We start from the raw sequence: 43130 nt of genomic DNA, 5'->3' as shown, positions 1-43130 counted from the left end.
GCCGCGGCACCCTGGACGAGGTCGCCATGGAGCGGCGCGCCAAGGAACTCCTGGACACCCTGTCGATCCGCATCCCGAGCGTGCGGATCCCGATCGCCGCCCTCTCCGGCGGCCAGCGCCAGGTGGTCGCCATCGCCCGCGCCCTGGTCGGCGACCCCCGGATCGTCATCCTCGACGAACCGACCGCCGCCCTCGGCGTCGAGCAGACCGCGCAGGTCCTGGACCTCGTCGAGCGGCTGCGCCAGCGCGGCCTCGGCGTCATCCTGATCAGCCACAACATGGCGGACGTCCGCGCGGTCGCCGACACCGTCGCCGTGCTGCGGCTCGGCCGCAACAACGGCGCCTTCCCGGTCGCCGGGACCACGTCCGAGGAGATCATCTCCGCCATCACCGGCGCCACCGACAATGCCGTCACCCGGCGCCAGGCACGCATCGCGGAGGAAGCGAAGTGAGCACCAGCCAGACCACCCCCGCCGCCGACACCCCGGCCCCGGCCGCCGACCCCCGGCTGCTGGTCCGCCAGGGCGGCGTCGCCGGCTACGCGGACGAGTTCCGCCGCAAGATCCGCAGCGGCGAACTCGGGGCGCTGCCCGTCGTCCTGGGCCTGATCCTGATCGCGATCATCTTCCAGAGCGTCACCGGCCACTTCCTCCAGGCCGACAACCTGACCAACATCACCAAGTGGATCGCCGGCTACGGCCTGATCTCGGTCGGTGTCGTCTTCGTCCTGCTGCTCGGCGAGATCGACCTCTCGCTCGGCTCGGTGGCCGGTGCCTGCGCCGCCGTCACCTCCGTGCTCGCGGTGCGCCAGGGCCTGAACGAATGGCTGGCGATCCTCCTCGCCCTGCTCACCGCCGGTGCGATGGGCGCCCTGCACGGCTTCTTCTTCGCCCGGATCGGCGTCCCCGCGTTCGTCGTCACCCTGGCCGGCATGCTCGCCTGGAGCGGCCTCCAGGACTACGTGCTCGGCAAGCTCGGCACCGTCAACAACATCAACGACGGCGTCGTCGCCCACTTGGACAACTACTTCCTCGGTGACGGCGACATCCTCTTCGCCTGGCTGCTCGCCGTCCTCGCCGTCGCCGGGTACGGCGCCGCCCAGGTGCTCACCGCCCGCCGCCGCACCGCCGCCGGCCTGCCGGCCAGGGCGGTCGGCGAGATCGCGCTGCGCACCGGCGCCCTGGCCGTGGTCGCCCTGGTCTCCGCCTGGACGCTCAACCAGGACAGCGGTCTGCCGCTGCCCCTGGTGGTGCTGGTCGGCGTGGTCGCGCTCACCGACTTCGTGCTCCGCCGCACCTCCTACGGCCGGCAGATCTTCGCGGTCGGCGGCGGCATCGAGGCGGCCCGCCGGGCCGGCATCAACGTGGCCCGGGTCCGGATCTCGGTCTTCATGATCTCCGCCATGCTGGCCGGCCTCGGCGGCCTGTTCATCGCCTCCCAGCAGGGTTCGGCGGACAAGCTGCTCGGCAGCGGCAACGTGCTGATGAGCGCGATCGCCGCCGCCGTCATCGGCGGGACCAGCCTCTTCGGCGGCCGGGGCAGCACGTGGTCGGCGCTGCTCGGCATGCTGGTGATCCAGTCGATCACCACCGGACTGGACATGGTGCACGCGGCCCAGGCCATCCAGTACATGATCACCGGCGCGGTGCTGCTGGGCGCGGTGGTGCTCGACTCGGTCTCCCGGCGCACCCAGAAGTCCGCCGGCCGGGGCTGAGCCCGGCCGCGCGCCCCGTACGGCCCGGTCCCCACCCCCACGGGGACCGGGCCTCCGGCGTGCCCGGGCCCGCCGCAGACCTACCGCTCGGGACGTTCGTCCCTGCCGCCCGGCCCGTCCCGACCCGCACCCTGGACTGCGGGCCCGCCGACCCGTGAACTCAGGCGGCCCCGACGAACCCGGGACCCCGTGAGTGAGGACGTACCGCCGCCCATGCCCGCCGAGACGATCGTGCACCGTCTGGTCGACGCCTTCTTCACCCACTGCCAGGAGTGCGGCGAACCCCGTGACAGCAACTGCCACCCCCGCGCCCACTGGCGCCTCTACCTCGACCTCGACGCGGAGACCCTGACCCGGATCCGCCACTGGGCGCTCGACCCGGACAGCCCCGTCGGCACCGAGACCGAGCGCACCGTGCTGCTGCACTGGCTGGACGCCCAGGGGGCCTGAACGGACCGGTTCGGGCCTCCCGGACGGGCGCGGCTCAGCGGCACCTCGATGACCGATCGAGGTGCCGATCGCCGTTCCCGGACCAAGGATTGCGAGGCTTCCACTCCGGGATCGCCCGCGAGAGCGGGACGGGGGCGGCGCCGGAGGCGCGGCCGGCCCGGTCAGTCGGTGGCTTCCCGTGCCAGCTCCAGCGCCTCGCGCAGGCGGCCGTCCGTCGCGGTGAGGAGGCGGGCGGCGGCCGGGGCGTCCACCCCGGCGAGGACGACCAGGACGGCGGCCTTCGCCTCGCCGCCGGTGGCCGTCAGCGCGCGGCTCGCCGTCTCCTCGTCGGCGCCGGTGATGTCGACCACGATCCGCCGTGCCCGCTCGCGGAGCTTGGCGTTGCCGGCCCGGACGTCGACCATCAGGTTCCCGTAGGTCCGGCCGAGGCGGACCATGACCGCCGTCGAGATCAGGTTCAGCACCAGTTTCTGCGCCGTGCCCGCCTTGAGCCGGGTCGACCCGGCCAGGACCTCGGGGCCGGTCTCCACCTCGATCGCCAGCTCGGCGGCCGCGGCCAGCGGTGACCCGGCCGCCCCCGCCAGCCCCACGCCCAGGGCCCCGGCCCGGCGCGCGTGGCGGACCGCCGCCACCGTGTACGGCGTGCGTCCGGAGGCGGAGACGCCGACCACCGTGTCCTCGGGCGTCAGCGCGAGCGCGGCCAGGTCGGCCGCCGCCAGCTCCGGGCGGTCCTCCGCCCCCTCCACCGCGCGCACCAGCGCCGCCGGTCCGCCCGCGATCAGCCCGACCACCTGCCCGGGGTCGGTGCCGAAGGTCGGCGGGCACTCGCTCGCGTCCAGCACTCCCAGCCGCCCGGCCGTCCCGGCGCCCGCGTAGACCAGCCGCCCGCCCCGCGCCATCCGCGCGGCGACGGCGTCCACCACGACGGCGATCCTCGGCAGCTCCCGGGCCACCGCGCCGGCCACCGTGCCGTCCTCGGCGTTCAGCAGCCGCAGCAGCTCGGCCGTGCCCAGCCGGTCGATCCCGGCCCACTCCGGTCGCGCCGTCTCGGTGGCCGGCCGGTCGGTGTTCTCCATACGCTGCCCCTCCCCGCGCGGACCCGCCGCCAACCGGAGCTGCCGCCGCCCGGGCGCGGGCGTCGCCGGTCGGGTGCCATGGGGAGGGCCGGATGGTTCACTGCTGGTCGGTGTTCGGGCGGTCCCGGTCGGCGGGGCGGTTGCCCCGGGACGGTGTCCCGGTCGGAGTGAGAGCACCGGTGACATCCGCGTCGCCCTGAGCGGCGACGGGGGATCCGCCGCCACCCAGTGCTCCAAGGCCGGGGAGCTCGCGACCGGGGCCGTGCCCGGGGTCGGGCTGTTCCTGAGCGCCCGGCGGGGTGGAGCGGACCGTCTGCACGGCGACCCTGCCGGACGAGCCGGCGGGCGACTACCGGGCCACCGTCCGCCGCGGTGACGGGCCGGCGGTGGCCACGGCGAAGATCGACCCGGGGGACCGCGGCGGCCCGTGCTGAGCGGTCCCCACGGATGCCCGTGGTGGTGCGGACGCCGCCCCTCGCTCCCCGAGGGGAGCGAGGGGCGGCGTTCCGCTGCCGGGGCGCGGGTGGGGCCGTCCTCCGACCGGGGTGTCAGGCCATCCAGAAGAAGACGGCGGTCATCCGCCGCTCCTCCAGGGTCAGGCCGTGGTAGGAGGTCGCGCTGTGGATCAGGTTGGCGTGGTAGACCAGCAGGCGGTTGTAGCGGTTGGGGACGCGGACGTCCTCGGTGAAGGCGTCGGCCGGGACGCGGCGGGTGCCGAGCGCCTCGACCAGGTTGTTGTGCGGGGCGGTGACCAGGTTGCCGCCGAGCCGGCCGCCGGGGAACTGCTGGCGGTAGAAGCCCGTGCCGGCGTCCTTCGGCGCGCCGGGGCTGAGGTAGAGGACGGCCGCGAAGCGGCACAGCGCCCGGGAGTCGGTGTGCGGACGCGACTCCGACTCGGCGGTGCCCACCAGTTGGATGCAGTTGTGGTTCAGGGTGCCGCCGCCCGGGGTGCTCTGCACCCAGAGCCGCGACGCCCCGGTGGCCTTGCGGACGAGCGCCTCCACCCGGGCCAGCTCGTCGGGTTCGAGGCCGGGCATGGTGCGCAGTCCGGGCCAGGATTCCGGTCGGTAGGGGTAGCCCTCGGTCCAGTCGTTGCGGTCGAGGCAGCGGCGGCGGACGGCGTCCGGGTCCGGCAGGACGTCGTCGAACACCCAGTAGTCGCGGCCGGGTGTCGGCTTGCGGTACGGCAGCACCGGCAGCGTGGCGGTCCGTCCGGGGCCGGGGGGCAGTGGAGGCATGGGCCGACCATAGGAGCGAGGTCCCCCAACTTTCTGCCGTGAGCAGGTCAACCTTTCGTCAAGGTGCTGGTCGGTGGTGGCAGGCGGAGGTGTCCCGCTCAGCAGGAGCCGTCGGCGAGCACGTAGTAGCCGGGGCCGGTCCGGCGCAGGGTGTGGACGGTGAAGGTGTTCCACAGCCCCATCGCCTGTCCGGAGCCGAGCGCGTACACCAGACCGCCGGTCAGTGTCGCGCGCCCGGCCGCCACCTGGTGGTAGTTGTCGGTGGTCCAGCACGCGGCCGGTCCGCCCGGTGTGGTGACGGTGACGGTGGTGGAGCGGGCGCCCGTGGTGCCGTCGGCGGCGACCGCGGCCACCGCGTAGGCGTAGGCCGTACCGGCGCTCAGACCGCCGTCGGTCCACGCGGTGCCGGTGGGGTCCGCGACCGGCGCGCCGTCCCGGAAGACCCGGTAGGAGACGGCCCCGGTGACGGGCTGCCAGCCGAGCGCGACGGTGTCGCCCCCGGTCGCGGTGGCGGTCAGACCGCTGGGCGCGGGCAGTCCGGGGACCGTCGGCCCGCCGCTGTCCAGGCCCCAGAAGAGCGCGGTGTGGTAGCCGGAGCAGATCGCGTCCAGGAAGTACGCGCCGGTGGACCCGCACCTGTCGGTTCCCGGGCCCGGGGCGACGGCCAGCCCGTGCCCCATGCCCGCGATCGAGTACAGCGCGACGGCGGGCCGCCCGCCCGCGTCGTCGTAGCGGGTCTCGGTGGTGCCGCCGGGCAGGCTCCGGGTGCCGGAGGGGGTCTGGCCGATCCCCCACACCTCCGTCCACTGGTCGCGCAGTTCGGTGGCGTTGACCGGTCGGACGGTGGTGTCCGTGGTGCCCTGCCAGATCGCCACCCGGGGCCACGGCCCGGGGTGGCCGGGGTCGGCGCGGCGGACCTTCTCCGCCCACTGGGCGGGGGTGAGCCGCTGGTCGTCGTTCTGGCAGGACGAGGCAGCGGACAGGGCGGCGGCGCAGTGCGCGGGCGGACCGGCGTCGACGGCCCCGCCGGCGAACACGTCCGGATAGTCGGCCAGCAGGTCGGCGGCCATCCCGCCCCCGGCGGACAGGCCGGTGACGAACACCCGGCCGCGGTCCGTGCCGAACAGCGCCCCGGCCCTGGTGACCATCTGGAGCACGGAGGCCGCCTCGCCGACGCCCCGGGAGTTCTGCGCGGCGTCGAACCAGCGGAAGCAGGAGAGCGGGTTGTTGGCGGCGCCGGTCTGCGGGAAGACCACGGCGAAGCCGTACCGGTCGGCCAGTTCGGGCCAGCCGGAGTGCCGGTAGTAGTCGTCGGCGGTCTGGGTGCAGCCGTGCAGGGCGACCACCAGAGGCGCGCCGCCGGGCAGCCCGGCCGGGGCGTAGGTGTACATCGCGAGGTTGCCGGGGTTGCTGCCGAACCCGGTGACCTGCTGGAAGGTGCCGGCCGCTGCGGTGGGTACGGGCGCGGGTCCGGCGCTCGCGGGCGTCGACGTGCCGGGGAGCAGCAGCGCCGCCGCGGTGAGCAGGGCGACGAGGGCGGCGCGGCCGGCGCGGCCCGCCCGGTGGATGCGGCGGTCGGTCGGTGGAGCGGCGGGTGGAGCGGTGGGTGCAGCGGTGGGGGACACGGCCATCGGGGACTCCGGGGTGGGGGAGGAGTACGGACCTTGCCGTGCAGGGTGCCGCGCCCGCCCCCGGGCCGCCATGTGGCGGGCGGCCGTCCTGCGAGGACCGGTCGTGGGTGGCGCCGCCATGGCGGCGCCACCCACGGACCGAGGTGCGGTCAGGCGCCGGGGCTCAGCGCCGCGGCGACGAGGCCGCACACGGCGACGAAGCCGCAGATCCCGAAGTTGACCAGCTTGTGGGACAGGAAGACGGCGGCGAACTCGCGGATCGTCGCGCTCGGCCAGTAGTACCGGGCGGTGGGGGAGCCGCAGACCTGACCGTTGACCCCGGTCGTGCGGGCGGTCAGCGCGGCCCGGAAGGCGTGGAAGTTGTTGGTGACGATCACACAGCGGTAGTCGGGCTTCGCCCCCTCCATGATCTCCTTGCTGAAGAGAAGGTTCTCCTCGGTGGTCCGGGAACGGTCCTCGCGCGTCAGGTGCTCGGCGGGGAAGCCGCGTTCGAGCAGGTAGTCCGCCATGGCGTGGGACTCCGGCAGCTTCTCGTCCGGTCCCTGGCCGCCCGAGGTGATCAGCACCGGCGGGTTGCCCCGCGCCGTCTGCGTCTCGTACAGCGCGCGGCCGCGGTGGAGCCGGCTGGCGAGCAGCGGCGGCACCCGGTCGCCGCCGACCAGCCCGGAGCCCAGGACCACCACGAAGTCCACGTCCCCGCGCGGCAGGTGGCGCTGGTAGAGGAAGGCGTAGCCGACGAAGCAGACGAAGAGGAAGGCCACGTAGCCGACCACCAGGAGCGCCGTGGCGGCGAGGACGGCGAGGCGCGGGGAGTCGGTGACGACGGCCGCTCCGAGCAGACCGATCAGCGCGAGGATGCCGAGGCCGGCGAGCAGCGAGAGCAGGTTCGCCGGCCGCCGGCCCTCCTTGCGGATCATCGTCACTCCGTTGGAGAGGAGGAACCAGACCAGGGCCACCGTGCCGACCGTCGGCAGCAGGGCGATGACGGCCACCGTCAGCTCGGCCACCAGGGTCGGCGCCCGGCGCACCTCCGCGATCAGCGCCAGGGCCAGCAGGGAGACCCCGATGCCGAGCAGTACGGCGTTGCTGAACTTGCGTCGGTCGCGCAGGACTCCGATTCCGCAGAGGAGGAAGAAGAAGGCCGCTGGGGCATAGGCGATCATCTCCGTATCGTAGGGTCCCGCCGAGCGGCCCCGACCGTGGCCTCCTGAGTCGCGGAGGACGCCCCGGTGACCTCGGGGCCGACCGCCCCCGGGCCCTTGTCCAAGGAGCGTCGGCCGTCCGTGAGGTCGCGGGTCGGACCGTTCGTCAGGCCGCTCGCCGGACCCTCCGTCAGGTCGTGTGCGTCCGTGGTGCGCCCGACCCGGCGGACGCCCGGGACGAGGGCCGCCCCGCCGCAGGCCAGCGTGACCAGGGCGGCCGTGACCAGCAGCGGCCCGGTGCTCCCCCAGGCGTCGGCGGCCAGCGGTGCGAGCGTGTACCCCAGCGGGGCGGCGGCGAGCGACAGCAGCCAGTCGTAGGAGGTGACCCGGGCCAGCACCTGCGGCGGGAACTCCTGCTGCACCACGGTCTGCCACACCGGGTTGAGGAAGCCCAGCCCGGTCATCGCCAGGGCGTACGAGGCGACGGTGACCGGTGCGGGCGCCGTCACCGCCAGGGCGACCAGCGGCAGGGCGTACAGGGCGAGGCCGAGGGAGGCGACCAGCAGCGGACGCCTTGGCCGGTACCGGCCGGCGAGCAGCGAACCGGCCAGCACACCGAAGGCGGCGGCCTGGGTCATCGCGATCCACACGCCCTCCCCGCCCATCCGCCGGGAGGCGATCAGCGGCCCGAGGGTGAGCAGGACGGCGGCGGCGCCGTTCCACACGGCATGGCCGATCAGGCTGGTCCAGTACCAGTCGCGCGAGCGCACCTCGCTCCAGCCCCGGAGCAGGTCGGCGCGCAGCGACCTGCGCTCGGCAGGGGTGTGCTGCACCTTCAGCCGCGTCAGCAGCGCCGCGCTGACCAGGAAGGAGGCGCCGTCCAGCAGGAACGCCCAGCCGGGGCCCGCGGTCAGGACGAGGAGGCCGGCCAGGGCCGGGCCGCCGAGCCGGGCTCCGTTCACGGCCGAGGCCAGCAGGGCGTTGGCGCGCATCCGCTGCGGGCCGTCCACGGCGGCCGCGACCAGTGGACTGGCGGTCGGCATGGCGAACGCCGAGGCGATCCCGCCGACCGCCTCGGCGGCCGCTACGGCGGCCAGGCTGGGCCGGCCGCCGAGAAGTTCGATGCCGACGGCGATCTGGGCGGCGGCCCGGACCAGGTCGGTGACGAGCGCGACCAGCCTGGGGTCGACGCGGTCCCCGACGACGCCGCCCAGCGGGAGCAGCAGCAGGCGCGGGACCATCGCACAGCCCAGGACCAGGGCCAGCGCGGAGGAGGAGCCGGTCGCCCGGGTGACGGCGATGGCGAGCGCGGCGGGGACGACGGCGTCCCCGAGGGTGGAGATCGTCCGGCCGAGGAAGAGCAGCCGGAAGGCGGGCAGGCGCAGCGGGTGCGGGTGGTGGGTCGAAGTCACGGGAGCACTGTATTTCGGTGCCGAAATTTCGTCAACGAAATATTGGGAGCCGAAAAACCCCTGGTCCGGGGCCGCCTAGACTCGGGGGCATGACACCCGCGACGCACCGGACGGCGGCCGACCGCCCCCGTGACTGGACCGACGGCCACGTCGAACGCTGGCGGCCGGTGCTGCCGCACCTGGACCCGGACGTCGAGGGCGCCGTCACCCGGATGAGCAAGCTCACCCGGCACCTCGGCCGGGTCCGCGAGCAGGGTGTGGCCGACTTCGGACTGCAGAAGCACGAGTTCGACACCCTGCACGGGCTGGCCGGCCGCGGCGGCCGGGCCACCCCGTCCGAGCTGCGCGGTGACCTCGGCCTGGCGCCCGCCTCGGTGACCGGGCGTCTGGAAGCACTGGAACGGCGCGGGTTCATCGTCCGCACGCCCTCCAGCGACGACCGCCGCCGGGTGGACGTCGAACTGACCGAGCAGGGCCGACTGGCCTGGGCGCGGGCGCTGGACGTGGTCGGCCGGGAGGAGCACCGGCTGCTCGGTGTGCTCTCCCCGGCCGAGCGCCGCCAGCTCGCCGATCTGCTGCGCCGGGTGCTGCTGGTCGCCGAGGGGCCGCCGCCGGAGCCCGGATCGCTCGCCGGACCGCAGCCCGGTGCCGACCCCCGGCTCGGCCCGGCGGCCGCGGCCTGGACCGACGGCGGTGCCGAGCCGAGGACCGACCCCCCGACGGCCGACTGGCACGGCTAGGGTCAGGGCCAAGGGTCAGGCCCAAGGCCAAGGCCCAAGGCCGACGCCGGGGTCAGCTCCAGGGGCCGACCGTGAGCCGGATCCGGGCGTCGGGGCCGAGGATCGGGCCGGTGGTGGCCGGCAGGGGGATGTTGGCGAGCCAGGCATCGGCCCGCGGGTCCTCGTCGGGCAGTGGCGGGCCGGTCGGGTGGAGGTCCCGGATCGCGCCGACCACCTCGGAGTTCCAGTGCGCCCAGGCCGCCGGACGCGGGGAGTCGGTGTCCACGTCGACGATCAGGGTGTCCGCGAAGTCGGCAGTCTGCTCCAGATGGTCGCCGAAGCCGAAGAACCCGTTGTGCTCCTTGAGTCCGAGCACCCGCAGGTCGAGGGCGAACCGCACCGGTTCGCTCGCGCCCGGCCGTTCGGGGTCCGCGGCCGCGTCCACCGCCGCGCGCTCCGCGTCCTCGCGGGGCGGGAGCAGCTTGCTGGAGAGGAAAGTGGTCGCCAGCTGGACGGCGCCGTCCCTGGTGGCCCGGGCCTGACGGGTGGCCGAGGTGGGGTCGGAGAGCTGGATCGGGCACCAGTGCGGGGCGGCGCGTTCGTGCAGCAGTACCGGCAGTCCGCGGACCTGGAGCCGTACCTCGGCCTGCCAGGTGACGTCCGGGTCGCGGTCGGGGAGTTGCACGTCGACCAGGTCGACCCGGGCCCGGAGGTCGCCGAACAGGAAGCGGCGCAGGTTCTGGTACCCCTCCTCGGAGTTGACCAGTCCGTACCGGCCGCTGTGGCTGCGGTGCGTGAACGCCCGGTTGGCGCCGGTGACCTGGGCGTTCTCGATCTGCACCAGGCCGTCGCTGCGCGGGCCGACGGCCGAGGCCGAGACGCCGTGGGCGACGTCGTAGTCGTCGGAGTCGGTGCCGATCATGCAGAAGATCCGGTCGAGCGGGAACCCGCCCGCGGCCTCCTGGGGTGTCCCGCTGCCGTCGTCGTCCGGCATGTCGACGGCCCGCCAGCCCTCCGGCGGCCCGTCCGGATCGGGGTCCGGCGTCAGGTACTGGTACATCCGGTCGGGTCCGAAGATGTCGGAGCCGTTGAAGTCGAAGGTGTCGCGCAGGGCTTCGGGGATGCCGAAGCCGACGGCGAAGGTGATGCCGCCGTGCGGCGTGCCGTAGGTGAACAGTTTCGACACGTAGTCGGTGGCGCGCTTCCCCTTGCGCTGCTCGGGGATGACCTTCTGGAGCAGGCAGCGGCAGATCAGTCCGCCCATCGAGTGGGCGACCAGGTGGACCTGCGGTGCGCCGGTGCGCTCCTGGAGGTCCTCGATCAGGCGGAGGAGGTCCTCGGCGGCGTGCTCCAGGCTGAATGCCTCGGGTTCGGCGCCCCAGGTGCCGGAGCAGCGGTCGTAGAAGCGGTGGATCCAGATGCTGTCGGGGCGGATGTCCTTGGGGTGGTTCGCCAGATAGGCCTCCTGGCCGCCCTCGACGAAGACGCGGTAGCCCTCGTCGGTGAGCAGGCGTACTAACGGGCTTTCGAACTGGTAGAAGACGGGGGAGTCCTGGCGCCCGACGCGGATGTGCGTCGAGCCTTCGTTGAATCCGTAGAACGGATCCGTCACGGCCTTCTCGATCCCGGGGGTGCCACCGGCGTATCCCCGGACATAGACGATCGGGAGTCTGGAGGACGGCGTACTCATGGCCGGCCTGCCCTCTCGGCGGCCGGTACCGGCCGGCACCGGCCGACCCATTGACGTGGGAGCTTCTTCCTCCCAGTGTCGGCCCGCCGGGCGGCCCTGTCACCCCCCGTGTGCGGAACGTTGATGGGTCGTCACTGCCCGTTCCGGTCGGCCGGTCGCGCGGACGGTCGCGCGGACGGTCGCGCGCACGGCTCAGCGGCGGTCCGGCGGCAGCAGCGCGGCGAGTCCGTCGAGGATGCGCTCGAGGCCGAAGCCGAACCGGGCGTCCAGGTCGGGGCCGGTGAGGTCGTCGGCCATCGCGACGAGGTTGGGGAACTCCGCGACGGGCAGCGCGCGGAAGCGTTCGGCGGCGGCGTCGGCCACCTCGCGCCGACCGGCGCCCGCGGTCTCGGCGGCTGCCATCGGGGACTGCTCCTGGAGGACGAAGCCCTGGACGTACGCGCCGAGCAGGTAGGAGATCATCGCGCTGTCGGCGGGGGAGAAGCCCGCCTCCCGCAGCCGGTCGAGCTGGTCCTCCATCAGCCGCAGCAGGTGCGGACCCGGGGCGAGCCGGCCCGCGACCACCTTGGCCGCGTCCCGCCGGCCCAGCAGATGGGCGCGGTAGCGCCGGCAGTAGCCGCGCAGCTGGGTGCGCCAGTCGCCGGAACGCGGCGGGGCCTCGGCGTCGGCCATCAGCGCGTCGTTCAGGAGGTCGAGCAGTTCCTCCTTGTTGCGGACGTGCCAGTACAGCGAGGCGGCCTTGACCCCGACCTCGGCGGCGACCTTGCGCATCGACAGGCCGGCCAGGCCCTCGCGCTCAAGTACCCGCAGGGCTGCTTGGGCGAGGGCGTCGCGGGTGAGTCCGGGCTGGGTGGCGTCGTCCTCGTCGGCCGGCATGAGGTCCTCGCTGTTCGTCGGGCGGGTCGGGCGGGTCGGGCCGCGGGCCCCGGGCCCCGGGCCGGGACGGGCCGGTATTCCACTTGCAATCTAACACCGTTAGGTGCACGCTGTCCCCCGTCGAACTGCCCCTAACGCCGTTAGGGGCCCTGGAGGCAATCGAGAGGAACGCCCGATGGGGGAGAGCGGGGCGCCGGACGTCCGGCGCCGCCAGCGGCTCGCGCTGGCGACGCTGTGCACCACCATGTTCATGTCCATGCTGGACAACGTCATCGTCAACAACGCCCTGCCGCGCATCGGCCAGGACCTCGACGCGGGCATCACCGGCCTCCAGTGGGTCGCCGAGGGCTACAGCCTGGTCTTCGCCGCCCTGCTGCTCACCGGCGGCGCGCTCGGCGACCGGTACGGCCGCACCGTCGTGTTCCGGCTCGGCCTGGCGCTGTTCACGCTGGGATCGGCCGCCGGGGCCCTGGCCGGAACGGTCGGGACCCTGGTCGCCGCCCGGATGCTCCAGGGCGTCGGCGCCGCGCTGCTCACCCCCGGCAGCCTCGCCATCCTGAGGCACGTGTTCACCGACGAACGGGAACGCACCCGCGCCATCGGCCGCTGGTCCGGCGTCTCCGCGCTCGGCCTCTCGGTCGGCCCGGTGGTCGGCGGCCCGATGGTTGAGGCCTTCGGCTGGGCGAGCGTCTTCTGGATCAACGTCCCGATCGGCGTCGCCGCACTCGTCCTGTCGGCCCGGGTCCTGCCGGTCGTCCCGGGCCGGGCCCGGCGGATCGACCTCGGCGGCCTGGTGCTCTCGGCGCTCGGCCTCGGCGCGGCCGTCCACACCCTGGTCGAGGGCCCGGACCGCGGCTGGACCGACGGCCGGGTGCTCACCACGGCGGCGCTCGCGGTGCTGCTGCTGACGGCGTTCCTGCTGCTGGAACTGCGGATCGCCGAGCCGATGCTCGACCTCCGGCTGTTCCGCGACGGCGTGCTCGGCGGCGCGCTGCTGGGCGGATTCGCGGTGAGCTTCGGAATGTTCGGCGCGCTGTTCTTCCTGCCGCTGCTGATGCAGGGCGTCCTGGACTGGTCCCCGACCGCCGCCGGCCTCGCCGGGCTGCCGATGACGGCCATGATCGTCGTCGCGGGTCCGGTCTCGGCGCGGCTGACCGGCCGGTACGGGCCCCGGATCCCGCTGGTCCTCGGCATCGCCCTGTGCGCGTTCGGCCTCGCCGGCCTGTCCCGGTACGGCGAGAACGCCCACTACGCCGAGTACCTGTGGACGCTCTTCGTGCTCGGCCTGGGGATGGGGATGACCTTCACCCCGGTCTCGATCGCCGTCCTCCAGCGGGTCGCCCCGGAGCGGATCGGCACCGCCTCGGCGACCGTCAACACCCTGCGCGAGCTCGGCGGCGTGCTCGGCATCGCCGTCCTCGGCGCCGTCCTGACCCACCGCCTGGCCGACTCCCTGTCCGGCCTCGGCCTACCGCCCGAGACCCTGACCGCCGCCACCGCGCCGGGCGCGGGCACCGCCGCGCTGCCCGGACCGGTCCGGTCGGCCGTCGAGGCCGCCTTCACCGACGGCATCCAGCTCGCCCTGCGCTGCGGCTCCGCCGCCCTGGCCCTGGCCGCCGTCCTGGTCGCCCTGCTGCTGCGCCGTGCCGCGACCCGACCGGAGGGGCCGCAGGGCCCGGCCGTCGCAGCCCGACCCCGCCCGGAGGTCCCGGCCGGCGCCCGCCCGGAGTGAGCGGCGCCCGCCCGGGACGAGCGGCGCGCCGCCGACGGCGCATCGCCACCCCGGGCGGTCAGCGGAAGACCGCGATCGCGTGGACCTCCAGTACCGCCTCGGCGGCGTCCCAGCCGTGGACCGTGCCGAGGCAGTACCCCGCGCGGGTCTGGGCGCCGGCCTCGGAGTCGCTCAGCCCCGGCCGGGTGCAGGTCACCCGCACCCGCCCCGTCCGGGAGAGGTCGCCGGGCGGGGCGTACCGGGCCATGAAGACCAGGTCGCCCTCGGTGGCGCCGGGCGCGGCCTCGACGGCCTGGAACTTCCCCCGGAGCAGCACATAGGCCTCCGCCTGGGAGAGCCGGACGCCCGGCGGTCGCGGCCCGGACTCCTCGACCGCGTCGAGGGACCGCGCCAGCGCGCGGTTCTTCCGGACGGTACCGGTCAGCAGATTGGCGTGGATGATGCCGTCCCGGTCGTCGAGCGCCTTGATGATGACGCCGATCACGTCGATCGGGGCATCGCTCCGCACGTACCTGCTGATCCGCTCCTCCGCGGCCTCCGTGCCGATGCCGACCGTCGTGCCGGGCAGCTCGCCGCCGAAGTGCAGGTTGCGGGTGATCCGTTGTTCGACCTCCTGGGTCAGGGCCGCGGTGTAGCGGCCCATCCGGTAGATGTCCATGACGGCCTTGTCGTCCAGGTGGACGCACGCCTTGGTGGTGACGTCCACACCGGCGGGCGGCCGGTTGCGGCGCAGCTCCCGCCCGGCGATGGCGAGGAGCGCGACCAGGCACCCGAACGCCACCAGCCAGGCGGTGAGTTCGAGCCGGTGGACGCCCCAGGAGTGCTCGTCGAGGATGGTCACTGGTCCCCTTTCACGAGGTCCGGGAGGGTGCCGGGGATCGGGACGGCCCGGTGGCGGTCGCCGGGATGTCGGCCTCGTACTGGGCGAGGAGCCGCTGGACGACCTCGGGCCGGTCGGGGAAGTAGAGGGCGTTGCCGATCGGCCGCTCCAGCCGCGGGTCCCGGGCGACGGTCGGGTCGACCGGGCGGCGCAGCGTGAGCTGCATGATCTTCTTCTGTGCGGCGGGTGCGAGCAGCCAGGCGAGCACCCGGTCGTAGGCGGCGCGCTTCGCCGGGTCGAGCAGCAGCAGCGGGTAGTCGGACAGCACGATGCCGTCCTGCGGGTAGACGAGGTCCAGCGGTTCGCGCAGCCGCCCGTCCCCGCCGAGGGCGAGCAGGTCCGACTCGTAGGCGATCACCGCGTCGGTGTCGTCCTGGTGGGCGAGGTAGCTGTCGACCAGGACGTGGCTGGACGGCGCGGAGAGGGTCCGGCCGGCCAGGAAGCCGCGGACCCGGTCCTGGGCGACGTCCTCGGGGCGCAGCGCCTCACCGGTTCCGGCACCGGCGGTCGCCACGGCGACCAGGGCGGCGAGGCCGCTGTGGGCGACGGTCGGGTCGGTCATGGCGTAGCGCAGCTGCCCGCGCTCGGCCGCGCCGGCGATGTCGGCCCAGGACGGCGGCCGTTCGCCGCGGCCGTGCCACAGGCGCTCCGCGGTGCTCCGCTTCACCCCGAGGACCAGGGGCGACATCATGGTGCGGGTCGAGGGCGGGGCGCCGGTCCCGCCGGCCGCCTTGAGGTTGAGCCGCAGCCAGCGGTCGGAGGAGAGCCAGGCGAGGTCGTGCCGGTCGGTCCGGCCGGAGCCGAGGAGGTTGCTCGCGCTCACGGTGCCGCCGTAATCCATCCGCAGGGTGATCCCGGTGGCGCGGCGCAGTTCGTCCAGGACCGGCCGCAGGTCGGTCAGTTCGGCGCTGGCCAGCACGGTCAGGGTGGTGCGGGCGGGTGCGTCCGAACCGCAGGCGGCCAGCGGTCCCGCGGAGCAGAGGAGCAGGAGCAGGGCCAGCAGTGCCCGGGCGTGCAGCCGGGCGTGCGGCCGGGCGTGCGGCCGGTCGCGACCGGCGCGCTCCCGGCGGCGGTGGCGCCACCGGGCGGGCCGGTTCACGGTGTCGCTCCCGGGGCGGGAGTTTCGGGGCCGGTCGGGCAGTCGCCGACCTCGCGCACCATCCGGTTCAGGACCTCCTGGCTCGGCATGACGGTCCTGGTGTCGTCGGTCCGGGTGTCCGGTACCGGGATGCCGCGGTCGCCCAGGTACTTCTTGAACTCGCCGGAGTCCGTGTCGTCGCCGATGGTGCGGAAGCCGAGCGCCACGGCGCGCTCCCGCAGGCGCCGGTCGCGGATGAGCAGGTCACCGAGCCGGTCCGCCTCGGGGCGGAGCGAGACGAACTGCGGCTGGGTGATGAACTGGAAGGTCGGGTAGAGCAGGACGCGCGAGGTGTCGAGTTCCTTCCTGGTGTCGTGGAAGTGGGCCTGGTAGGCGAGGTACTGGTGCTCGTAGACGACCACCACGGGGGCGATGCCGCGTCCCTCGGGGCTGGAGTACGGGCCGAACACGTCCACGCCGGGCATGCCCTGCGCCGAGAGCAGGGGCTTGATCCGGGCGGCGAGTTCGTCGGCGCCCGCGTCCTCGGGGACCTGGCCCCCGTTCCTGGTGAAGGCGACCTGGGCCAGGAAGGTCTCGGCCGAGTTCGACTGGCAGATGTGGGAGGTCTGGGCGACCACCACGTTCCCGTTGGTGGTGCCGTGGCGCTGGATGTCGAGATCGTTCCACGTCCGGTGCTCCTCCCCCTTGGTCAGGAAGGCGGCGAGGTCGAGGCTGTAGTACAGCGGTTCGTCGCCGCGGTCGGGGCGGTACTGCGGGGTGGCGATCCCCTTGTTCTCCAGCGTCCGGGCGTAGTCCCGGTAGGTCGCGAGCACGAGCGGACTGACGAACGGGTTGTAGGTCTTGGAGTAGCCGTTGTCCCGTTTCAGGCGGGCGATGATGTCGTTGGCGGCCGGCCGGCCGGAGGGGAAGAGGAAGGAGAGCCGGGAGTAGTCGCCGTGGACCAGCTCCTGCGATCCGGCAACGGTGACGTGGACCCGGATGCGGTGGCGCAGCAGCAGCCGCTGGACCTCCGGGTCGTCGAAGAAGTCCCCCTTGGAGCCCGTGCGGCCCTCCAGGACGAGGATCCGGTCGAAGGGCAGCAGCAGGTTTCCGGACAGCGCCAGGGAGGTGGTGCAGCCGAGGAGGAGCGCCAGCAGCGTGGCGACGGTAGCGACGAACCGCGGGCGCCTGCGCACGATCGAGCGCTGCCGTCTGATCGCCAGTCTCGGTTCTTCAACTGTCATTCCCTCATGCATGACTGACACTGTGTCAGGGGCTGCGCCGGGCGGGCGGCCGAAGACCGGAGTTCACCGGATGGTTGCCCCGCGGTTCTGTCGGCCGCCGGCGCCGGGGCTCAGCCGATCCCCTCCACCGAGCTCTGGGCGGCGTGGGCGAGTTCCTTCCGCGCCGCCCAGCGGCGGGCCGGGTCGGCCGCCGGAGCCGGGACGGGCGGGCGGAAGCTCAGTTCGGCCACCAGGCCGCGCACGGCGACCACCCGGGCCAGCGAGGTGACCAGGTCGTCCTCGCCGACGAAGGCGGGGGCGCTGGTGGCGTGCCCGTCGGCCAGCCGGTAGCGGATCGAGACGGGCTGGACGGCGGCGCCGGAGCGGACGGCGGCCTCGAAGAAGGCCGGGCGGAACCGCCCGCTCTCCCGGCCGCACCAGGTGGACCCCTCCGGGAACACGATCACCGGGTGGCCGGCCCGCAGCCGGTCGGCCACCTCACCGACGGCCGCCGGCAGGGCCCGCAGCCGGTCGCGGTCCAGGAACACGGCCCCGCCCCAGGCGACCAGTCGCCCCAGCACCGGCCAGTCCCGGATCTCGGTCTTGGCGACCGAACGGCCGGGCCGGACGGCGGCGATCAGCGGGATGTCCAGCCAGGAGACGTGGTTGGCCACCAGCAGCACCCCGCCCCGGGCGGCCGGGGCCGGACCGGGCACGATCCGCACCGCGACGCCCAGCGCGCCGAGCAGCCCGCGCGCCCAGAACCGGGTCAGCGCGCCGCGCGGGCCGTGCGGCAGCAGCCGCACCGGCGGGATCAGCGCCAGCCCCGCCACGAGCAGCACCAGGAAGCCCGCCAGCCGCAGCACTCGGCGGGGGAGGGCGACGGTCGGCGCCGGGTCGGTCAGACAGGCCTCCGGGGTGCAGGAGGCCGTCGGCAGCCAGACGCTCATGAGGCCGGCCCCTCGTCCACCGGTCCCGCCTCCGCCGCGCCCGCCGCCTCGGGGGCCGTGCCCGCGCCCGGGGCCGCCGCCGCGCCCACGCCGCCGACGCCGGACAGGAAGTGCCGCAGGTAGCGCGGGTCGGTGCGCTCCAGCGACAGCAGGACGTACAGGTCGGCGCAGTCGAAGTCCGGGTCGTGCGCCGGCGCGCCGCAGACCCAGGCGCCCAACCGGAGGTAGCCGCGGAGCAGGGCCGGCAGCGGTGCCCGGTCGGCCCGGGTCACGCCGGTGGCGTCCCAGGGGCGGTGCGGGGCGACCCGGTACTGCTCGGGGGCGAGGTGCTTGGCGGCGACGGTGTCCCAGACCCGGGCGGCGGTGGCGCCGCCGTCCTCCAGGGAGATCGAGCAGCAGCCGCCCACCCAGGTGTTGCCGGTGTCGGCGAGGTAGCGGGCGATGCCGCCCCACATGAGGTTGATGACGGCGCCGTTGCCCCGGTGCTCGGCGGCGATGCAGGAGCGGCCGAGCTCGACCAGCCCGGGCCGCAGCGGCGCGAGGTTGCCGAGGTCGAACTCGCCGTCCGAGTAGAGCCGGCCGGCCCGGCGGGCGGCCTCGGGGCGCAGCAGCCGGTAGGTGCCGACGACGGCGCCGTCCTCGCCCTCGCGGACGAGCAGGTGGTCGCAGAAGTCGTCGAACGGGTCGACGTCCAGCCCCGGGACGGTGCTCCGCAGGGTGGCGCCGAGCTCGTCGGCGAAGACCTGGTGGCGCAGCCGCTGGGCGGCGCGGACGTCGGCCTCGTCGCGGGCCAGCGAGACGGTGTAGACGGCGGAGGCGGAGCCGGACGCGGCGGCCGGGCGCGCGGCGGGCACCGGGGTGGCCCGGGTGGGGGTGACTGCGGTCGGAGTGTACGTGGGGACGGTGGTCATGGCAGACCCTCCAGGGCAGCACGGACGACGGCGGCCACGGCGTTCCGTGGCAGCGGCCCGGGTCGGACCCGTACAGTCGGATCCGCGAACCGGCACCCGTATGTCTCTCCAAGTCCGCTGGCATCCACGTTGCCGTTCGGCGGAGCGCAGATGTGCACCTGCTGAATGCGACCACCCGACGTGTGCGGGACACCTGTTGGGCACCGCGGCGCCGCCCTATCCTCCGCTGCATGGGGTGGAATCCGGGGGCGGGACTCTGGCGGACCTTTGCCAGCGACATGACAGACGTATTGGTGTGCCAGGCGGCGGCGACGGGCGGACTCACCGTCGTGTACGTACTGGCGCGGGCGGTGGGGCTGGCGCCCTCGCCGTGGTGGTGCCTGGTGGTGGCGATGGCCGTCGCCCTGCACCTGGTCGGCGAGCGCTGCTGGGAGGACGACCGGCGGCCGAGGGCGGCGCTGGTGGCGCTGGCCGTGGCACTGGCGGTCGCGATGGCGCCGTACCTGGTGCTGGGCGCGACCCTGGGGTGGGCCGAGGCGCAGGCGGCGGACACCTACGCCTCGGGCGCGATGGCGGGCGGGCTGCTGCTCGCCGGGTACGTGGCGCGCGCCGTGCACGCGCTGCGCAGCGGCGGGTACCCGCCGCGCCCCGCCGTCGTCCCCACCCCGGCGCCGGGCGCGGGCGGGGGCGGTTAGGAGGGCGGAGACTGTCCGGCGGGCGCGGCGGGCGCAGCGGAGCTCGAACGGTGGGGAGGGCGGGGCTCAGTACACCCGCCACCCCTGCGGGTCGACGCCGCCCGGGACGGCCCCGGCGGGCCCGTACGGCTCGCGGGTGAACACGAAGGAGCCGATGTCCAGATGGCTCACCGAGCCGTCGTCGGCCCGCACCACCCGCAGCGTCTCGCCCGCGTAGTAGTCGTCCAGGCCGGTCCAGGTGCCGTCCGCCTCGGCCCGGAAGCGCCCGGCCCGGCCGGCCCGGCCGAGCACCGACAGCTCCAGCCCCCGGTCCGCCGTGAGTCGCAGGCTGTGCGGCGCGGCGCCCCAGTACCAGGGGCCGGTCAGGGCCAGCAGCTGCTCGTCGAACTCGGCCAGCGGGCGCCAGGGCTCGGGGATCCGCGGCTCGTGCTGCGCGGTGAGCGCCAGCAGCTCGGCGGCGACGTGCGCGGTGCGCGGGCCGCTGGTGGAGTTGGCGAAGACGATCGCGGCCAGGCCGTCCGTCTCGCTCACCCACAGCCCGGCGGTGAAGCCCGGCATCGAGCCGGAGTGCCCGTGCAGGATCCGGCCGTCGTGCTGGACCAGCTGGAGGCCGAGGCTGTACGTCTCGCTCCAGTCGCCGGGCTCGGGGGCGACGGCGGGGCGGCGCATCTCGGCCACGGTGTCGGCGGACAGCACCTGCTCGTGGCCGGAGGCCAGGAAGGCGGCCCACTTGGCGAGGTCGGCGACGGTGGACCAGAGCTGGCCCGCCGGGGCCATCAGGCCGGTGTCGGTGAGCGGCTCGGGCAGCAGCACATCGGCCCACGGGTGGACGGCGAAGCCGCCCGCGTGCGGGTGCTCGGGCAGCAGCCCGGTGCGGTCCATGCCGAGCGGCGCCAGGACCTCGCGGCGCAGCACCTCGCCCCAGGGCTCGCCGCGCAGGCGCTCGACCAGTGCGCCGAGCAGCGCGTAGGTGGGGTTGGAGTAGTGGTGGACCCGCCCGGCCGGGTGCCGCAGCGGCCGCTCAGCCTCCAGGATGTCGGCGAGGTCGGGGCGCAGCGCGCCGTCGGTCCGCTCCCACCAGGGGCCCGGGGTCTCGGAGGCGAGGCCGGCCGAGTGCGAGAGCAGCTGGGCGACGGTGGCGCCGTCGGCGGGCGTGCCCGGCAGGTGGCGCCCCAGCGGGTCGGCGAGGTCGAGCAGGCCCTCGTCCCGCAGTCGCAGCACGAGCACGGCGACGAAGGTCTTGGTGATCGAGCCGATCCGGTACTGGACGTCGGTGGTCGGCGCGTGGCCGTCGACCATGCTGCGGGCGCCGCTCCAGACCAGCCGCCCGTCCCGGAGCACACCGGCGACCATCGAGGGGGTGCGGCCCTCGGACTGGGCGACGGCCAGGCGGTGCAGCAGCGCGCGGCGGGTGGTGGGGAGCAGTTCGTCGGACAGGTCGGTCATCTGGTCCTCTGCGACGGTTTCGGGGGATTCAGGGGATTCGGCCCGCGGTGCCATGGCGCCGCCGCCTCAACCTAGTTCGATCACGTTCGGTCCTCCACCCATTTTCGCGCGGACCGTACGGGCGCCCGGGTGACCCGGCGGCGTGGCACCACGACCCGTCCGGGCCCGGCTCCTAGGGTCCGTCTGACCGCCGACCACCTTACGGAGCGTCATGCCCTCCCAGCCCGAGCCGACCCTGCCCGAGCCGCGCCGGCCCGAACCGCCCGCCGGCGTCAAGGCGCGCCGGGTGCTCCGCAACCCCCGGATCTGGGTGGTCCCCGGCGTCCTGGTCGGCCTGCTCAGCCTGCTGATGTCGCTGCTCTACCTCGGCGGCATCCTCGACCCCCGCGGCGACCTGCACGATCTGCCGATCGCGCTGGTGAACACCGACCGCGGTGCCACCGTCGCCGGACAGCAGCAGAACCTCGGCGAACAGGTCCTCACCGGGATCGCCACCGCCCCCGGCCAGGGCGACGCGGTGGCCTGGCGGCAGCTCGACGAGGCGACGGCGAAGGAGCAGCTGGCCTCCGGCAAGATCTACGGGGCGCTCCAGGTGCCGCCCGAGTTCACCGCCACCGTCGCCGCCCTCGGGGGCGCCAGCGAGCGGCCCGCGCGCCCCACCGTGCTCCAGTACACCAACCCGGGCGTCGGCAGTCTGGGCTCCTCGCTGGCCGCCCAGATCGGCCAGCAGGCCGTCCACCAGGCCTCGCTGGCCCTCGGCGCGAAACTCGCCGCGCTGCCGCAGGCCCGGGGCGCGGGCGACGCGGCCCGGCTGCTGATCGCCGATCCGATCGCCCTCAGCACCACCGTCGGCCACCCGATCGGCAACCGCAGCGGACTCGGGCTGTCCGCGTTCTACTACACCCTGCTGCTCGTGCTGGCGGGCTTCTTCGGCGCCAACATCATCGGCAACGGCGTCGACGTCGCGCTCGGCTACGCGGACAACGAGGTCGGCCCCTGGCGCGCCCGCCACCCGGTGGTGCCGATCAGCCGCACCAGTACCCTCGCCGTCAAGTGCGCGATGTCGGTGGGCCTGTCGCTGCTGACCTCCTCGCTGATCATGCTGGCGGCGGCGGTGATCCTCGACATGGACGCCGACCACCTGCCGCTGCTGTGGATCTTCTCGGTCTGCGCCAGCAGCGCGGTCGGCCTCGGCGTCCAGGCGATCAACGCGGCCTTCGGCGGCCTCGGCCTGCTGATCAGCATGTTCGTCTTCATCGTGCTGGGCCTGCCGTCCTCCGGCGCGACGATCCCGCTGGACGCCCTGCCGTCGTTCTACCGGTTCCTCTCGCTCTTCGAACCGATGCGCCAGCTCACCGACGGCGTGCGGGCGATCCTGTTCTTCGACGCGCAGGCGGACGCCGGCCTCACCCGGGCCTGGGTCTGGATCGCCATCGGCACCGTCGCGGCGCTGCTCTTCGGCTTCGCGATGACCCGCTACTACGACCGCAAGGGCCTGCACCGCACCGTCCCCGAGCTGGCCTGAGCCCGGGGACGGTCGGCGCGGTCACCGTGACGGCGAGGGACCGCGTCGGCCTCAGCCGGCCGGCAGCGGCGGCAGCTCGGGCCGCCACAGCCAGGCGTCGAACAGGCCCTCCAGCGGCGTCCGCGCGTACCGGGCGGCGTGCGCGGTGAAGTCCGCCGTGGTGACCACCCCGTGGCGGTGGAACGCCGCCCAGTCCTTCAGCATCCGGAAGAACGCGGTGTCCCCGAGCGTCAGCCGCAGCGCGTGCACCACCAGACCGCCGCGCTGGTACAGCCGGTCGTCGAACATCAGCTTGCGGCCCGGGTCGGCCAGCCGGAGGTCCTGCGGCAGCCCGGCCAGCAGCCGGTGCGCGTACAGGGCCCGCGCGGCCGCCGTCGGCCCGCCCGAACGCTCCGACCAGAGCCACTCGGCGTACTTGGCCAGCCCCTCGTTCAGCCAGATGTGGCTCCAGTCCCCGATCGAGACGCTGTTGCCGAACCACTGGTGCGCCAGCTCGTGGGCGATCAGCCGCTCCCGGTCCCAGCCGCCGCCCAGGTGGTTGGTGCCGAAGGTCGCCACCCCCTGCGCCTCCACCGGCACGTCCAGCTCCTCGTCGGCGACCACCACCGTGTACTCGCCGAACGGGTACGGGCCGAACACCTCGCCGAAGTAGGCCATCATCCTGGGCTGCCGCCCGAAGTCCGCCGCGAACGCCCCGGCCAGCCGCTCCGGCACGTAACCGGTCTGCGGCACCTCCGGGTGCTCGGCCAGCGGCACCGGCCGGTACGGGCCGATCGAGACCGTCACCAGGTACGTCGAGGTCGGCGCGGACTGCTCGTACACCCAGGTGGTGCTGGACGAGCGGGTGGTGCGGGTCAGCAGCCGGCCGCCCACCACCACGGTGTACGGGGACGGCGTGGTGACCGCTATCTGGTACGTGGCCTTGTCCGCCGGCCGGTCGTTGCACGGGAACCAGGACGGCGCCCCGACCGGCTGGCTCGCCACCAGCGCGCCGTCGGTCAGCTCCTCCCAGCCCAGGCCGCCCCAGGGGCTGCGGACCGGCCGGGGGTTGCCGGTGTAGTGCACCTCCACGGTGAAGGCCGCGCCCGCCGACAGGGCCTTCGCCGGGCGCACCCGCAGCTTGCCCGCCCGGTGCGTGTACCGGGCCGGCTTCCCGTCCACCAGCACCCGGCCGATCCGGAAGTCCGCCAGGTCCAGCGCGAACTCGCTCAGCGCGGTGGAAGCGACGGCGCTCAGCCGGGCCGTACCGCCCAGCCGGTTGGGGCCGGGCCGGTAGTCCAGCGCCAGCTCGTACCGGTGGACCCGGTAGCGGGGATCGCCGCTGCCCGGGAAGTACGGGTCCGGCAGGGCGACGGGCTGCGGGGGCTGCGAGGGCTGCGGGGACTGCGCCGGGCGGTGGTTCACCGGGTCGTACGCTCCTGGAACACGGGGTGGACGGAACAGGGGGTGGACGGGGACGGGGGACGGACAGGGACGGGGACTGCGGCGGGCGCCGACCGGACGCCCGAGGGGCCGGACGGGGCGAACCCCGGCCGGCCCCCCGGGACGGCGGTCAGGACGTGGCCTGCCACACCTCGATCGGGTTGCCGAGCCACCTGGAGTCGGCGGGCACCGACTCGGCACGCATCACCAGCGAGGCCGGACCCAGCGTGCTGCGCGCGCCCACCGTACTGCCGGGCAGCACGATGCCGCCGGGCCCCAGGGTGGCGCCCTCGCGCAGGACGACAGTATCCATCCGCATGATCCGGTCGTGGAAGAGGTGGGTCTGCACCACGCAGCCCCGGTTGATCGACACCCCGTCGCCGAGGGTGACCAGGTCCGCCTCCGGCAGCCAGTAGCTCTCGCACCACACGCCGCGCCCGACCTTCGCGCCGAGCGCCCGCAGCCACAGGTTCAGCACCGGGGTGCCCGGCACCGCGCCCACCAGCCACGGCACCGCCAGCACCTCGACGAAGGTGTCCGCCAGCTCGTTGCGCCACACGAAACCGCTCCACAGCGGGTGCTCCACCGCCCGGAACCGGCCGACCAGCAGCCACTTCGCCGCCACCGCGACCGCGCACGCCACCGTGCCCGAGGCCAGCAGTACCGGACCGGACAGCAGCGCCGCCGCCAGCGGCGACCACGCCACGGACAGCCAGGACAGGGCTGCCAGCGTCAGCAGGCCCAGCGCGCCCGAGGCCAGCACCGGCACCAGCCGGCACACCTCGACCAGCCCGCGCGCCCACAGCAGCCGCACCGGCGGCTCGTAGGTCAGGCTCTGGTCCGCCCGGTCGGCCGAGCGGGGCAGCCGCACCGGCGGCATACCCAGGTACGAGCCGCCCTTCTTCGCCTTCGCCGGCGTCGCCGACAGCACGCCGACCAGACCGCGCTTGGGCACCGAGCGGCCCGGCGCGGTCATCCCCGAGTTGCCGAGGAACGCCCGCTCGCCGACCTTCGCCTCACCGAGCCGCACCCAGCCGCCGCCCAGCTCGTACGGCGCCATCAGGGTGTCGTCGGCCAGGAACGCCCCGTCGCCGACCGTGGTCAGGCTCGGCAGCGCCAGCACCGTCGACACCTCCGCGTGCCGCCCGACCCGCATGCCCAGCGCCCGCAGCCACAGCGGCGTGACCAGACCCGCGTAGAGCGGGAACAGCACCTCCCGGGCCTGGTCCATCAGCTGGGTGACCGTCCAGGCCTGCCAGCCGACCCGGCCGTACAGCGGATGCACACCGGGCTCCAGGCCGATCGACAGCAGCCGCACCGCCGCGACCAGCTGCGCCGCGTACACCACGCCGAACGCCAGCACGGCCGGCAGCAGGCCCAGCAGGGCGCCGCCGAGCGCGCCGCCCAGACCGTCCGCCGGGTCGACGAACGGGACCAGCACCGCCAGGCCGGCCAGCGCCGGGAGCAGCGGCAGCAGGCTCAGCGCGGTACCGCTCAGACCGAACAGCGCCGACCAGCGGGCCCGGCGCACCGGGCGCTCCTTCGGCCAGGTCCGCTCGGCCCGGCCCAGCTTGACGGCGGGCGCGCCGCCCCAGCGCTGGCCGGTCGGGACATGACCGGTGACGCTGGAGCCGGCCACGACCTGCGACCGCTTGCCGATCCGGGCGCCCGGCAGCAGGGTCGAACGGGTGCCGACCACGGCCCCCGAACCCACCTTGAGCGGGCCGACCACCAGCCGGTCGCCGTCCACCCAGTAGCCGTTGAGGTCCACCTCGGCCTCCACCGCGCAGCCCCGGCCCAGCTTGAGCATGCCGGTGACCGGCGGCAGCGCGTGCAGGTCGACCTCCTCGCCGACCTTGGCACCGAGCGCCCGCGCGTAGCGGACCAGCCAGGCACCGGACAGCGAGGTCGCGCCGCTCACCTCGGCCAGCCGCTCGGCGGCCCACAGCCGCAGGTGGACGCCGCCGCCGCGGGGGTAGGTGCCGGGCCGCAGACCGCGCAGCAGCAGCCGCGCGCCGCCGGCCCCGATCGCCAGCCGGCCCGCCGGGGTGAAGAGCACCGCCGCGAGCGGCGCGACCGCCCACCACGAGGCGGTCGGCGCCCAGCCGAAGCCGTCCAGGTGCGAGAGCAGATTGCCGAGCGCCAGCAGCGCCGCCGTCCAGCGCAGGCCGACCACGGTGAACAGCGGGAGCAGCAGGAGCACCTGGAGCAGCTTGGCGCGGGTCGGCACCGGGTCGACGGTCCGGGCTTCGCCGGTGCCGACCGAGCTGCGCTCCAGGTGCCGGGCGAGCTTGCGCAGCGTCGGGTTCTGGTAGATGTCCAGGACCGCCGCGTTCGGGTAGCGGACGCGCAGCAGGGTGGTCAGCCGGGCGGCCGCCAGGCTGCCGCCGCCGATCGCGAAGAAGTCCTCCCGGGAGCCGCTCACCGGCACCCCGAGGATCTCCGTCCACTGCTCGGCCAGCCAGGCCTCGGTGCCGTACAGCTGCTCGGTCGGCCCGGTGGACTCCAGGTCGGGCAGCGGCCAGGGCAGCGCGTTGCGGTCCACCTTGCCGGAGGTGCGGGTCGGCAGGGTGTCGACCGGGGCCAGCAGCGGGACGAGCGCGGCCGGCAGCTCGGCGCGCAGCCGCTGCACCGCCTGCTCCCGGTCCCAGCCCTCGCCGGTCACCAGGTAGCCGACCAGCAGCTGGTTGCCGCCGCGCGCGGTGCGCACGGCCGCGGCCGCGCCGGCCACGCCGGGCAGCGCCTGGAGCGCCGCGTCCACCTCGCCGAGCTCGATCCGGCGGCCGCCGAGCTTGATCTGCTCGTCGGCGCGGCCCAGGAACAGCAGGCCCTCCGGGTCGGCCTGGACCAGGTCGCCGCTGCGGTAGGCGCGCTCCCAGCCCATCGAGGGCAGCGGCGCGTACTTCTCGGCGTCCTTCTCCGGGTCCAGGTAGCGGGCCAGGCCGACGCCGCCGATCACCAGCTGGCCGGTCCCGCCGGGCGCGACCGGCTCGCCGGCCTCGTCGACCACGACGAGGTCCCAGCCGTCCAGCGGCAGGCCGATCCGCACCGGGCCCTCGCCCGTCAGCAGCGCCCCGCAGGCGACCACGGTGGCCTCGGTGGGGCCGTAGGTGTTCCACACCTCGCGGCCCTCGGTGACCACGCGCTGCACCAGCTCGGGCGGGCAGGCCTCGCCGCCGAAGATCAGCAGCCGGACCTCGTTCAGCGCCTCGGCCGGCCAGAGCGCGGCCAGCGTCGGCACGGTGGAGACCACGGTGATCTCCTGCTCGGCCAGCCAGGGGCCGAGGTCGGCGCCGCTGCGCACCTGGGAGCGGGGGACGGGCACCAGGCAGGCGCCGTGCCGCCAGGCCAGCCACATCTCCTCGCAGGAGGCGTCGAAGGCGACCGACAGTCCGGCCATCACCCGGTCGCCGGGGCCGATCGGCTCGTCCTGGAGGAAGAGCGCGGCCTCGGCGTCGACGAAGGCGGCGGCGTTGCGGTGGGTGACGGCGACGCCCTTGGGGCGGCCGGTCGAGCCCGAGGTGAAGATGATCCAGGCATCGTCGGCGGGGGTGGGGCGGTGCCCGTCGGGCGTCCGGTCGGCGAGCGGCTCGCGGGCCCCGAGCGGCTCGCCGGCCCCGCCGGTGAGGGTGAGCGCGCGCTCGGCGCCGAGCACGGCCGCGACGGCGGCCTCCTCGAAGACCAGCTGGGCGCGCTCGTCCGGGTCCTCGAAGTCCACCGGGACGTAGGCGGCGCCGGCGGCGAGCACAGCGAGCACGGAGACGTAGAGGTCGTTGGTGCCGGAGGGGACCCGGACGCCGACCCGGTCGCCGCGGCCGATGCCGGCGGCGGCGAGGCGGCGGCGGAGCTGCTCGACCTCGGCGGCCAGGGCCCGGTAGCCGAGCACGGTGCGGCCGTCGTCGAGGGCGGGCTCGGCGGGGTACTGCCGGGCGGTCGCGTCGAGGATGTCGATCAGGGTGCGCGGGGCGGGGGCCGGCCGGCCGGGGTAGTGGGCCTGCTTCTCGGCGGCGGTGTCCCGGTCGGTGGTACCGCCGTCGGCGGGCGCCTCGGCGCCCGGGTCCCGGCTGGGTTCGGCTGTCATCAGTGGCGTGTGCTCCTAGGTCTCGCCCCGTCCCGATGGATCTTCCGGCCCTTGGGGGCGGTGGGAGCACTCGCCTGATCCGGGTGATCCCACTCCGGGGCCGGAGCGGACAACCCAACCGATGGTAGCCCGGTCCGGTGAACCGCACACCGGCCGACACTCCGCCCAACTGGCCCTTGAGTGGCCGAATCTGACGGCGCGTCAGGTCACAACTGAGGCTCCTTCGATCGGATGTGACGGTGCGTCAGTCGTTTTGACGGTCCGTCAGGTCGAATTTCCGACCGTGACCCATGCCACATCCGGGGCCGCTCCTCGGGGGTGCGGAGCCGCTCCGCAGGGGTGGCGGGGCCGCTCCCGGCGGGTGACGGGGGCGTTCCCCGAGGGGTGACGGGCCCGCCGCCGGGGGTGGCGGCGGGCCCGTCGGAGCCGGGTCCGGGAGGTGGCGGACCCGTGCGGACGGGTCAGCTGAACCGGTCGAGGTGCTCCCCGAGGAATGCTTCCAGGGTACGGGGGGCGCGTCCGATCAGCCGGGTGGCGGCATCGTCGGGGCTCTCCGGACGCAGCACGGCGAGCCGCTGGATCTCGACCACGTGGGCGGCCAGCCAGTCCGGCATCCCGGCCCGGGCGACCAGGTGGGCGTGCAGTTCGGCGGGCGACAGGTTCACGGAGCGCACCGGCCGGCCACGCAGCGTGCCCAGTAGCTCGGCGAGCTCCGGGTGGCTGTACGCCCGGCCGCCGGTCAGCGGGATGTCGCCGCCGGCCGTGCCGGGACGGGTGAGCACCGCGGCGGCGACGTCGCCGATGTCCCGGCAGTCGATGTAGTTGCAGCGGGCGCCGTCCAGCGCGCCGAATATCATCCCGGCGGCGGAGACCCCGGGCGCGATCAGCAGCAGCTTCTGCATGAACGCGTACGGGCGGAGCACGGTGGTGGTGATGTCGTGGGCCCGCAGCCGCTGCTCGATCAGGTGGTGGCCGCGGGACACGGCGACCGGGGAGTCGGGCTCGGCGGCCGGCGCGGAGACCTTGACGACGTGCTCCACGCCCGAGGACACGGCCAGGTCGACGGTGCGCAGCTCGTGCTCGACCTGCTGCGGACTGTTCTCCATGGTCAGGAAGAGCTGCGTCGTCCCCTTGAGGGCGGCGCGCATCGAGGCGGGGTCGCCGGCGTCGGCGGCCGTCACCTCGACCAGGCCGCGGGTGTGCGGGTCGAGTCCGGCCAGCAGTCGGTCGGGGTTCCGGCTCAGGGCGCGGACCGGGACGTCCAGGGCGGCGAGGCTGCGCAGGGTGGCGCCGCCGGTGGCGCCGGACGCGCCCATGATGGTGATCATGCGGGTGTTGCTCCTTCGGTGTGCGGTGTGCGGTGGTCGGTGGTCGGTAGGGGTGCTGGTGCTGGGTGCGGGTCAGCGGGCGCGGCGGCGCCGGGGGAGGGAGGCCCGCCAGCGCCAGGTGGTCATGGTCGCCGCGATCGCGGCCGACAGCGGGAGGTCGATCCGCAGCCGGTCCGGCCACGGGCTGTCGGCCAGCGCCGGTATCCGGGGCAGCAGCTCGGCGGCCGCCAGGCCGACGCCGAGGGCGAGCGCGGCGCAGCCGAGGCCGAAGGCGAGGGCGAGCGCGGCGCAGCCGAGGCCGAAGGCGAGGGCGAGCAGCGGGACCGGCCCGCGGGTGGCCCAGGAGTCGGCGGACCGGCGCCGGTGCCGGAGGCCGACCAGGGTGGCGACCAGGGCCGAGGTGCCGGCGATGCTGGTGAGGGCCGCGATCCTGAGCTCCGACTGGCCGGTGGCGATGCCGCCGGCGGAAGCCATGACGGCGGGCGCGGCGTAGGCGATCAGGACCTCGCGCCAGAGCACGAAGCGGGGCGGGGCGGCGGTGGTGGCGGGAGCGGTGTCGGGAGTGGTCTCGGGGGTGATGTCGGGGCGCTGCTGGGTTCTGCCGGGCATGGGGTCGTCCAAGTGATTAGGAGGCTAATTATAGGTGTTCGGTGGGCCAACAATGAGGTGGTGGAAGGGCTCGTGGTGGGCCCGCCGCTCCTCTGCCGGTCGTCCGTCAGTCGTCAGTCGTCGGTCAGTCGTCGGTCAGGGCGGACATGCCCGCGACCAGCCTGCCCAGCAGGTCGAGGAAGACCGTCCGCTCCTCGACGGACAGGCCGGCCACCATCGCCTGCATCCGGTCGAAGTGCTCGGGTGCCATGTCGCGCAGCCGTTGGGCACCCCGCGCGGTCAGTATCACCACATTGCCCCGCCCGTCCTCGGCGGACGGGCGCCGTGTGACCAGGCCGTCCCGCTCCAGCCCGTCGACCAGGCCGGTCACGGTCGCGCGGGAGACCCCGAGCGCCGCCGCCAGCTGCGACGGCGATTTCTCGCCGCCGTGGTCCTCCAGCTCGGCCAGCAGCCGGTAGCGCCCGGTGGACAGGCCGAAGCGGGCGAAGTGGGCCTCGCCCGCCTGGCCGAGCCGGGCGCCGGCGGCCATCAGTCGCGCCGCGACCAGGACCGCCTGCGGATCGGCGCTCAGGCCGTACCGGGAGAGCTGTCGGCGGGCCTGGTCGAGCGAGGGTGCGCCGTTGCCGGCCGGGTGCTGCTGAGCCATGAAAGTAATATGGCGCCTAACCTGATCTCCCGTCAAGCGCCTCTTCGGGTGACAGGAAACCCGCGTCCCGCCCCAGGTGGCCGGGGGAGCCGGGTGCCGCCCCGGGGGTGGGAGGGGCAGGTGTCGCTGGGCAATTGCCCGCCCGTGGCTAGAATTCGTCTACATACGGTCACATTTATTTGTGAACAATGGATTCCATCTTCATTCCTTGCTAGCGTTCGCCCGCCCACCTGTCGGAGTCGGGAAAGACGGTCCTCAGGAATGCGAAACGAATTCTCCCGCCGCGGCTTCCTCGGCAGCACCGGAATGGTCGCCGCCGGAGCCTCCGCCGCCTCGCTCGGCCTGGCCGTCGGCGCCGCCGGCCAGGCCTCGGCCCAACCCGTCGAGCAGCCCGAGGGCTGGACGGTCTTCCCCCCGGACTCCCGCTACGAGACGCTCAGCCAGGGCTTCAACCAGCGCTGGCGCAGCCGCCCGGCGTACATCCGGCTGGTCGGCAACGAGGCCGACGCGGTGGCGGAGCTGCGCTCGGCGCTCGACCGCGGACTGCGGCCGACGGTGCGCGGGGGCGGCCACTGCTACGAGGGCTTCGTCGACAACGACAAGGGCGTCATCCTCGATCTCAGCACCCTGCGCGGGGTCGGGGCGGGTACCGACAAGTACGGTGGCGCCACCTACTCCGTCGAGGGCGGCGCCACCAACTGGGACGTGTACACCACCCTCTTCCGCGAGTACGGGGTGACCATTCCGGCCGGGTCCTGCTATTCGGTCGGTGCCGGCGGCCACATCTGCGGCGGCGGGTACGGGCTGCTCTCCCGCCGGCACGGGCTGACCGTCGACCACTTGGTCCAGGTCGACGTGGCGACGGTCCGGGGCGGCGTGGTCGAGGTGACCCGGGCGCACCGCGGCGATCCCCCCGGCTCGCCCGAGCACGAGCTGTTCTGGGCCCACACCGGGGGCGGCGGCGGGAACTTCGGCGTGGTGCTGCGCTACCACTTCGCCCACGCGCTGCCGGCGCCGCCGCCCCGGGTCTGGCTCAGCAGCGTCGCCTGGAAATGGGCGGACCTGCTCAAGCACCCGGAGGACTTCCGCACCCTGCTGGACAACTTCGGCGCGTTCTTCGCCGAGCACAGCGGCCCCGCGGAGAAGGTGTACCGCGGACTGTTCTCCATCCTCCACCTCACCCACCACTCGAACGGGAACGTCGTCCTGTTCAGCCAGTGGGACGAGGAGGACCCGGCACCGCTGGACGCCTTCCTCGCCCGGGTGGAGCGCGGGATGCGCGCCAAGTCGACGGCGCAGACCAACGGCGTCGGCGGACTCTACCTGCCCTACCCGGACAAGCGCCGCCAACTGCCGTGGTTCCAGGCGACCATGACGCTCAACGGATCCGGCCCCAACCAGCGCGGCAAGTACAAGTCGGCCTACCACCGCAGGGCGTTCACCCCCACCCAGATCGACGCCTGGTGGACCTGGCTCACCAAGGACGTCGACGGCCTCGACCTGACCCAGACGCTGGTCCAGATCGACTCCTACGGCTGCCAGGTGAACACCCGGGGCGCCGCCGAGACCGCCGTCCCGCAGCGGGACTCGATCATGAAGCTCCAGTACCAGACCTACTGGACCGACCGGGCCGACGACGCCGCCCACCTGGCCTACCTGAGCGGCCTCTACCGGGACACCTACCGAGCGACCGGCGGCATCCCGGAGATCGACACCGACACCGACGGCGCCTACGTCAACTACCCGGACGTCGATCTGGGCACCACCGCCGACAAGCAGCCGCCCTACCAGCGCCTCTACTACAAGGCCAACTACCGCCGCCTGCAGAAGGCCAAGGACACCTGGGACCACAAGAACGTCTTCCACCACGCCCAGTCGGTGACCCTGCCGTCCTGACGGCACGCGCGGAGCGGCAGGGCCTCGACGGCGGCGGGGGCCAGGGCCCGGGTGCGGGCCCCGGCGGTGCCGGCGGCACGGGAACGTCCCCGCCGGGGCCCGTGCGTACGGCGCCTGCGGGGACTCAGCTCCGTTGGAAGAACTCCAGCTCGGCCAGGGCGAGATGGCGGTCGCCGTCCAGGCCCGCGGGGGCTTCGAGGGTCAGGCGGATGCTGGTGACGTCGCTGATGCCGGTGGGGAAGGTCTGCGGGCCGGGCTTGTCGATCAGGACCAGCTGCTTGACCGACTTCCGGCCGTCCGAAGCCGTCACCTCCAGGTCGATCCGCAGTGCCCGGCCCTCGCGGGCGTAGTCCTCGGGTGAGGTCGAGGCGCCGTTGGTGACGATCACGGCCACCAGGCGGAAGGGTTTGGCGAAGGTGTAGGTGATCGAGGCGCCGGGGCCCGGTGCGCCCCAGTAGCGGTTGCTGAGCCCGTCCGTGGCGTTGCCGGCCGGTTGGCCGGGGACCTCGGCGCTCGCCTCCACGCGGACCGGGGTCACCTGCTTGCTCTTGCCCAGCTTGTCCCGGGTGTCCTCGATCAGGTTCCGGCCGGCCGGCAGCAGCAGGAGGCCGCCCGCGCACAGGGCCAGCACCACGGCCAGGACCACCAGGAAGCGCGTTGTCCGGCCGGAGCCGGCCCGGGTGCGGCGGCGCAGCGGCCAGATCGTCCGCCACCAGGGGAGCGGCGGGGGGGCCGTAGTGGGCGTGAGCGGGGTCGCGCAGCGGCGGCAGAAGCGGCGGTCGGGCGGGTTGGGTGTGCCGCAGGAGGGGCAGGGCGTTCCGGCGGCGTCGTCGTCCACCGGGACCGGCCGGACGACGGGACGTGGTGCGACGGCCTTCGCCGGCCGCACCGGCTGCGGTGAGTCGGGTGGAGGAAGGGACGGGAGAGGAGGGGACGGGAGAGGAGGGGAGGGGAGAGGAAGTGCGGAGGCGCGCGGGGGCTCGGTGGGTGGGGGTTCGGTGGGAGGTGAGGGGTCGGCGGGCCGGGGTGCGGCGGCTTCGGCCGGCGGGTCGGCGGCCGGGGCAGCCGGGGCAGCCGGGGTGCCCGACCAGCCCAGGTAGGAGCCGCAGTTGCCGCAGAAGTCGTCCGTCGGGCCGTTGGACGCCCCGCACGCGGGACACTCGCGCATCACTGTCGCCCCTCCTCGCTCGTGGGCGGTCCCGTCAGGACCTCCACCCGGCAGTTCGTGTGGACCGGGCACAGGCTCCGGACCAGCGCCAAGACCCGGTCCGCGTCCACGGCTCCGCCGTGCCGCGGCCACACCCGGACGAGCACCTCGTCGGCCGGGGCGGGCGGCAGCGCGCCACCGGCCGTGTTCGACCAGGCGGCCCCGCCGTCCCCGGTGATCTCGGCGGACACCCCCAGCGCCAGGCGCAGGGCCTCGACCAGGCCGCGCCGGGTGCCGCTCCAGCGGTGCAGTTCCACCGCGCCGGCCACCGCCTCGCGGCGCAGCGCCAGCGGCCAGTGCGGGTCGTCGGCGCCGCCCACCCAGGTGGCCAGCCAGGCCAGGAAGTCGGCCGGGGCCAGTCGCGGATCGAAGTACGAGGGCAGGTTGTCGAGGGTGGTGAACACCGGGGCCAGGACCGTGTCCAGCCCCGCCGTGAACCGTTGCGCGAAGTCGTCGTCGGCGTACAGCGCGGGCAGCTGCTCGCCGATCGGGTGCCGGCTGGGCAGGCCCGGGACGGCGGCCCGGCTCATCCGCGCACCTCCGGCTCCCGCGCGGTCACGACCACCTGATGCTGGTAGGAGAAGCCCAGCGCGCCCGCGCCGACGTCGATCCGGTCGACCGGGGCGCCGCGCCGGCCCGTGACCGGATCGGCGGCGAACAGCCGGATCTCCTCCACCACCACGTCCCCGACGGCGCGTTGCAGCACCCCGAACACCTCCCCGTACTGCACGGGCCGCCCGAACGGCCGGCCCGTTCCGTCGGGTCCGCCGCGCAGGGGGTCGAGGTGCCGGTAGAGCGCGTCGAGCGCCGCGTCGCGCACCCGGTCGGCGTCCGCGGCCGGTGCCGAGAGCCGGGCGACGACGGTGACGCCCTGGTAGAACGGCGGCTCGACGAGGAGCCGGGTGCCGATCAGGCGCCGCTCGTCGAGGGCCGCGGTGATCCTGGCGAGGACCTGGTCGGACGGGATCAGCTGCTCGAAGCGCAGCCGGCCGCCCTCGTCGGCCACCGCGTCCGGTACCACCAGGACCCGTACCGCGCCCGCGCCCGCGTCCCGGTCGGGCAGGCAGCGGACCCGGCGCACGGAGGGTGCCGCCTGCCGGGCGATGATCTCGTAGTCCTCGGCGGTCACCGCGCGCTCCTGCATGCGGAGCGTCTCCGGTGCCCGCAGCTTGGCGTTGTCGATGGTCTCCCCGGCGACACCGCCGCGCGCCGCCTCCCGGTTGACGACCCGGGCGACGTACGGGACGGAGCTGCGCAGGACGGACACGGCGCCCCGGGAGACGTTGCCCGCCGGGCCGCCGCCGGTGCGGTAGCGGGCCACCCGGATCCGGGCGCCCTTGGCCGGTACGGCCCCGCACGGACGCAGGGTGCCGTCGGCCTCGCGCAGCACCGGCGGGAACGTGAACTCGCCGGTGGTGGCGTCCACCCGGACGTGCCGGTCGGCCGGTCCCGAGCGCCCGAAGTGCTCCACCACCTCCCAGCGCTGCCACCCGTCCGGCGAGGACACCTCCACCACCGGGGGTTCCCCGTCGAGCAGTACGGGCGGGCGGCCGAGCCGGAAGGACTGCCCCGCCACCCCCTCCGACACGCCGAGCGGTACGTCGCTCACCCGCTCGGCGTGCTCCACGGCCGTCGTGCCGCCGACGGTGAAGACGGCGGCCTCGCGCACCGTCGGCGACTCCGAGTAGAACGGCTGCCCCGGCTCCGCCTCGGTGACCCGGCAGCGCAGCCAGCCCGCCCTGGTGCCGCTGACCAGCGACTCGGTGTGTCCGGCCGGAACGTACACGATGACCTCGCCGGGCCGGTTCAGCCCGCCGGTGCTGTCGGAACCGGTCTCGCAGCGCTGCCACCGGCCGCCGTCCCACGCCTCCCACACCAGCGGGGGCTGGCGCGGGTCGACGCCGACGCCCTCGACGCGGCTGTCCAGGCGGACCGCGACCACGCAGCGCGGCACCGCCGTCGGCAGGCCGAACAGCAGCGCGTCGCCGGGCTCGGGCGCGGCCTGGAAGCACGGGATGTCCCGGCCCTCGGCCAGCGCACCCGTCCGGTCGGCCTGGTCACCGGTGCGGGGCGCGGTGACCAGCCGGGTCAGCTCGCTCGGCACGATGCGCAGGTCGTCGGTGGTGGCGAAGACCACGGCCGCCTCGGTCTCGCCGGCCGCGGTCGTCACCTCGGTGCCGGCGGGCAGCGTCACCGTGTCCGGCTGGGGCGCCGACAGCCAGAAGTCGACCTCGGCGACGGCCGCCGACGGCGGGTACAGCCGGATGCCCAACAGGTCCAGGAAGGCCAGGTAGTTCTTGTCCGGGACCCGGTTCAGCCGGTACAGCAGCTGGTCCACGAGGTAGGCGAACGTCTCGATCAGGGTGACGCCCGGGTCGGAGACGTTGTGGTCGGTCCACTCCGGGGCGCGCTGCTGCACGTACCGCTTCGCCTCGTCGACGAGCTGCTGGAACCGTCGGTCGTCCAGGTTGGGGGAGGGCAGGGCCATCAGTCCGCGACCGTTTCCTCGATCCCCTCCTCGGAGGGGATCGTGTAGAAGGGGAAGACCAGGTTGCGCCGGTCGTTGGTGGTGCGCACCGTGTAGCGCACGTCGATGTAGAGGGTGGCCGTCTCCACGGCGTCGAAGGCCACGACGACCTCGTCCACTGCGATCCGCGGCTCCCAGCGCTCCAGCGCCTCGCGCACCTGCTGGGCGATCCGCCCGGCGGTGACGCCGTCGCCGGGGGCGAAGACGTACTCGTGGATGCCGCAGCCGAAGTCGGGCCGCATCGGTCGCTCGCCGGGCGCGGTGCCCAGCACGAGGCGGATGGCCTCCTCCAGTTCCCGCTCCCGCTCGACCATGGCGATCCCGCCGGTCGGCCCGACCCGCAGCGGGAACGCCCAGCCGCGGCCGATGAACCGATCACTCATCACAGTCCTCCGATCAGCACGTCGGGCGCACCGGTCAGGACCGTCGCGCCGCATGCCGCCCGGTCGCGGGCCCGCGCGGCGGGCAGTCCGCCGATCAGCACCACGCCCCCGGTGACCGCGGCCGGGTTGGGCAGCAGCACGTTCCCCGGACCCAGGGCCGCGTGCGGCGGTACCGGGCAGACGTGCAGGCTGCCCACCACGGCGGCGGGCCGCCCGCCGATCAGCACCGTCGCGACCTGCGCGGCGGTGCCGGGCGGCGGGGTCGCGATCCGGCCACCGTGGTCGGTGGGGTCACCGGTACGGGCTGCGGCTGACATCGGGGGCTCCTCGGGAGAAGGGGAGAGGGGAGGACGGTCGGGGGCGAGAGGTGGCTGACGTAGAGTCAGTTGATTCGGACCAGACGGCCCTTGAGTACGGCGAGCAGGCCGCCGTCGACGGAGACGTCCGCCGTCCCGGACACCCGGACCGACCGGCCGCCGATGCTGACCCCGGCCGTGCCGTCGATGTCCACCTGCCGGCCGGTCACCTTCACGGTGCCCCGCCGGGCGTCGAGCGTGATGCCGTCCCGGTCCAGCAGGACGGAGGTCAGCGGACGGTTCCGTCCTGCGTACACGGTGAGCTCGATCCGGTCCCGGCGGTCGTCCAGGCGGACCTCCAGCCGCCCGTCCCCGGTCACCAGCCGCAGCCCGGAGGGGCCCGGCGCCGGCGCGTCCAGCAGCTCCACGCGGTGACCCGAACGCGAGGCCACCGAACGGCGGTTGACCTTGCCGCTGGTCGCGTCGACCAGCGGCACCTCGTGCGGCGAGGGCTGGTCCACCCCGTTGTAGAGCCCGCCGATCACGTACGGGCGGTCCAGCAGGCCCTGCTCGAACCCGACCAGCACCTCGTCGTTGACCTCGGGACTCACCACCCCGCCACCGCCTTTGCCGCCCCACTGGACGGTGCGCACCCAGTCGGTGACGTACGTGTCGTCCAGCCAGGGGAAGGTCAGTCGCACCGCGCCGCGTTCGGAGCCGTTCGGCTCGCGCACGTCCGTCACCACGCCGATCGCCAGACCGGGGATGCGCGGGCCGCGCCCCGGCGCGTCGGCGCCCGTCATCAGGCCGGGCAGGGAGCGGTCCTGGCCGGCGTCGACCCACACGGTGGTGCGGTAGCCGCCGTGCGGCTCCAGCACGTGCTGCACGGCCGTCGCCGTGTAGCGGCCGGAGAACGCCGGTCCCACGTTGCCCAGCGCCACCGGTTTGCCCGCCCGCAGCAGCGGATTGCCCTCGGCCACCGCCTCCAGGTCGCCGAAGCCGGCGCTCACCCGGGCGGCCGCCGCGCGGGCGACCGCCGCCGTCTCCGCCTGCGTCCGGTAGGGGGTGTCGGTGACGGCCACGACCGACCTCCCGAACCGGGCGGCCGTCCCGGGAGCGAGCCCCGGCACCACGGTGTCGCTGACCACGGACGGCTGCTCGGCGACCAACGGCCGCTTCGTGGCGACGTCCCAGCCGCGCACCTGCACCTTCGAGGCGCCGTCGGCGGCCGACAGCGCGGCCCGCAGCGCCAGCAGGTTGCGTCCGTACTCCAGGACCATCGGGTCGAGCACGGCCGAGGTGGAGGGCGAGGGCGCCCCGGACGCCTTCGCGGGCCTGGTGAACTGGAGCACCCCCTTGTCGTCGACGCGCACCCGCGCACCGCTCTCGCCCGCGAGGAACTGCAGGAAGTCCCAGTCGGAGACGTTCGCCTGGGACAGCTGCCGGTACGTCACCGGCGCGGCCTCCACCCTCCCGACGGCCAGGCCGGCGCCCGCGGCCACCTTGCGGACGATGTCCGCGGCCGTCATGTTCCGGTACGCGACGACCTTGCGGCCGCGCTGGAGCCGGTGGGCCTTGGAGTAGGCGCGGACGACGGTGAACGACCCGGTGCTGTCCCGGTCGATCTCCAGGGCCGTGACCTCCCCGTCGAACAGCCGCTCCCGCGCCTGTCCCTTCGCCGTCGTCACCGACACGCGCAGCGGCGAGCCGATGGTGATGCCGGTGGCGCGCAGGAACTCGTGGTCGGGGTCGCGGTAGGTGAGCACGGCGGCGTCCGGCAGGCTCACGTTCTCGTCGACCACGCAGCTGACCAGCTGCGCCGCCCAGATCTGCGGCAGCTCGCCGGGTGCCTCCACGATCGGGTCGGCCGCGAAGGACCTGCCCCCGGAATCGAACCCGCTCACCGTTCCCCCTCGCCGCTGCCGTTGCCGAACCCGTTGCCGCTGCTTCGTCCGCTGCTTCGTCCGTTGTCGAGACCGCTGTCGAGACCGTTGTCGGGTCCGTTGTCGAAGGCGTGCCCGTCGGCGGTCGTTCGGGCGTGGTCGTCGTCCCGCAGGGCCGGCACGACCAACTCGGTGCCCGGCGCGAGCGCCATCGGGTCGTCGATCCCGTTGGCCTCCGCGATGACCCGCCAGGCCGTCGCGTCGCCGTACTCGCGCCAGGCCAGCATCGCCAGGCTGTCGCCCGCCACCAGGGTGTGCGTGCTGCGCGCGGTGCGCGCGCCCGACGTCGGGTTCTGGCCGGGCGGTTCGACACTCGCCTCCTCGATGGACAGCGAGCAGGTCGCCCGCAACGGTGTGCCGTCCACGTCGAAGAGGGTGTACGAGACCGACAGGTTCGACAGCACCCCGTCGAAGGAGGTGGTCCGCGCGCTGCCCCACTCGAAGCGCACCCAGGGGCTCGCCGGCTTCTTGCGGCCGAGACTGGCCGGGGTCGGCACGCACGCCTTCATCAGCTTCTCGACCGCCCGCTCCACCGAGTCGTCATGGGTCGCGGTGGCGTCCAGGAAGACCTCCAGGCTCAGGGTGCGCGGGCCGCTGCCCACGAACTCGGGCAGCGCCGACTGCCCCGCCATCCGGGACGGGGAGCGTCGCCACTCGGTGGTCTTGCCCAACTGCAGGGTCGAGGGGTTGAACTGGAGGTCGAGCCGGGCGATCGTCCCGCCGGGCTTGGCCCCGACCGAGGCCGGGGGCTCTTTCAGGGTGAGCTGGGCCCTGGCGCGGCTGGCGCGTGCCGAGAAGGCCATGGCGTGGCTTCCTTCCGGAGCGGGAGTGCGGCGGTCGTCGGACGGGTCGGTGGTGGGGCGGGTCGGTGGTGGGGCGGTGGTGGCACGGTCAGGCGGGGAGCAGCCCCGCGTGGGCGATCTCCAGGGTCTCCACCGCGGCCGCCGAGTTGGCGGGGTCGAAGGACGGACCCTGCCAGCGGACCGGGACGATCCCGAAGACCTGCCAGCTGATGATCCGGCTCAGATCGGGCCGCAGGGCCACGATCTCGCCGTCCTTCGGTTCGACCCGCCGCAGCGTCTCGTCCAGCCAGCGGCCGATCTTCGCCGTGTCGGCGGTGACCGGCCGGGTGAGGGTGATGTTCGACCAGGTCACGCGACCCGGGAGCTGCCAGGTGAAGCCGTTGTTGCCGCCCTCGGCGTAGCTCTCCATCTCGACCTCGGCGCCCATGCCGGAGCAGGTGTGGAAGGCGCCCAGGTCGTTGCCGCCGATCGCCAGCCGGAAGAACACGCTGGTCGCGAAGATGTTGTCCGTCATCGGTCCGTCGTCCGTTTCTCGTTCGTGCGGGTGCTCAGCGGCGGCCGTCGAAGGTCCTGCCCGCGCGGTCCCGGCCGCGTCGCAGCTCGGCGCGCAGCAGGCGGGCGACCGGGTCGAGCAGGCGGCGTGCCAGGTCCTCCAGGTCGAGGTCGCCGCCCTGCGCTCCGGCGTCACGCGGACTTCCGCCGGTCCGGTCGGCGGTGGTGACCCGCTGGTCCGCCGCGGTGCTGCGCGGGGTGGTGGCGGTGCTGGTGTCGGGGGCGGTGCTGCGCGGGGCGGGGGCCGGGGCGGTGGTGGCCGGTGCGGTGCCCCGGACGCTGCCGGTGTCGCGTTGTACGGGGAGCGGGGACGGGGTCGGGGGCGATGCCTGGGGGACTCCCGGCGTGCTGCCGGGGGCCGGTGTCCTGGACCGCACCAGCGGCACCACGGGTACGGGTCGAGCCGAGGACGTGGCCAGGGAAGGCCGGACCACCAGTGGAGGCGCGTGCGGGGCGGTCACGGGCAGCGGGCCTGACGGGCGCCCGGGACCGTCGGTATAGCGGGCTTCGGGTCCACGAAGGGGTTCGGACGGGCGAAGGGGGCCGGACGCGGACGCCGGGTGCGGGCCGGGGGTGCCGGGCGCTCGCTGGACGTGCTGCGCCACGGCGGTGGAGGGCGGGGAGGCCCAGCGTGCCGCTACCACGGGGCGGCTCACCGCGCGGGCGGAAGGAACGGGGGCCGTCGCGCTGCCCATGTCCCGGCCGCTGCCGAGGGCCAGGGGCCGCGCCGAGAGCAGTTGGACGCTGCGGCGCGGAGCGGCCGGTGCCGGTGCCGGTGCCGGGGCCCCGGACCGGCCGGCGAGGACGAGCGGGACGGGTCCGCTCGTCCGGGCCCCTGCGGGCGGCGCGGGAACTCCGGCGCGACCGCCGTGCCGGGACGCGGTGGTCGGGGACGCGGGGTGCTGTCCCGCTCCCGGCAGGGGCACGGGCACGGGCACGGGCATGCGCTGGACGGTGAACGGGGCCGCGGGACGGCTGACAGTCGGCGGCATCGCGGGCAGTGGGGCTCCCAACCCGGCACGAGGACGGCGCGCCGTCCGCCCAGGGCCGCCCTCGGCGGCCGGAGCCTCCGACTGCCGCTGCACGACCGGCAGGGTCGGCGCCGGGGGCGCAGCTGCGGAAGGGGAACCGCCGCCCCGCGCCCGGACGGTCGCGCCGGTACCCAAGGGTGCTGCGGTGGCGGGGAGTTCGGCCAGCGGCGGACCGAGGGTCGGCCGGCCGGCCGCGTGTTGCACGGGCGTGTCGGTTGTGGTCTCCGTCGCGCGCTGGACGATCGGCATGGGTGGTGCGGGGGTGGTGGGATCCGGTCCCAGGGGTGCTGCGGTGGTGGGGAGTTCGGTTGAGGGTGCGCCCAGGGTGGGGTGATCGGCCGCGCGCTGCGCGGGCGCGTCGGTCGCGGCCTCCGTCGTCCGCTGGACGATCGGCATGCCCGGCCTGGAAGGGGTGGGATCTACGCCCAAGGGTGCTGCGGTGGAAGTGAGTTCGGTCGCTGGTGCGCCGAGAGTGGGGTGGTCGGCCGGGCGCTGGACGATCGGCATGGGCGGTGCGGGAGTGGTGGGATCTGCGCCCAGGGGTGCTGCCGTGGTGGGGAGTTCGAATGAGGGTGTGCCGAGAGTGGGGTGGTCGGCCGCGCGTTGCACAGGTGCGTCGGCCATGGTCGCCGCCCGGTGCCGGAGCGTGGGCGCGGTTGACGCGGGGGCGGTCGCCCCCGACGCCAAGGGGCCACTGGAGGGCGGGAGTTCGGACGCCGGAGCGCCCGGGGCAGGACGGTCGGCCGCACGCTGCACGGGAGCCGCGTCCGCGCCCCGCACCGGAGTGCCGGGCCGGTCGAGGACGGTCTCCGCCTGCCGCTGGACGACAGGCATGGCCGGTGCCGGTGCCGATGCCGATGCCGGAGCGTGGTCGGGGCTGGCCACGTCCGAGGACGTGGCGGGCGCCGGGACTTCGGTCGGCGGGGTGCCGAGAGGAGGCGCGTGGTCGGCCGCCCGCTGTACGGGTGCGTCGGGGGAAGATCCGCCGATCTGTGCCGGGGGGACGGCGGGGCGCACGGCGGGCACCCTGCGCCTGGGTGCGGCGGGTACCCGGGCGACGGTCAGTGACCGGCCGACAGGGCGCGTCCGCACCACGGCGGGTGTCGCTTCGGCGCGGTCCGCCGACGCCCCTTCGCCGGAGTGGCCGGGACGGGGGCCGGTGGCGGCGGATGCCTCCCGGTCCGATCGGCGGCCGGTGGAGGCGGGAAGGGACCCGGCTCCGGTGGCGGTCCGCTGCACGGGCCGGCCTGCGGGGGCTGCCCCTTGAGCGCCCTCGCCGGAGGCGCCGGGGACCACCGCGATGCGGCGGACCAGCGGGAGTCGTGCCGACGCCGACGTACGGCCGGTCCGGGTCCCGGTCCCGGCCGGGGCTGTGGTCGGGGTGGCGGCGGTCGCTTCGGCTCGCTGGAGGACGGGAGCGCCATCCGCGCCGAGTACCGCCGCGGACTGCGCGGGCGGGCGACCAGGGGTGCCGGGTGCACCGGCCGTCGCCCCGGCCCTTGAGGGGGCCTCCGGCCGGCCGCCGGACCGACCCGGCCGCTCGCCGGCCTCGTCGACCCGCGAGCGGTCGGTGCCAGCGCTGACCGCAGGCGCAGCCTGTGCGGACAGCGGAGCGCCCTTCGTCGAAGCACGTGCAGCCGACACACGCGGACCCGAAGCGCGCGGACCCGACACGCGCGCACCCGACCCACTGGGCTGCGCCCGCCCGGTGGCCGGCGAACCCGGTGCAGGAGGCGCCTCCGGCTGCGGTGCACCCGCACCCGCCCCCGCCCGCAGCGCGGCGTCCGGCGCGGCGTCCGCGTCGGACGGGCGCAGCGCCCGGAGCAGCAGCGGGCCGCCACTGCTGTGGGTGGGCTGCGCGACGGCGGGGCGGGCGATGCCGCGGACGAGGCCGGTCGGGGCGGTCGGCAGCAGGGCATGGGCGAGGCCGGTGTCGAAGGACGGATCGCGCCAGGCGGACAGCCCGTCCCGGAAGGCGAGTCCGTCGCTGACGCTCATCGGCGCCCGGGACACGGGCA

At 74.8% G+C, this 43130-nt stretch carries 33 protein-coding genes and 2 pseudogenes; 8 read left to right on the top strand and 27 right to left on the bottom strand.

Translation table 11 applies throughout. From position 1 onward, the window contains the following. The 3 genes from BI06_RS32710 to BI06_RS32700 form a co-directional block, all read left to right on the top strand. A partial coding sequence (locus BI06_RS32710; RefSeq protein ID WP_043474398.1) for an ATP-binding cassette domain-containing protein occupies window positions 1–452 on the top strand: 452 nt, incomplete at its 5' end. After that, complete coding sequence (locus BI06_RS32705; protein ID WP_030394802.1) at window positions 449–1714, top strand: sugar ABC transporter permease; 1266 nt, start codon at window positions 449–451, stop codon at window positions 1712–1714. The genes BI06_RS32710 and BI06_RS32705, both read left to right, overlap by 4 nt. 189 nt (window positions 1715–1903) lie before the next feature. Continuing rightward, window positions 1904–2164, top strand: coding sequence for a hypothetical protein (locus tag BI06_RS32700; protein ID WP_206743645.1), 261 nt, complete (start codon window positions 1904–1906; stop codon window positions 2162–2164). Window positions 2165–2325: 161 nt separating this feature from the next. On the opposite strand, the gene murQ is transcribed toward BI06_RS32700, so the two are convergent. From murQ to BI06_RS32675, 5 genes are all read right to left on the bottom strand, one after another. Further along, the gene (gene murQ, locus BI06_RS32695) at window positions 2326–3240 is read right to left on the bottom strand and encodes an N-acetylmuramic acid 6-phosphate etherase (RefSeq protein ID WP_043474395.1); all 915 of its coding nucleotides are present in this window, start codon (window positions 3238–3240) and stop codon (window positions 2326–2328) included. A 548-nt stretch (window positions 3241–3788) separates the two neighbouring features. Next, complete coding sequence (locus BI06_RS32690; RefSeq protein ID WP_030394806.1) at window positions 3789–4478, bottom strand: DUF6445 family protein; 690 nt, start codon at window positions 4476–4478, stop codon at window positions 3789–3791. Window positions 4479–4576: 98 nt separating this feature from the next. Beyond that, window positions 4577–6109: a PHB depolymerase family esterase gene (locus BI06_RS32685; RefSeq protein ID WP_043474392.1), complete on the bottom strand. Its 1533-nt coding sequence runs from the start codon at window positions 6107–6109 to the stop codon at window positions 4577–4579. A gap of 149 nt (window positions 6110–6258) precedes the next feature. Next, window positions 6259–7272, bottom strand: a complete 1014-nt coding sequence (locus BI06_RS32680) for a YdcF family protein (protein ID WP_030394808.1) — start codon at window positions 7270–7272, stop codon at window positions 6259–6261. After that, window positions 7269–8663: an MFS transporter gene (locus tag BI06_RS32675; RefSeq protein WP_063795068.1), complete on the bottom strand. Its 1395-nt coding sequence runs from the start codon at window positions 8661–8663 to the stop codon at window positions 7269–7271. The genes BI06_RS32680 and BI06_RS32675 overlap by 4 nt, the downstream gene beginning before the upstream one ends. An 89-nt stretch (window positions 8664–8752) precedes the next feature. On the opposite strand from BI06_RS32675, the pseudogene BI06_RS32670 reads away from it, so the two are divergent. Further along, a pseudogene (locus BI06_RS32670) lies at window positions 8753–9265 on the top strand (MarR family winged helix-turn-helix transcriptional regulator); the annotation flags it as partial. Window positions 9266–9455: 190 nt separating this feature from the next. On the opposite strand, the gene BI06_RS32665 reads toward BI06_RS32670, so the two are convergent. Further along, entirely contained in the window at window positions 9456–11072 is a 1617-nt protein-coding gene (locus BI06_RS32665) for an alpha/beta fold hydrolase (protein ID WP_030394811.1), read from the bottom strand. Window positions 11073–11264: 192 nt separating this feature from the next. Beyond that, window positions 11265–11948: a TetR/AcrR family transcriptional regulator gene (locus BI06_RS32660; protein ID WP_051742439.1), complete on the bottom strand. Its 684-nt coding sequence runs from the start codon at window positions 11946–11948 to the stop codon at window positions 11265–11267. A 175-nt stretch (window positions 11949–12123) separates the two neighbouring features. Here BI06_RS32660 and BI06_RS32655 point away from each other — a divergent pair, with 175 nt between their 5' ends. Then, entirely contained in the window at window positions 12124–13680 is a 1557-nt protein-coding gene (locus BI06_RS32655) for an MFS transporter (protein ID WP_082558850.1), read from the top strand. A 58-nt stretch (window positions 13681–13738) separates the two neighbouring features. Here the strand turns inward: BI06_RS32655 and BI06_RS32650 are convergent, their stop codons facing one another. The 5 genes from BI06_RS32650 to BI06_RS32630 form a co-directional block, all read right to left on the bottom strand. After that, a complete protein-coding gene (locus BI06_RS32650; protein ID WP_051742437.1) occupies window positions 13739–14521 on the bottom strand; it encodes a hypothetical protein in 783 nt (260 codons plus the stop codon). A 10-nt stretch (window positions 14522–14531) separates the two neighbouring features. Continuing rightward, window positions 14532–15659: a substrate-binding domain-containing protein gene (locus BI06_RS32645; RefSeq protein ID WP_051742435.1), complete on the bottom strand. Its 1128-nt coding sequence runs from the start codon at window positions 15657–15659 to the stop codon at window positions 14532–14534. Next, window positions 15656–16882: a hypothetical protein gene (locus tag BI06_RS32640; RefSeq protein ID WP_233290385.1), complete on the bottom strand. Its 1227-nt coding sequence runs from the start codon at window positions 16880–16882 to the stop codon at window positions 15656–15658. Before BI06_RS32640 ends, BI06_RS32645 begins: the two co-directional genes overlap by 4 nt. A gap of 110 nt (window positions 16883–16992) precedes the next feature. Continuing rightward, window positions 16993–17811 carry a 1-acyl-sn-glycerol-3-phosphate acyltransferase gene (locus tag BI06_RS32635; protein WP_043474387.1) on the bottom strand — a complete coding sequence of 273 codons (819 nt, stop codon included), beginning with the start codon at window positions 17809–17811 and terminating at the stop codon, window positions 16993–16995. Beyond that, the gene (locus BI06_RS32630; protein WP_078880122.1) at window positions 17808–18722 is read right to left on the bottom strand and encodes a GNAT family N-acetyltransferase; all 915 of its coding nucleotides are present in this window, start codon (window positions 18720–18722) and stop codon (window positions 17808–17810) included. The genes BI06_RS32635 and BI06_RS32630 overlap by 4 nt, the downstream gene beginning before the upstream one ends. Before the next feature lie 278 nt (window positions 18723–19000). On the opposite strand from BI06_RS32630, the gene BI06_RS32625 reads away from it, so the two are divergent. Further along, the gene (locus BI06_RS32625) at window positions 19001–19417 is read left to right on the top strand and encodes a hypothetical protein (RefSeq protein ID WP_149030558.1); all 417 of its coding nucleotides are present in this window, start codon (window positions 19001–19003) and stop codon (window positions 19415–19417) included. Between the two features lie 66 nt (window positions 19418–19483). Here the strand turns inward: BI06_RS32625 and BI06_RS32620 are convergent, their stop codons facing one another. Next, complete coding sequence (locus BI06_RS32620) at window positions 19484–20863, bottom strand: serine hydrolase (RefSeq protein ID WP_043474383.1); 1380 nt, start codon at window positions 20861–20863, stop codon at window positions 19484–19486. Window positions 20864–21074: 211 nt separating this feature from the next. On the opposite strand from BI06_RS32620, the gene BI06_RS32615 reads away from it, so the two are divergent. After that, window positions 21075–22388 (top strand): YhgE/Pip domain-containing protein, encoded by a 1314-nt coding sequence (locus tag BI06_RS32615; protein WP_030394820.1) that lies wholly within the window; start codon window positions 21075–21077, stop codon window positions 22386–22388. A gap of 51 nt (window positions 22389–22439) precedes the next feature. On the opposite strand, the gene BI06_RS32610 is transcribed toward BI06_RS32615, so the two are convergent. From BI06_RS32610 to BI06_RS32590, 5 genes are all read right to left on the bottom strand, one after another. Next, window positions 22440–23792 carry a M1 family metallopeptidase gene (locus BI06_RS32610; RefSeq protein ID WP_082558849.1) on the bottom strand — a complete coding sequence of 451 codons (1353 nt, stop codon included), beginning with the start codon at window positions 23790–23792 and terminating at the stop codon, window positions 22440–22442. Window positions 23793–23940: 148 nt separating this feature from the next. Then, window positions 23941–27891 (bottom strand): Pls/PosA family non-ribosomal peptide synthetase, encoded by a 3951-nt coding sequence (locus BI06_RS32605; RefSeq protein ID WP_043474381.1) that lies wholly within the window; start codon window positions 27889–27891, stop codon window positions 23941–23943. Window positions 27892–28352: 461 nt separating this feature from the next. Beyond that, complete coding sequence (locus tag BI06_RS32600) at window positions 28353–29219, bottom strand: NmrA family NAD(P)-binding protein (RefSeq protein WP_043474379.1); 867 nt, start codon at window positions 29217–29219, stop codon at window positions 28353–28355. Between the two features lie 72 nt (window positions 29220–29291). Continuing rightward, a complete protein-coding gene (locus tag BI06_RS32595; protein WP_082558848.1) occupies window positions 29292–29828 on the bottom strand; it encodes a hypothetical protein in 537 nt (178 codons plus the stop codon). Between the two features lie 124 nt (window positions 29829–29952). Beyond that, the gene (locus tag BI06_RS32590) at window positions 29953–30474 is read right to left on the bottom strand and encodes a MarR family winged helix-turn-helix transcriptional regulator (RefSeq protein WP_043474376.1); all 522 of its coding nucleotides are present in this window, start codon (window positions 30472–30474) and stop codon (window positions 29953–29955) included. 261 nt (window positions 30475–30735) lie between these two features. On the opposite strand from BI06_RS32590, the gene BI06_RS32585 reads away from it, so the two are divergent. Further along, the gene (locus BI06_RS32585) at window positions 30736–32370 is read left to right on the top strand and encodes an FAD-binding oxidoreductase (RefSeq protein WP_043474374.1); all 1635 of its coding nucleotides are present in this window, start codon (window positions 30736–30738) and stop codon (window positions 32368–32370) included. A gap of 124 nt (window positions 32371–32494) precedes the next feature. Here BI06_RS32585 and BI06_RS32580 read toward each other — a convergent pair whose 3' ends face one another. From BI06_RS32580 to BI06_RS48675, 9 genes and pseudogenes are all read right to left on the bottom strand, one after another. Next, entirely contained in the window at window positions 32495–33208 is a 714-nt protein-coding gene (locus BI06_RS32580) for a zinc-ribbon domain-containing protein (RefSeq protein WP_369826286.1), read from the bottom strand. A gap of 329 nt (window positions 33209–33537) precedes the next feature. Then, window positions 33538–34107, bottom strand: coding sequence for a phage tail protein (locus BI06_RS32575; protein WP_043474368.1), 570 nt, complete (start codon window positions 34105–34107; stop codon window positions 33538–33540). Next, complete coding sequence (locus tag BI06_RS32570; RefSeq protein WP_043474366.1) at window positions 34104–36065, bottom strand: putative baseplate assembly protein; 1962 nt, start codon at window positions 36063–36065, stop codon at window positions 34104–34106. Before BI06_RS32570 ends, BI06_RS32575 begins: the two co-directional genes overlap by 4 nt. Further along, the gene (locus tag BI06_RS32565; RefSeq protein WP_043474363.1) at window positions 36065–36487 is read right to left on the bottom strand and encodes a GPW/gp25 family protein; all 423 of its coding nucleotides are present in this window, start codon (window positions 36485–36487) and stop codon (window positions 36065–36067) included. Before BI06_RS32565 ends, BI06_RS32570 begins: the two co-directional genes overlap by 1 nt. Continuing rightward, window positions 36487–36804, bottom strand: a complete 318-nt coding sequence (locus BI06_RS32560; protein WP_043474362.1) for a PAAR domain-containing protein — start codon at window positions 36802–36804, stop codon at window positions 36487–36489. Before BI06_RS32560 ends, BI06_RS32565 begins: the two co-directional genes overlap by 1 nt. 65 nt (window positions 36805–36869) lie before the next feature. Then, the gene (locus BI06_RS32555; protein WP_043474360.1) at window positions 36870–38687 is read right to left on the bottom strand and encodes a VgrG-related protein; all 1818 of its coding nucleotides are present in this window, start codon (window positions 38685–38687) and stop codon (window positions 36870–36872) included. A 143-nt stretch (window positions 38688–38830) separates the two neighbouring features. Beyond that, a pseudogene (locus BI06_RS32550) lies at window positions 38831–39529 on the bottom strand (LysM peptidoglycan-binding domain-containing protein); the annotation flags it as partial. Window positions 39530–39617: 88 nt separating this feature from the next. Then, a complete protein-coding gene (locus BI06_RS32545; RefSeq protein WP_030394849.1) occupies window positions 39618–40043 on the bottom strand; it encodes a phage tail protein in 426 nt (141 codons plus the stop codon). Window positions 40044–40077: 34 nt separating this feature from the next. Next, on the bottom strand, window positions 40078–40458 hold the full coding sequence (locus tag BI06_RS48675; RefSeq protein WP_149030557.1) for a hypothetical protein: 381 nt from the start codon (window positions 40456–40458) through the stop codon (window positions 40078–40080). Window positions 40459–43130: the final 2672 nt, after the last annotated feature.

The sequence above is a fragment of the Kitasatospora sp. MBT66 genome, assembly GCF_000710405.2.
Classification (GTDB): Bacteria; Actinomycetota; Actinomycetes; order Streptomycetales; family Streptomycetaceae; genus Kitasatospora; species Kitasatospora purpeofusca.
The sequence above is the reverse complement of the archived record's forward strand: the minus strand, read 5'-3'. Positions and strand labels throughout refer to the sequence as shown.

What these genes read in the sequence shown, in the direction of transcription:
- murQ (WP_043474395.1), bottom strand. Translation starts at nt 3,240, where the DNA reads ATGGAGAACACCGACCGGCCGGCCACCGAGACGGCGCGACCGGAGTGG.
- BI06_RS32690 (WP_030394806.1), bottom strand. Translation starts at nt 4,478, where the DNA reads ATGCCTCCACTGCCCCCCGGCCCCGGACGGACCGCCACGCTGCCGGTG.
- BI06_RS32685 (WP_043474392.1), bottom strand. Translation starts at nt 6,109, where the DNA reads ATGGCCGTGTCCCCCACCGCTGCACCCACCGCTCCACCCGCCGCTCCA.
- BI06_RS32680 (WP_030394808.1), bottom strand. Translation starts at nt 7,272, where the DNA reads ATGATCGCCTATGCCCCAGCGGCCTTCTTCTTCCTCCTCTGCGGAATC.
- BI06_RS32665 (WP_030394811.1), bottom strand. Translation starts at nt 11,072, where the DNA reads ATGAGTACGCCGTCCTCCAGACTCCCGATCGTCTATGTCCGGGGATAC.
- BI06_RS32660 (WP_051742439.1), bottom strand. Translation starts at nt 11,948, where the DNA reads ATGCCGGCCGACGAGGACGACGCCACCCAGCCCGGACTCACCCGCGAC.
- BI06_RS32655 (WP_082558850.1), top strand. Translation starts at nt 12,124, where the DNA reads ATGGGGGAGAGCGGGGCGCCGGACGTCCGGCGCCGCCAGCGGCTCGCG.
- BI06_RS32640 (WP_233290385.1), bottom strand. Translation starts at nt 16,882, where the DNA reads ATGACAGTTGAAGAACCGAGACTGGCGATCAGACGGCAGCGCTCGATC.
- BI06_RS32635 (WP_043474387.1), bottom strand. Translation starts at nt 17,811, where the DNA reads ATGAGCGTCTGGCTGCCGACGGCCTCCTGCACCCCGGAGGCCTGTCTG.
- BI06_RS32630 (WP_078880122.1), bottom strand. Translation starts at nt 18,722, where the DNA reads ATGACCACCGTCCCCACGTACACTCCGACCGCAGTCACCCCCACCCGG.
- BI06_RS32625 (WP_149030558.1), top strand. Translation starts at nt 19,001, where the DNA reads ATGACAGACGTATTGGTGTGCCAGGCGGCGGCGACGGGCGGACTCACC.
- BI06_RS32620 (WP_043474383.1), bottom strand. Translation starts at nt 20,863, where the DNA reads ATGACCGACCTGTCCGACGAACTGCTCCCCACCACCCGCCGCGCGCTG.
- BI06_RS32615 (WP_030394820.1), top strand. Translation starts at nt 21,075, where the DNA reads ATGCCCTCCCAGCCCGAGCCGACCCTGCCCGAGCCGCGCCGGCCCGAA.
- BI06_RS32605 (WP_043474381.1), bottom strand. Translation starts at nt 27,891, where the DNA reads ATGACAGCCGAACCCAGCCGGGACCCGGGCGCCGAGGCGCCCGCCGAC.
- BI06_RS32600 (WP_043474379.1), bottom strand. Translation starts at nt 29,219, where the DNA reads ATGATCACCATCATGGGCGCGTCCGGCGCCACCGGCGGCGCCACCCTG.
- BI06_RS32595 (WP_082558848.1), bottom strand. Translation starts at nt 29,828, where the DNA reads ATGCCCGGCAGAACCCAGCAGCGCCCCGACATCACCCCCGAGACCACT.
- BI06_RS32590 (WP_043474376.1), bottom strand. Translation starts at nt 30,474, where the DNA reads ATGGCTCAGCAGCACCCGGCCGGCAACGGCGCACCCTCGCTCGACCAG.
- BI06_RS32585 (WP_043474374.1), top strand. Translation starts at nt 30,736, where the DNA reads ATGCGAAACGAATTCTCCCGCCGCGGCTTCCTCGGCAGCACCGGAATG.
- BI06_RS32575 (WP_043474368.1), bottom strand. Translation starts at nt 34,107, where the DNA reads ATGAGCCGGGCCGCCGTCCCGGGCCTGCCCAGCCGGCACCCGATCGGC.
- BI06_RS32570 (WP_043474366.1), bottom strand. Translation starts at nt 36,065, where the DNA reads ATGGCCCTGCCCTCCCCCAACCTGGACGACCGACGGTTCCAGCAGCTC.
- BI06_RS32565 (WP_043474363.1), bottom strand. Translation starts at nt 36,487, where the DNA reads ATGAGTGATCGGTTCATCGGCCGCGGCTGGGCGTTCCCGCTGCGGGTC.
- BI06_RS32560 (WP_043474362.1), bottom strand. Translation starts at nt 36,804, where the DNA reads ATGTCAGCCGCAGCCCGTACCGGTGACCCCACCGACCACGGTGGCCGG.
- BI06_RS32545 (WP_030394849.1), bottom strand. Translation starts at nt 40,043, where the DNA reads ATGACGGACAACATCTTCGCGACCAGCGTGTTCTTCCGGCTGGCGATC.